Annotated in this window: 52 protein-coding genes (2 of these 52 cut by a window edge); 18 read left to right on the plus strand and 34 right to left on the minus strand. The window is 71.0% G+C overall.

What is annotated here, in order from left to right:
* Together ACFW9O_RS12850 and abc-f are read left to right on the plus strand one after the other, a co-directional pair.
* Positions 1-766: the 3' portion of a PP2C family protein-serine/threonine phosphatase gene (locus ACFW9O_RS12850; protein WP_384608314.1), read on the plus strand. It extends 449 nt beyond the left edge of the window; 766 of the gene's 1215 nt are visible here — the last part of the coding sequence; its start codon lies beyond the left edge, outside the window; its stop codon occupies positions 764-766.
* A gap of 429 nt (positions 767-1195) precedes the next feature.
* On the plus strand, positions 1196-2893 hold the full coding sequence (gene abc-f, locus ACFW9O_RS12855) for a ribosomal protection-like ABC-F family protein (RefSeq protein WP_384608317.1): 1698 nt from the start codon (positions 1196-1198) through the stop codon (positions 2891-2893).
* On the opposite strand, the gene ACFW9O_RS12860 is transcribed toward abc-f, so the two are convergent.
* Positions 2857-3354, minus strand: a complete 498-nt coding sequence (locus ACFW9O_RS12860; protein ID WP_384608319.1) for an NUDIX domain-containing protein — start codon at positions 3352-3354, stop codon at positions 2857-2859. The genes abc-f and ACFW9O_RS12860 overlap by 37 nt on opposite strands.
* A 224-nt stretch (positions 3355-3578) precedes the next feature.
* On the opposite strand from ACFW9O_RS12860, the gene ACFW9O_RS12865 reads away from it, so the two are divergent.
* Positions 3579-7058 (plus strand): phosphodiester glycosidase family protein, encoded by a 3480-nt coding sequence (locus tag ACFW9O_RS12865; RefSeq protein WP_384608906.1) that lies wholly within the window; start codon positions 3579-3581, stop codon positions 7056-7058.
* A gap of 102 nt (positions 7059-7160) precedes the next feature.
* Here the strand turns inward: ACFW9O_RS12865 and ACFW9O_RS12870 are convergent, their stop codons facing one another.
* A complete protein-coding gene (locus tag ACFW9O_RS12870; RefSeq protein ID WP_384608322.1) occupies positions 7161-8573 on the minus strand; it encodes a nucleobase:cation symporter-2 family protein in 1413 nt (470 codons plus the stop codon).
* Between the two features lie 270 nt (positions 8574-8843).
* Between ACFW9O_RS12870 and ACFW9O_RS12875 the strand changes: the two genes are divergently transcribed.
* Positions 8844-9977 (plus strand): cellulose binding domain-containing protein, encoded by a 1134-nt coding sequence (locus tag ACFW9O_RS12875; protein WP_384608325.1) that lies wholly within the window; start codon positions 8844-8846, stop codon positions 9975-9977.
* A gap of 55 nt (positions 9978-10032) precedes the next feature.
* Here the strand turns inward: ACFW9O_RS12875 and ACFW9O_RS12880 are convergent, their stop codons facing one another.
* From ACFW9O_RS12880 to dhaK, 3 genes are read right to left on the minus strand one after another with little or no spacing between them, the layout of a single operon-like run.
* On the minus strand, positions 10033-10443 hold the full coding sequence (locus ACFW9O_RS12880; protein ID WP_351177961.1) for a PTS fructose transporter subunit IIA: 411 nt from the start codon (positions 10441-10443) through the stop codon (positions 10033-10035).
* Positions 10440-11057 carry a dihydroxyacetone kinase subunit DhaL gene (gene dhaL, locus ACFW9O_RS12885; protein ID WP_351177958.1) on the minus strand — a complete coding sequence of 206 codons (618 nt, stop codon included), beginning with the start codon at positions 11055-11057 and terminating at the stop codon, positions 10440-10442. Before dhaL ends, ACFW9O_RS12880 begins: the two co-directional genes overlap by 4 nt.
* 37 nt (positions 11058-11094) lie before the next feature.
* Positions 11095-12081, minus strand: a complete 987-nt coding sequence (dhaK, locus tag ACFW9O_RS12890; RefSeq protein ID WP_351177955.1) for a dihydroxyacetone kinase subunit DhaK — start codon at positions 12079-12081, stop codon at positions 11095-11097.
* A gap of 574 nt (positions 12082-12655) precedes the next feature.
* Here dhaK and ACFW9O_RS12895 point away from each other — a divergent pair.
* The gene (locus ACFW9O_RS12895; protein ID WP_384608329.1) at positions 12656-14098 is read left to right on the plus strand and encodes a S1 family peptidase; all 1443 of its coding nucleotides are present in this window, start codon (positions 12656-12658) and stop codon (positions 14096-14098) included.
* Between the two features lie 198 nt (positions 14099-14296).
* On the opposite strand, the gene ACFW9O_RS12900 is transcribed toward ACFW9O_RS12895, so the two are convergent.
* From ACFW9O_RS12900 to ACFW9O_RS12915, 4 genes are all read right to left on the minus strand, one after another.
* Complete coding sequence (locus ACFW9O_RS12900) at positions 14297-15022, minus strand: GAF and ANTAR domain-containing protein (protein ID WP_384608332.1); 726 nt, start codon at positions 15020-15022, stop codon at positions 14297-14299.
* Positions 15023-15214: 192 nt separating this feature from the next.
* Positions 15215-15982: a GAF and ANTAR domain-containing protein gene (locus ACFW9O_RS12905; RefSeq protein WP_384608334.1), complete on the minus strand. Its 768-nt coding sequence runs from the start codon at positions 15980-15982 to the stop codon at positions 15215-15217.
* Between the two features lie 81 nt (positions 15983-16063).
* A complete protein-coding gene (locus tag ACFW9O_RS12910; protein ID WP_384608337.1) occupies positions 16064-16579 on the minus strand; it encodes a hypothetical protein in 516 nt (171 codons plus the stop codon).
* Positions 16580-16784: 205 nt separating this feature from the next.
* Entirely contained in the window at positions 16785-17207 is a 423-nt protein-coding gene (locus tag ACFW9O_RS12915) for an STAS domain-containing protein (RefSeq protein ID WP_384608341.1), read from the minus strand.
* A 471-nt stretch (positions 17208-17678) separates the two neighbouring features.
* Between ACFW9O_RS12915 and ACFW9O_RS12920 the strand changes: the two genes are divergently transcribed.
* Positions 17679-18026 (plus strand): DUF5133 domain-containing protein, encoded by a 348-nt coding sequence (locus ACFW9O_RS12920; RefSeq protein ID WP_384608343.1) that lies wholly within the window; start codon positions 17679-17681, stop codon positions 18024-18026.
* A 205-nt stretch (positions 18027-18231) separates the two neighbouring features.
* On the opposite strand, the gene ACFW9O_RS12925 is transcribed toward ACFW9O_RS12920, so the two are convergent.
* Positions 18232-19299 carry a glycoside hydrolase family 11 protein gene (locus ACFW9O_RS12925; protein WP_384608346.1) on the minus strand — a complete coding sequence of 356 codons (1068 nt, stop codon included), beginning with the start codon at positions 19297-19299 and terminating at the stop codon, positions 18232-18234.
* 488 nt (positions 19300-19787) lie between these two features.
* On the opposite strand from ACFW9O_RS12925, the gene ACFW9O_RS12930 reads away from it, so the two are divergent.
* Entirely contained in the window at positions 19788-20411 is a 624-nt protein-coding gene (locus tag ACFW9O_RS12930; RefSeq protein ID WP_384608348.1) for a hypothetical protein, read from the plus strand.
* Positions 20412-20471: 60 nt separating this feature from the next.
* On the opposite strand, the gene ACFW9O_RS12935 is transcribed toward ACFW9O_RS12930, so the two are convergent.
* On the minus strand, positions 20472-21143 hold the full coding sequence (locus ACFW9O_RS12935; RefSeq protein ID WP_384608351.1) for a DNA alkylation repair protein: 672 nt from the start codon (positions 21141-21143) through the stop codon (positions 20472-20474).
* A gap of 162 nt (positions 21144-21305) precedes the next feature.
* Here ACFW9O_RS12935 and ACFW9O_RS12940 point away from each other — a divergent pair, with 162 nt between their 5' ends.
* The 4 genes from ACFW9O_RS12940 (at position 21306) to ACFW9O_RS12955 (ending at position 26034) form a co-directional block, all read left to right on the plus strand.
* Positions 21306-24221 carry a CHAT domain-containing protein gene (locus tag ACFW9O_RS12940; protein WP_384608354.1) on the plus strand — a complete coding sequence of 972 codons (2916 nt, stop codon included), beginning with the start codon at positions 21306-21308 and terminating at the stop codon, positions 24219-24221.
* Positions 24222-24234: 13 nt separating this feature from the next.
* Positions 24235-24654 (plus strand): hypothetical protein, encoded by a 420-nt coding sequence (locus ACFW9O_RS12945; RefSeq protein WP_384608356.1) that lies wholly within the window; start codon positions 24235-24237, stop codon positions 24652-24654.
* Positions 24654-25520 carry a hypothetical protein gene (locus ACFW9O_RS12950; RefSeq protein WP_384608359.1) on the plus strand — a complete coding sequence of 289 codons (867 nt, stop codon included), beginning with the start codon at positions 24654-24656 and terminating at the stop codon, positions 25518-25520. The genes ACFW9O_RS12945 and ACFW9O_RS12950 overlap by 1 nt, the downstream gene beginning before the upstream one ends.
* A gap of 154 nt (positions 25521-25674) precedes the next feature.
* A complete protein-coding gene (locus tag ACFW9O_RS12955) occupies positions 25675-26034 on the plus strand; it encodes a VOC family protein (RefSeq protein WP_351178632.1) in 360 nt (119 codons plus the stop codon).
* 45 nt (positions 26035-26079) lie between these two features.
* On the opposite strand, the gene ACFW9O_RS12960 is transcribed toward ACFW9O_RS12955, so the two are convergent.
* The 5 genes from ACFW9O_RS12960 to ACFW9O_RS12980 form a co-directional block, all read right to left on the minus strand.
* On the minus strand, positions 26080-27141 hold the full coding sequence (locus ACFW9O_RS12960) for a phosphotransferase family protein (protein WP_384608363.1): 1062 nt from the start codon (positions 27139-27141) through the stop codon (positions 26080-26082).
* A gap of 86 nt (positions 27142-27227) precedes the next feature.
* Positions 27228-27620 carry a VOC family protein gene (locus ACFW9O_RS12965; RefSeq protein WP_384608366.1) on the minus strand — a complete coding sequence of 131 codons (393 nt, stop codon included), beginning with the start codon at positions 27618-27620 and terminating at the stop codon, positions 27228-27230.
* The gene (locus ACFW9O_RS12970) at positions 27617-27919 is read right to left on the minus strand and encodes a metalloregulator ArsR/SmtB family transcription factor (protein WP_351178641.1); all 303 of its coding nucleotides are present in this window, start codon (positions 27917-27919) and stop codon (positions 27617-27619) included. The genes ACFW9O_RS12965 and ACFW9O_RS12970 overlap by 4 nt, the downstream gene beginning before the upstream one ends.
* Positions 27920-28042: 123 nt before the next feature.
* Entirely contained in the window at positions 28043-28852 is an 810-nt protein-coding gene (locus tag ACFW9O_RS12975; protein WP_384608369.1) for a hypothetical protein, read from the minus strand.
* 133 nt (positions 28853-28985) lie between these two features.
* The gene (locus tag ACFW9O_RS12980; RefSeq protein WP_384608372.1) at positions 28986-29846 is read right to left on the minus strand and encodes a helix-turn-helix transcriptional regulator; all 861 of its coding nucleotides are present in this window, start codon (positions 29844-29846) and stop codon (positions 28986-28988) included.
* Between the two features lie 126 nt (positions 29847-29972).
* On the opposite strand from ACFW9O_RS12980, the gene ACFW9O_RS12985 reads away from it, so the two are divergent.
* Positions 29973-30968 carry an aldo/keto reductase gene (locus tag ACFW9O_RS12985; RefSeq protein ID WP_384608374.1) on the plus strand — a complete coding sequence of 332 codons (996 nt, stop codon included), beginning with the start codon at positions 29973-29975 and terminating at the stop codon, positions 30966-30968.
* A 27-nt stretch (positions 30969-30995) separates the two neighbouring features.
* Here the strand turns inward: ACFW9O_RS12985 and ACFW9O_RS12990 are convergent, their stop codons facing one another.
* Both ACFW9O_RS12990 and ACFW9O_RS12995 read right to left on the minus strand, forming a co-directional pair.
* Complete coding sequence (locus ACFW9O_RS12990) at positions 30996-31463, minus strand: SRPBCC family protein (protein ID WP_384608377.1); 468 nt, start codon at positions 31461-31463, stop codon at positions 30996-30998.
* A gap of 98 nt (positions 31464-31561) precedes the next feature.
* Positions 31562-31921: a hypothetical protein gene (locus ACFW9O_RS12995; protein ID WP_384608379.1), complete on the minus strand. Its 360-nt coding sequence runs from the start codon at positions 31919-31921 to the stop codon at positions 31562-31564.
* A gap of 461 nt (positions 31922-32382) precedes the next feature.
* Between ACFW9O_RS12995 and ACFW9O_RS13000 the strand changes: the two genes are divergently transcribed.
* Together ACFW9O_RS13000 and ACFW9O_RS13005 are read left to right on the plus strand one after the other, a co-directional pair.
* On the plus strand, positions 32383-32865 hold the full coding sequence (locus tag ACFW9O_RS13000) for a DedA family protein (protein WP_384608381.1): 483 nt from the start codon (positions 32383-32385) through the stop codon (positions 32863-32865).
* A gap of 126 nt (positions 32866-32991) precedes the next feature.
* Positions 32992-33633 carry a hypothetical protein gene (locus ACFW9O_RS13005; protein ID WP_384608384.1) on the plus strand — a complete coding sequence of 214 codons (642 nt, stop codon included), beginning with the start codon at positions 32992-32994 and terminating at the stop codon, positions 33631-33633.
* A 116-nt stretch (positions 33634-33749) separates the two neighbouring features.
* Here ACFW9O_RS13005 and ACFW9O_RS13010 read toward each other — a convergent pair whose 3' ends face one another.
* Positions 33750-34694, minus strand: coding sequence for a LysR family transcriptional regulator (locus ACFW9O_RS13010; RefSeq protein ID WP_384608387.1), 945 nt, complete (start codon positions 34692-34694; stop codon positions 33750-33752).
* A 130-nt stretch (positions 34695-34824) separates the two neighbouring features.
* On the opposite strand from ACFW9O_RS13010, the gene ACFW9O_RS13015 reads away from it, so the two are divergent.
* On the plus strand, positions 34825-35724 hold the full coding sequence (locus tag ACFW9O_RS13015; protein WP_384608390.1) for an alpha/beta fold hydrolase: 900 nt from the start codon (positions 34825-34827) through the stop codon (positions 35722-35724).
* Positions 35725-35923: 199 nt separating this feature from the next.
* On the opposite strand, the gene ACFW9O_RS13020 is transcribed toward ACFW9O_RS13015, so the two are convergent.
* Positions 35924-37111, minus strand: a complete 1188-nt coding sequence (locus tag ACFW9O_RS13020) for a glycoside hydrolase family 26 protein (protein WP_384608393.1) — start codon at positions 37109-37111, stop codon at positions 35924-35926.
* 112 nt (positions 37112-37223) lie between these two features.
* Positions 37224-38513 (minus strand): cytochrome P450, encoded by a 1290-nt coding sequence (locus tag ACFW9O_RS13025; RefSeq protein WP_384608396.1) that lies wholly within the window; start codon positions 38511-38513, stop codon positions 37224-37226.
* Positions 38514-38705: 192 nt separating this feature from the next.
* On the opposite strand from ACFW9O_RS13025, the gene ACFW9O_RS13030 reads away from it, so the two are divergent.
* Positions 38706-39218: a tyrosinase family oxidase copper chaperone gene (locus ACFW9O_RS13030; protein ID WP_384608909.1), complete on the plus strand. Its 513-nt coding sequence runs from the start codon at positions 38706-38708 to the stop codon at positions 39216-39218.
* Between the two features lie 20 nt (positions 39219-39238).
* Positions 39239-40099, plus strand: a complete 861-nt coding sequence (locus ACFW9O_RS13035) for a tyrosinase family protein (RefSeq protein ID WP_384608399.1) — start codon at positions 39239-39241, stop codon at positions 40097-40099.
* 87 nt (positions 40100-40186) lie between these two features.
* Here the strand turns inward: ACFW9O_RS13035 and ACFW9O_RS13040 are convergent, their stop codons facing one another.
* The 9 genes from ACFW9O_RS13040 to ACFW9O_RS13080 all read right to left on the minus strand — a co-directional run bounded on the left by ACFW9O_RS13040 (position 40187) and on the right by ACFW9O_RS13080 (position 50045).
* Positions 40187-40480: a chaplin gene (locus ACFW9O_RS13040; protein WP_351175478.1), complete on the minus strand. Its 294-nt coding sequence runs from the start codon at positions 40478-40480 to the stop codon at positions 40187-40189.
* 110 nt (positions 40481-40590) lie between these two features.
* On the minus strand, positions 40591-41757 hold the full coding sequence (locus ACFW9O_RS13045) for a GNAT family N-acetyltransferase (RefSeq protein ID WP_384608403.1): 1167 nt from the start codon (positions 41755-41757) through the stop codon (positions 40591-40593).
* Positions 41754-42431: a YveK family protein gene (locus tag ACFW9O_RS13050; protein ID WP_384608405.1), complete on the minus strand. Its 678-nt coding sequence runs from the start codon at positions 42429-42431 to the stop codon at positions 41754-41756. The genes ACFW9O_RS13045 and ACFW9O_RS13050 overlap by 4 nt, the downstream gene beginning before the upstream one ends.
* The gene (locus ACFW9O_RS13055) at positions 42428-43594 is read right to left on the minus strand and encodes a glycosyltransferase (protein ID WP_384608408.1); all 1167 of its coding nucleotides are present in this window, start codon (positions 43592-43594) and stop codon (positions 42428-42430) included. The genes ACFW9O_RS13050 and ACFW9O_RS13055 overlap by 4 nt, the downstream gene beginning before the upstream one ends.
* A complete protein-coding gene (locus ACFW9O_RS13060) occupies positions 43591-44376 on the minus strand; it encodes a polysaccharide deacetylase family protein (RefSeq protein WP_384608411.1) in 786 nt (261 codons plus the stop codon). Before ACFW9O_RS13060 ends, ACFW9O_RS13055 begins: the two co-directional genes overlap by 4 nt.
* Positions 44366-46009, minus strand: a complete 1644-nt coding sequence (locus ACFW9O_RS13065; protein WP_384608414.1) for a lipid II flippase MurJ — start codon at positions 46007-46009, stop codon at positions 44366-44368. The genes ACFW9O_RS13060 and ACFW9O_RS13065 overlap by 11 nt, the downstream gene beginning before the upstream one ends.
* Positions 46006-47376 carry an O-antigen ligase family protein gene (locus ACFW9O_RS13070; protein WP_384608416.1) on the minus strand — a complete coding sequence of 457 codons (1371 nt, stop codon included), beginning with the start codon at positions 47374-47376 and terminating at the stop codon, positions 46006-46008. The genes ACFW9O_RS13065 and ACFW9O_RS13070 overlap by 4 nt, the downstream gene beginning before the upstream one ends.
* A 3-nt stretch (positions 47377-47379) precedes the next feature.
* Positions 47380-48873 (minus strand): exopolysaccharide biosynthesis polyprenyl glycosylphosphotransferase, encoded by a 1494-nt coding sequence (locus ACFW9O_RS13075; RefSeq protein WP_384608420.1) that lies wholly within the window; start codon positions 48871-48873, stop codon positions 47380-47382.
* Positions 48870-50045 carry a glycosyltransferase family 4 protein gene (locus tag ACFW9O_RS13080; protein ID WP_384608423.1) on the minus strand — a complete coding sequence of 392 codons (1176 nt, stop codon included), beginning with the start codon at positions 50043-50045 and terminating at the stop codon, positions 48870-48872. Before ACFW9O_RS13080 ends, ACFW9O_RS13075 begins: the two co-directional genes overlap by 4 nt.
* Positions 50046-50674: 629 nt before the next feature.
* On the opposite strand from ACFW9O_RS13080, the gene pgm reads away from it, so the two are divergent.
* A complete protein-coding gene (gene pgm, locus ACFW9O_RS13085) occupies positions 50675-52321 on the plus strand; it encodes a phosphoglucomutase (alpha-D-glucose-1,6-bisphosphate-dependent) (protein WP_384608426.1) in 1647 nt (548 codons plus the stop codon).
* A gap of 44 nt (positions 52322-52365) precedes the next feature.
* Here pgm and rho read toward each other — a convergent pair whose 3' ends face one another.
* The 4 genes from rho to scpA form a co-directional block, all read right to left on the minus strand.
* Positions 52366-53505 carry a transcription termination factor Rho gene (gene rho, locus ACFW9O_RS13090; RefSeq protein WP_384608429.1) on the minus strand — a complete coding sequence of 380 codons (1140 nt, stop codon included), beginning with the start codon at positions 53503-53505 and terminating at the stop codon, positions 52366-52368.
* Between the two features lie 255 nt (positions 53506-53760).
* Positions 53761-54636 (minus strand): polysaccharide deacetylase family protein, encoded by an 876-nt coding sequence (locus tag ACFW9O_RS13095; protein WP_384608430.1) that lies wholly within the window; start codon positions 54634-54636, stop codon positions 53761-53763.
* A 25-nt stretch (positions 54637-54661) separates the two neighbouring features.
* Complete coding sequence (gene meaB, locus ACFW9O_RS13100) at positions 54662-55696, minus strand: methylmalonyl Co-A mutase-associated GTPase MeaB (protein ID WP_384608433.1); 1035 nt, start codon at positions 55694-55696, stop codon at positions 54662-54664.
* Between the two features lie 11 nt (positions 55697-55707).
* Positions 55708-56803, minus strand: the 3' portion of a protein-coding gene (scpA, locus tag ACFW9O_RS13105; RefSeq protein ID WP_351175501.1) for a methylmalonyl-CoA mutase. It continues 1145 nt past the right edge of the window; only the last 1096 of its 2241 coding nucleotides appear in the window; its start codon lies off the right edge, out of view; the stop codon is at positions 55708-55710.

Consider the following 56803-nt stretch of genomic DNA (forward strand, 5'->3'; position numbering starts at 1 on the left):
GTTGCCCGTCGTCACCGAGCAGGTCCGGGTGCACGGGATCTACGAGCCGATCGAGGAGGACCGCCTCGTCGGCGGCGACATCTACGAAGTCGTGCAGACGCCGTACGGGACACGGGTCATCATCGGTGACGTCCAGGGCAAGGGGCTGCCCGCGATCGGAGTGGGCTTCGCCGCGCTCGGGGCCTTCCGTGAAGCGGCCATCCGGGAGGCCGAGCTCACCGGGGTGGCCGGCGCCCTGGAAGCCGCGGTGTCCCGGCACAACCAGTTCTCCGCCGACACCGGGGACACCGAGCGCTTCGTCACCGCCCTGTTGCTCGGATTCGACGGCGACGACCGGGCGCTGGCCGTGAACTGCGGACACCTTCCACCGCGCTTGCTGAACGGCGAATCGGTGTCGAAGGTCGCCCTGCACCGGACGTCCGTACCCCTCGGGCTGGCGGAGCTCAGCACGGAGGCGCGCGCCGCCGAGTGGCTCGACTTTCCGCGCGGCGCGGCGCTCCTGGTGTTCACGGACGGGGTGACCGAGGCCCGCGACTCCGGGGGGTCCTTCTATCCGCTGGACGAACGGCTCGCCGAGTGGGCGGGGAGTGACCCCCGCCAGGTGCTGGACGCGCTCCAGGCCGACCTGGAGAAGTTCTCCGGCGGGGTGCGCCGCGACGACGTGGCGGCGCTCGTCCTGAGCAGGCCGCAGGACACGGGCAGGCTGCGCCAGATGCCCGAAGGCGACGACCCCCAGCGCGTCACGGGAGCGTTGAGCGACCACTGACCCTCGCGGGTTGCAGAACCGCCGCCAGGGCGAGCGGCAGAGCGGTGAGAAGGGGTGCCGCGGGGGTGCGCATGGTGTCCGTCCTCGGTTCGCGCTGCCGGTACGCCTGGCCTGACCCGGCCCGGGATGCGAGCCCGACAGCGACCGCAGCCAACCCCTGACGGCCGCCCGGAGCGCACGGCTCAGGGCCGCCCCGGCCGAAAAATCGACGGCGGTCTCCGTCGGAGCCTGGTTAGACTGGCCCGCATGGGTTCGTACTACTTCTTTCTCTGATTCCCGGCCAGGACGCCGCCGCGCGACGCTGAGCGTCGCCGCGTGACCCACCGGGTCGCGCTGTCGTGCCGCCGTCCTTCCCGCCGACCGACACCGCCGCCCCGCAGCCGTTCCGCTGAGCGCTGCCGAGGGCCTGTCACCTCAGGGAAAGCCCCCATGACTCCCCAGCGCCCCCACGCCCAGTTGTCCATGAAAGACGTCTCCAAGGCCTATGGAGACCGATCCGTCCTCGACCAGGTGTCCCTCACCGTCCGTCCCGGCGAGAAGGTCGGCGTCATCGGCGAGAACGGTTCCGGCAAGTCCACCCTGCTCCGTCTGATGGCCGGGGCCGAGGCCCCGGAGAGCGGCGACATCACCGTCACCTTCCCCGGCGGAACCGGCTACCTCGCCCAGACCCTCACGCTCGACCCCGGCAGCACCGTCCAGGACGCGATCGACGCGGCCCTCGCCGAGCTCCGCACCCTCGAGCGCCTGATCGGCGACGCCGAGGCGGCCATGTCCGACGGGAACCCCACCGAGGCGGAGCTCGGCGCGTACGGTGACCTGCTGTCGGCGTACGAGGAACGCGGCGGGTACCAGGCCGACGCCCGGGCCGACGCGGCGCTGCACGGCCTCGGTCTGGGCCACCTCGGCAGGGACCGCCGACTCGGCACCCTGTCCGGCGGGGAGGAGTCCCGACTGGCCCTGGCCTGCGTACTCGCCGCCGCTCCGGAACTCCTCCTCCTCGACGAACCCACCAACCATCTGGACGTCGCCGCCGTCACCTGGCTGGAGGACCATCTCCGCGCCCACCGCGGCACCGTGGTGGCCGTCACCCACGACCGGGCGTTCCTGGAGCGGACCACCACCGTGATCCTTGAGGTCGACCGGGACCTGCGCGGCGTCTCCCGGTACGGGGACGGCTGGGACGGCTACCGCACAGCCAAGGCGGCCGCACGCCGGCGATGGGCGCAGGAGCACCAGGAGTGGCTGGCCGAGCTGGCCCGGACCGAGGAGCTGGTGAGCGCGGCCGGTCAACGCCTGGCGTCGACCGGCAAGGATCCCGGGCAGGGCTTCGGCAAGCACCGCAGATCGCACGAAGCCAAACTGTCAGGGCAGGTCAGGGCGGCTCGGGTCCGCCTGGAGGCGCTGCGCCGCACGCCCGTGCCCGCGCCTCCCCGCCCGCTGGGCTTCACGGCCGAACTCGTGACATCGGCCGGCCCGGAGGCAGGGAGCTCCGAGCCGCTGGCCGAGCTCGATTCCGTCGTCGTAGGCGACCGCCTGGACCTGCCCGCGCTGCGCATCGGCCCGGGGCAGAGACTCCTGATCACCGGACCCAACGGTGCGGGCAAGTCCACCCTGCTGCGTGTTCTGGCCGGGGACCTCGCGCCCGACGCCGGCACGGTCCGGCGCCGGGCACGGATCGGCTACCTCCCGCAGGAACTCCCCGTCAGGCCGACGCGCCGCTCGCTGCTCGCCACGTTCGCCGCGGGCCGGCCGGGGTTCGCCGATGAGTACGCCGAGGACCTGCTGGCGCTCGGCCTCTTCCGTCCCGAGGACCTGACCGTCTCCGTCGCCGCGCTCTCCGTCGGGCAGCAGCGCAGGCTGGCCCTGGCACGACTGGTGACCAGGCCGGCCGATCTGCTGGTTCTGGACGAGCCGACGAACCACATCGCTCTGAGCCTGGTCGAGGAGCTCGAGGCGGCACTCGCCCGGTACCGGGGCGCCGTTGTCGTCGTCTCGCACGACCGCAGCTTCCGCGGCCGCTTCACGGGGGACCGCCTCGAACTGCGGGCCGGCCGCCCGGTGACGGGAGCCGGGAGCCCGGATTTCGGGACCTACGGTTCCGTGGGGGCCTGCCCGTCCCGGACGTAACCGCGCAGCCGGTCGACGAAGACGCGCTGGCCCGCCACCAGTCGTTCCGCGGCCTCGTCCGGTGTGCACCAGGCGAACCGGTCCATCTCCGGGAACTCCCGCTGCACACCGGACCCTCTGGGCCACTCCATGGTGAACGTTCCCGGAACCGCCTTCGCGGGGTCCAGTTCGGCCTCCACGGCCCAGATGGTCACGGTCTTTCCGCTCGACTGACGCGCTTCGCCCAGCGACACCCACGTGCCGTCCGGTACCGGCAGCCCCAGTTCCTCCTCGAACTCACGCCGGGCGGCTGCCGCCGGCTCCTCCCCGGGCTCGTACTCCCCCTTGGGGATCGACCAGGAAGCCGCCTCGCGGCCCGCCCAGAACGGGCCGCCCATGTGCCCGATCAGCACGTCGACGTCCCGCCCGCCCGCGGTGATCCGGTAGAGCAGAACGCCCGCACTGCGCCTTGATGTCGGCATGTCGCCAAGTCTGCCGGGCGGTGCTCCGGAAGGCCACCGACGGCCGCCCGTTCGGCCGAGGACCGAGCCACCGGCCCCGACGGCCATTCCTTCGCCGCCCGCTGTTTCTCCTGATGTCCCCGTTGCCCTCTGGTGCGGCACCGCACGCCCGGCCATGCTGTGCGCCGACAGCGCTTACTTCCGGCGCAACCAGATCTGCACCAGGAGGACTTGTGGGCCCAGGCATGCTCGGCACCGCGGTGCGGCCACTCGTGCTGCTCGCGACGGTGACCGCGATGGCGGTCGGGGCCATAGCGCCCGCAGCCGCCGATTCAGGTCCCGATCCGCGCCCCCGCAACTCCGCCGAGGTCCTCAGACCGGTGGCACCGCCGCCCGCGAGCAGTCCGTCCGGTGGGGCGAGAGCCGTCGTGGACGGCGACGGCATCGAGACCGCCCGGAGCTCCCGGCCGCTCGCCCCCGGCATCCGGCTCAGCTCCTACGACCGCCTCGAATCCGACAAGTGGCTACGGGTCGACACCCTCTCGGTCGACCTGGACGGCGGAGCGCGCGCCGACTACCTCTCGGCCGGCAAGGTCGCGGAACGGCGCACGGTCTCCGAACTGGCCGACGGGCACGACCCTGGTCAGGGCCGGCGCACCGTGGCCGCGATCAACGCGGACTTCTTCGACATCAACCAGACCGGAGCGCCGCAGGGCCCCGGGATAAAGGACGGCAGCCCGGTCCACTCGCCCGCCCCGGGCGTCAACCGCGCTGTGGGCATCGGGCCGGAGAACGCGGGGCGTGTCCTGCAGCTGTACTTCGAGGGAAGCCTGACGCTTCCCTCCGGGCAGCATTCCCTCGCCGCGTACAACGCCGCGAACGTGCCCGCCGGGGGAGTGGGCGCCTACACCTCCGCCTGGGGCAGCGCGGACCGCGCCCTGACCGTCGACGACGCGTCCCCCGTCGCCGAGGCGGCCGTACAGGACGGCAAGGTCGTCTCCGTGTCGGCCACCCCGGGCTCGGGGCCCGTACCCGAAGGCACCACCGTCCTCGTCGGACGCGAGGCCGGAGCGGCGCTGCTGACCGCTCTGAAGCCGGGTGACCCCGTCGCCATGGAGTACCGGGCACGCACCGACAGCGGAGCCGTGCCGCGGACCGCCGTCGGCGGCAGGGAGCTCCTGGTCGTGGACGGTGCCGCCCAGAACCACGACGGCGAGGGCAACAACACGGCCGCGCCCCGCACCGCGGTCGGCTTCTCCAAGGACGGCCGCACCATGCAGGTCGTCACCGTCGACGGCCGCCAGACCGACAGCGGCGGCGTCACGCTCACCGAGCTCGGCCTGATGATGCGTCAGGCGGGCTCGTACAGCGCGCTCAACCTGGACGGCGGCGGCTCGTCGACACTCGTCGCCCGCGAACCCGGAAGCGACACGCTCCAGGTGGAGAACAGTCCGTCCGACGGAAGCGAGCGCACCGTACCCAACGGCCTCGCCCTCACCGCGCCCGACGGCAGCGGCAGCCTCCACGGATTCTGGGTGGAGACCCGCACACCGGCCGGTGCCGCCCCCGGCGCCGACCCCGTCAGGGGCGGCCACCCCGAGCGCGTCTTCCCGGGCCTGACGCGACAGCTCACGGCCGCCGGGTTCGACGAGACGTACGGGCCCGCCCGAGGCACTCCGCGCTGGCGCACCACCGCCCCGGCCATCGGCGGCGTCGACTCCCACGGCACCTTCACCGCCCGCCGCGGCGGCACGACCGACGTGCGGGCGGAACGGGCCGGTGCCCACGGCGCCACCACGCTCACCGTCCTGGACCGGCTGGTCCGGATCCAGCCGACGACGGTCCGGGTCGGCCTCGCCGACACGCAGGCAACCGGCACCTTCGGCATCGTGGGCCTCGACGCCCACGGCAGCAGCGCACCCGTGGAGCCGGACGACGTCACCCTCGACTACGACCGGGCCCTGTTCGACATCGACGACGACGGCCGGGGCTCGTTCACCGTCAGGTCCCGCACGGGCAGCGGCGCGGGACAGATCAAGGCCACCGTCCAGGGCGCCGCCACCACCCTCGCGGTGAGCGTCGGGCTCACCGAGCAGGCCGTGTCGGCCTTCGACGACGCCGGGTCCTGGAAGTTCAGCCAGGCCAGGGCGGCCGGTTCCCTCGCCGCGACACCCGACGGGCACACCGGCACCGGGCTGCGGCTCACCTACGACTTCACCATGTCGACCGCGACGCGCGCCGCCTACGCCGCGCCACCGCAGGCCGTCCCCGTACCCGGCCAGCCCCAGTCGTTCACCCTGTGGATCAAGGGTGACGGCAACGGCGCCTGGCCGACCCTGCACCTCAAGGACGCCGCGGGTTCGGACCAGCTGCTGCGCGGCCCCTACGTCACCTGGACGGGCTGGCGCCAGGTCACGTTCGCCGTACCGCAGGGTGTGGCGATGCCGCTGTCCGTGCACCGCTTCTATCTCGCCGAGACGGTGGCCGCCCGGCAGTACACCGGTGAGATCGTCATCGACGACCTGTCCGCCCAGGTGCCGCCGACCGTCGAGCTGCCCGAACAGACGCTCCCTGCGGACCCGTTGATCGACCCGGCCGCCGTCACCGAACGCAGGGACTGGCAGTTCGCGGTGATGTCCGACGCCCAGTTCGTCGCTCGCGACCCGGACAGCGCGATCGTCCGGCAGGCCCGTCGCACCCTGCAGGAGATCAAGGCCGCACAGCCGGACTTCCTGGTCGTCAACGGAGACCTCGTCGACGAGGGATCACCCGCGGACCTCGCCTTCGCCCGCCGCGTCCTCGAGGAGGAACTCGGCGACACCCTGCCCTGGTACTACGTACCGGGCAACCACGAGGTGATGGGCGGGAAGATCGACAACTTCATCACCGAATTCGGCCCCGCCCAGCGCACGTTCGACCACAAGGGCACCCGTGTCATCACGCTCGACACATCGAGCCTCAGCCTGCGCGGCGGCGGCTTCGCCCAGATCAAGGAACTGCGCGCGCAACTGGACGCGGCGGCGAAGGACTCGTCGGTGGGCTCCGTCATGCTGATCGAGCATGTGCCGCCGCGCGACCCCACCGTCCAGAAGGGAAGCCAGCTCGGAGACAGGAAGGAAGCGGCTCTCGTCGAACAGTGGCTCGCCGGCTTCCGCCGCACGACGGGCAAGGGGGCGGCCCTGATCGGCAGTCATGTGGGCGTCTTCCACGCCTCGCACGTCGACGGCGTCCCGTATCTGATCAACGGGAACTCCGGCAAGGCACCGGCAGGGCCGGCGGACGAGGGAGGCTTCACCGGCTGGAGCCTGATCGGCGCCGACCGCGTGTCGCCCGCGGAGCAGACGACGGCCCGCCACCGCCCGTGGCAGGGCGGACCGGACTGGGTGTCGGCCCAGACGCGTGCCCACGTCGACGCCCTGACGCTCGACGCGCCGTCCGTGATCGGCACGGGAGAGCGTACGAGGGTCGGCGCGAGCGTCACCCAGGGGGCGAGGACCGTGCCGGTCGCCTTCCCGCTCAGTGCCGACTGGACCGGTTCCCCGAATCTCCGCATCGGCGAACCGGGCGACGCCCGCGGGCGCCACGTCGCGGCGCTGGACCCGGTCACCGGCACACTGACCGCACTGCGGCCCGGCACCGTCACGCTCGCGGTGAGTGTGAACGGCACGACCCGGCAGGTGCGGATCGAAGTCGCCGCCGGGGCGGTGCTCGCCCCGGCAGCCTGAGCCACCACCGGTGCGGCACCCTCGAAGGGTGCCGCACCGAAGGGTGCCGCGCCGACCCCTGCAACTGAAGGTGTGGCCGGGGCCGCACCGCGCCCGGACGGTTCAGACGCGCTGATCGCCGGCCTTCCGGACGGATTCCTCGCCCCGGCCGACGGGCACACCGCCGACGGGCACACCGGCCGCTGCAGCGGCGGCCGCCGGCGGTGAACCCGCCTTCGAGGGAAGGTGGTTGAAGAGAATGTTCAGCACGATGGCCGTCAGACAGCCCGCGCTGATCCCGCTGTGCATCACCGTCTGGAACCAGGCCGGGAACTGGTCGTAGAGCGTCGGCACCCCGACCGGCAGCACACCCATCGCCACCGAGACGGCGACGATCGTCAGGTTGTTGTTGTCCTTGAACTCGACCTGGGCGAGGGTCCGCAGGCCGCTCGCCGCGACGGTTCCGAACATCACCAGGCCCGCACCACCCAGCACCGGAGCCGGCACCGCCGCGATCACGGCGCCCAGCTTGGGCAGCAGTCCGAGAAGGACGAGGATCCCGCCCGCCGCGGCGACCACCCAGCGACTGCGGACCTTGGTCATGCCGACCAGGCCCACGTTCTGTGCGAACGCCGTGTAGGGAAAGGTGTTGAACACGCCACCGAGGACCGTGGACAGACCGTCGGCCCGCAGACCGTCTGCCAGGGCGCGCGGCTCGACCCTGCGGTCGGTCATCTCGCCGACGGCGATGAAGTCCCCGGTCGTCTCCGTCATCGTCACCAGGGCCACCACCAGCATCGCGACGACGGCCGAGGCGTGGAACGTCGGAGCGCCGAAGTGGAAGGGCGTGCTGATGCCCATCCAGTGCGCGTCCCCGACCCCGCCGAAGTCCGTGAACCCGAACGGCACCGACACCGCCAGGCCGACCGCGATGCCGATCAGCACGGCGATCCGGCTCAGGAAGGCCGGCGCGAATCCCTGGACAGCCAGGACGACGACCAGGACGAAGCCCGCCAGCGCGAGGTTCTTCGGGGCGCCGAAGTCCGGCGCACCCGCCCCGCCGGCCACCCAGTTGCCGGCCACCGGCAGCAGCGAGACCCCGATGATCAGGATCACCGTGCCCGTCACGAGCGGCGGGAAGAACCTCAGCAGCCGGCCGAAGACAGGGGCCAGGAGGACGATCGCGAGTCCGGCGATGATCACGGACCCGTAGATGGCCGGCAGCCCGCCGCCCTGCGTGCCGATCAGCACCATCGGCGAGACGGCTGCGAACGTACAACCCTGCATGATCGGCAGACGCACGCCGAAGCGCCAGAAACCGACGCACTGGATGAGCGTCGCCACCCCGCAGATCAGCAGGTCCGCGGTGATCAGATAGGCCAGATCGGCGGGCGGCAGCTTCATCGCGCCGCCCACGATCAACGGCACGGCCACCGCGCCGGCGTACATCGCGAGCACATGCTGCAGCCCGAAGGCCGCCAGTTGGCGTATCGGTGGGACCGCGTCGACGGGATGTACGGGTGTTGCGGACACCATGGGGCGCTCCAAGGACGGGCGGAGGGGACGGAGAGGGTCCAACAGCACGAGACCGTAAGGGCCTTGAACAATTTGTTGATTGCGTGCCTGTTGCCGGGATGTGTCGTACCCGCCGGGTCGTGTGCGACCCGCCGGCGCGGCGTCCGGCGTGGGGCGACGCGGGAAGTGTTACGGAGGGACCCTTGTGGAGAGTCCCAACAGCCCCATAGGTTCCACGCCGGAGCAAGAACTGGGAGCGCTCCCATCATCGGGTCCTACCGAAAGGACATCATGAAGAGCCTCATCGTCTCTCTCAGGTCGGCACGGAGCGCCGTGACGGCGTTACTCGTGGCACTGGCCTCGCTCGCGGCGCTCGGCGCGGTCGCGACGCCCGCTCACGCCGACACCCTGATCTGCGACCAGTACGGCACGGCCGTCATCCAGGGGCGGTACGTGGTCCAGAACAACCGCTGGGGCACCGCGGACGAACAGTGCGTCAACGTCACCGCGAACGGCTTCACCATCGAGAGGGCCGGCGGGTCGGTTCCGACGAACGGGGCACCCAAGTCGTACCCGTCCGTCTTCAACGGCTGCCACTACACGAACTGCTCGCCCGGCACCGCGCTTCCGGAGCGGCTGAGCTCGATCAGCAGCGCGCCGAGCAGCATCACGTACGCATTCGTCGACAACGCGGTCTACAACGCGTCCTACGACATCTGGCTCGACCCGCAGCCGAAGACCGACGGAGTCAACCGGACCGAGATCATGATCTGGTTCAACCGGGTGGGTCCCATCCAGCCGATCGGCTCGCAGACGGGCACCGCCTCCGTCGGCGGCCGCACCTGGGAGGTCTGGACCGGGAGCAACGGCGGAAACGACGTGATCTCGTTCGTGGCACCGTCCGCGATCAGCAGCTGGACCTTCGACGTCATGGACTTCGTCGACCAGACCGTCGCCCGGGGCATGGCCCAGCCCTCGTGGTACCTCACCAGCGTCCAGGCAGGGTTCGAGCCCTGGCAGAACGGCGCCGGCCTCGGAGTGACCTCCTTCTCCTCGGCCGTCAACACCGGTGGCGGCACGGAGAACCCGGGTGAGCCGCCCGTACCCGGCACCTGCCGCGTGGCTTACGGAACGAACTCGTGGTCGGGCGGATTCACCGCCGAGGTCGCGGTCACCAACACCGGAACCGCACCGGTCGACGGCTGGAAACTCGGCTTCACCCTGCCGTCGGGACAGAAGGTCACCCAAGCCTGGAACGCGGCCCTCACGCCGTCCTCGGGCGCGGTGACCGCGACCAATGTGGGCTTCAACAGCCGCATCGCCGCAGGCGGCACCCAGTCGTTCGGCTTCCAGGGGACGTACTCGGGTACCTTCACCGAGCCCCAGCAGTTCACGCTCAACGGCACGGTCTGCACCGTGACCTGAACGCGAGGGTGAATCCCGGCAGGCCGCCCCGCCGCGCGGGGCGGCCTGCCTCCGCTCACACCTTGCGGTAGTCGTACGCGTCCACGGCCGCCGCCTCCACCGCGGCCAGATCGCCCCCCGCCGACGCGGTCACCAGGGCGGCGACCGCGCCCTCGACGAACGGCGCGTCCACCAGCCGTGCGCCGTCCGGCAGTGCGCCACCCTCGGACAGCATGGCCTTCACCGTCAGCACCGCACTCCCGAGATCGACGAGCAGCGCGACCCCCGCGCCCCTGTCCACCGACCTCGCGGCCCCGGCGATCAGCTCCGCACTGGTCCCGAGCCCTCCGGCGGAGGTGCCCCCGGCCGCAGCCACGGGGGCGGTCGCCCCACCGGCCGCCAGCTCCTTGGCCAGCTCCACGACGGCTTCGGCCACCGGGCCGCTGTGCGACACCAGGACGATTCCGACCTGCTTCTCCTCGCTCACGCGTCTCCTCCGCCGCTCGTCCCCGCGGCCTCGGCGAGTGCCGCGACCAGGAGCGCCGACGAGGTCGCACCCGGGTCCTGATGTCCGATGCTGCGCTCGCCCAGATAGCTGGCCCTGCCCTTGCGCGCCTGCAACGGCACGGTCGCCAGCGCACCTGCCCGCGCCGCGTCCCGGGCCGCCACGAACGACACCCCCAGCGCGTCGACGGCGGGAAGCAGCGCGTCGAGCATCGTCTTGTCGCCGGCCCGTGCGCCACCCAGCTGAGCCACAGCGGCGACGCCCGCACCGAACGCCTCGGCCAGTTGACCGGGCGTCACCTCGGGTGTGTCGCCCAGCGCCTTTCCGGTACGCCGCAGGAGCGTCCCGTACAGCGGTCCGGACGCCCCCCCCACCGTCGAGATCAACTGCCGCCCCACGAGCGTCAGCACGGCCCCGGGTGTCGCCGGAGGATCCTTCTCCAGTGCAGCGGTCACCGCGGTGAAGCCGCGCTGCATGTTGCTTCCGTGATCGGCGTCCCCGATCGCGGCGTCGAGGTCGGTCAAACGGCTCGCCTCACGCTGGACGGCCGCCGCTGTGGCAGCCATCCAGCGAAGGAAGAAGTCGGTGTCGAGCACAAGATCTCCTGTTCCCTCACGCGTGCCGGACAGCAGTTCACCGGCCCCAGCGGAGCGCAGACGTCTGCACCGGCGCGTCCCAGAGCCGTAGCATCTCCTCGTCCACCTGACAGAGCGTCACCGAGCAGCCCGCCATGTCGAGCGACGTCACGTAGTTCCCCACCAGCGTACGAGCCACGGCCACGCCCCGCTCGGACAGCACCCGGTGTACCTCGGCATTGAACCCGTACAGCTCCAGCAGCGGTGTCGCGCCCATCCCGTTGACGAGGGCCAGCACGGGACCGTTCGGCCGCAGATCCTCCAGCACCGCGTGGACGGCGAAATCGGCGATCTCCCCGGACGTCATCATCGGACGCCGCTCCCGCCCCGGCTCCCCGTGGATCCCGATCCCCAACTCCAGTTCTCCGGGCGGGAGATCGAACGTCGGACTGCCCTTCGCCGGAGTGGTCACCGCGCTGAGCGCCACCCCGAAACTCCGGGAGGACGCGTTCACCTGCCGCGCCACCGCCTCCACCCGTTCCAGCGGTGCACCCTCGTCGGCGAGGGCACCGGCGATCTTCTCGACGAACACCGTCGCGCCCGTGCCGCGGCGGCCCGCCGTGAACGTGCTGTCGGTCACCGCCACGTCGTCATCGACCAGGACCCGGGCGATCCGCATGCCCTCCTCCTCGGCGAGCTCGGCCGCCATGTCGAAGTTCAGCACGTCACCGGTGTAGTTCTTGACGACGAACAGAACCCCCGCGCCACTGTCGACCGCGGCTGCGGCCCGCACCATCTGGTCGGGCACGGGGGAGGTGAACACCTCCCCGGGACACGCTGCGGACAGCATTCCCGGCCCGACGAACCCCGCATGCAGCGGTTCGTGCCCGGACCCGCCGCCGGAGACGATCCCCACCTTCCCGGCCACGGGCGCGTCACGCCGCACGACCAGACGGTTCTCGACGTCCACGGTGAGCTCGGGGTGGGCGGCGGCGATGCCGCGAAGGGCGTCCGAGACGACGGTCTCCGGCACGTTGATGAGCATTCTCAACGGTTCCTCCTGGGTAGGCTGTCAGCTGGGCCCCTGTAGCAGGGAATTCCCTGGTCAGTGGGCTTGTGGCGATGATTGGCGTGTAGCGGTCGACAACTCCCTCAGGCGGTTTCCGGCGGGGCTGATGCTGACTCGATGCCGAGTTTGCTGACCTGCTGTCAGAAAACCCGAGTGTCGCTGACGAGACCAAGGACGTCGTCCAGTATCGAAGAGGCGGGGCCCTGTCCGGAAGCGGCGCGTCGAAGGCCACCCCCACTCCTGGCGCACACATCGGGCTGATCGGCCATGACTCCTCAGGTTGCGACACCCCACGTGGTCCGTGACCGCCCACGTTCTCTTCCGGACCGGTGGCTTCTTGGGGGCCGCGCACGGAAGAGGCGAGATGACCTCGCCGGACTCCACCGGCCGCCACCCGTAACCCCTTTGACGTGCTTTCAGACACGCTGTCAGCAAAAGAATTTCGCACTCGCGATGAGAACAACACGCGCCTCGTGCGTATCCAAGGGCGGACGCGTCCCCGGGTGCAGCACCAGCAACCGGCTCCGTTCCCCCTACAGGAGGCGACGAGTTGAGTCACAGGCGAATAACCAAGCGGAAGGCCGTTCTGGCGGGAGCCGCAGCGGTCGGCGTTGCCGCGGCCGCCATCCTGCTCCCCCAGGCGTACGCCGGGCAGGACGGCGCCCGGTCCGGCGCGACGGCGCCCCGGACCATGAGCGCGGCTTCCGCCTCGGAGCTCCTCCAGCAGCTCGCAAAGCAGCTCGGCGACTCCTACGGCGGCGCGTACTACGACGCCGGCAAGCAGCAGCTCGTCGTGAACGTCGTGGGCGACGACAACGACATCAACGTGCAGGTCAAGAAGGCCGGCGCGGTGCCGAGAAGCGTCCAGAACAGCGCCGTGGAGCTGACCGCGGCCAAGAGCACGCTGTCCCGGAAGGCCACCGTCCCGGGTACCTCCTGGGCAACGGACCCGAGGACCAACCAGGTCATCGTCACGGCCGACCGCACAGTGGCCGGTGAGCGCTGGGACAGGCTCGAATCGGCGGTGGCGGATCTCGGGCCCGACGTGGCCCGGATCAAGAGGTCCGCAGGCGAGTTCAAGACCTTCGCCGAAGGCGGCGACGCCATCTTCGGCGGCGGCGCACGCTGCTCACTCGGCTTCAACGTGACCACCCAGGACGGCAGTCCGGGCTTCCTGACCGCGGGCCACTGCGGCGTCGCGGCCGAGCAGTGGTCGGAGGAGGCCGGCGGCCAGCCGATCGGCACGGTTCAGGAAGCGGTGTTCCCCGGCGAGGGCGACTTCGCACTCGTGACGTACGACGACCCCGCGACCGAAGCCCCGAGCGAGGTGGACACCGGCGACGGACAGACGGTCGCGATCACCCAGGCGGCCGACGCGGCGGTGGGCCAGGACGTCATCCGGATGGGCAGCACGACCGGCCTGAACGACGGCCAGGTCACCGGCCTCGACGCCACGGTGAACTACCCCGAAGGCACGGTGTCCGGTCTGATCCAGACCAACGTGTGTGCCGAACCGGGCGACAGCGGTGGAGCACTCTTCACTGCGGACGGCACTGCGGTCGGCCTCACGTCGGGCGGCAGCGGTGACTGCACTGCGGGCGGCGAGACCTTCTTCCAGCCGGTCACCACCGCTCTCGAAGCCGTCGGTGCCCAGATCGGCGACGGCAACGGTGCCGGTGACGGTGCGGACAACGGCGGCGCCGGTGACGGCAACGGCGCGGGCGGAGCGGAGGACGACGGCGCGGGTGCGAACGGCGGCGCGGACGACAACGGCGGCGGCGACGCCGGTGCTGACGGCGGCGCCGAAGACGGTGGGGACGTGGGCGCGAACGGCGGCGCCGACGGCGGCGTCGAAGACGGTGGGGACGTGGGCGCGAACGGCGGCGCGGACGACAACGGCGGCGACGACGGTGCTGACGGCGGCGATGGGTTCGGCCGCAACGACAGAGGTGGTGACGCGACCGGCGACGGCGACAGCGCCCACGTGAACTGAGGCAGGGCCCCAGCGGGCGAAACGGGCGGTGGACGAGCCCCGAGAAACGGCGGACGCTCGGGGCTCGTCGGTGTCACGGTCACGCGCACAGCCCCACCCCTCGGCCGACGGCGCCAACGCGGCCGGCGCCTGAGGCAGTGGCGTACTCGACGTCGGCCAAGGATGTGCAGGGACCCTGAATTCAGGACGACGGCCCGGTCAGGACGTCTCCGTCAGGACGGACTGCGGTGTCAGTTGCCGTTTGACGAGTCGATCGGCGACAGCGGTCGGACGCTGGTGGGAGCGAGCGGCGTAGGCGCGGAGCCGGCCGGCGGCTTCGCGAGGAGAGATGTCAGCCGTGGCGGCGATCATGCCTGCCGCGGTGTCGAGGAGTGCCTTTGAGGACAGGGCGGCCTGCGTCCGCGTGACGATGTCGTACGGCCGTGGAAGATCACGGTTCCAGGTGACGACGGCCGTGGCCGTCACGTCGGCGAGCGCCTGCAGAACGACGGACTGCGAGGAGTCCGGAATGACCGGGGCGCGGGCCAGGAGGTGCACCGCCCCGACGGTCTGCCCACCCGCACGCAAGGGCAGGGCGTACGCCGCGGAGCAACCGGCTGCCCGCGCAAGGGAGACGAAGCGAGGCCAGTCCGGCTCATGGCCACCGATGTCCACGGTGTGAACGTGTGCCCCCGTCATGAAGGCTTCCGCTCCAGGCCCTTCGGCGGTCTGGAGCGCCGTCTCGAACTCCCTCCGGTCAGCGCTGACCGCCGCGGAGCGCAGACCCCCCCGGGCATTGGCCAGGAGGACGCCCGCCGCGTCCATGCAGGTGAGGCCGCGGCAGTGTTCAGCCAGACGGTGCAGCAGCGTGAGGGGCTCGACATCGCCGGACAGGGTGTCGGTGAGGTCCACGAACGCGTCGGCCAGTTGCTGTTCCCTGTTCATGACGTTCCACCGTTCTCCTGCTGCGGCCCCTGGCGGGGGGCGGCTTCGGGACCTGCCGTTCGCCTCGGAGCGGACGTGGGAGCGATGCCGGCGAACTCCGCCGCGGGCAGGCGGTGCACCGCTCGCGAACACCGTCGTACCTGTCCGACCGCAGCGATTCGGGGGATCGGCGGGCGCCCGCAAGGACCGACCTTAGTCATGAAATCTGATCCTCTGCTCAATGACGTCCCTGGCCGCCTGCGTCACGGTCTCACCTTGAGCGAAGGCGTGAGCCCTCAGACGTGCTAGCGCCTGCTGAGGGCCCACCCCCAAATGCACCATGATCATTCCGGTGGCCACGTGCACGTCCTCGTGATCGGACTCCGCCGCGTCCAGCCATGAGGCCCCGGTACCGGAGGGGTCGTTACCGTCCGAAAGGGCCAGCAGGGCGGCGGCGATGGCCTCGGCGGCGGGAAAGGCGAAGGCCAGATCCTGTGGGGAGAGGGGCCCGGTCGTCTCCCTGTACAGATCGAGAGTGCCGATGGCGATACCGTCCGCCCCGAGGGGGAGCGAGAACACCGCACGTACTCCGAGTTCCACTGCCTGCTGGGCGAAGACGGGCCATCGACGCGCGTCCGGGCCGGATACGAGATCTGCCGCCAGGACCGGTGCGCCCTGTTCCAGAGCGGCCTGGCACGGACCGTCCCCCAGTGAGTACTGCGCTTCGGCCAGCCTCCCCGCGACCGTATCGCTGGACCACCACAGCGCATGTGCGTCCATGCCGCCGTACAGCGAGACCGACGCACCGGTGACGTCCAGCAGGTCGACACATGCCTGGCAGAGGGCTGCGGGAACACCCTCCGGAGGTGCCTGCCCCACTGCGCCGGCGAAAACGCCGGGCAGGGAACCTGCCTGCCCGGGGGAGTGGTCCTTGCGTCGGCTCGAGGACCTGGAGTCGTCCTCCTGAGGCTCGGGCTTCACACCAATTCACCTCCACCCGGCGATGCCACGTTCCATCTTCCCGTACTTCGGTCGCCCGGAGCACCTGGGGAAGGCGGCGTGTCACTCCCATTGTCCGGGACGGATCGCGCCCTGTGGCCGGACGCCCCCGCCGCAGGGATGCCCCTCCCTGCGTGCCTGTCGTATCCCGGCAGCGCGCCGCGCAAGCGTGCGAAGTCTGATGGTGCGGAGCAGGGCCTCCGCGGAGGTGCCCGGCTCGCCCCGTGTTCCGGTCGGCGAGGCGTGCGACGGACCCGCCCCGGGGGAGCCGGCCCCAGGAGGGGCGGGTGCGCCATCGAGGACGACCACGTCGACGGACCGGGCCTCCGCCCAGTCCCGGACGGCGTGCAGGGTGGTGACAGGACAGGGCTCTCTCATCCCGTCGAGGTCCAGCACCAGGCCGCGCACCTGGGGCGGCAGGGCGTCCAGGGCGTGGTCGAGCCGCTGCAGGCATGCGCGAAGGTGGTCTGCTTCCTCGAAAGCGGTGCACTGTGCCGCGAGGATCCTGCGGGCGCACCCGCAGAGGGTGACGACGGCTACAGGACCCAGCAGCTGGGCCTGAACGCTGTAAGGATTCATGGAGGGCTTCCCTGGGGTGGCAGCCCTGGAAACCACGGCACGGGAGCCCTGATCCGGCGCACGGCAGGTGCCGCGCCCAGTCCGGTCTTGATCCACACGCAGACATCGATGACGGTGGTCGAGACCTCAAGCAACGAACCCAGGCTGTTCCATCGCTTCAACCATTGCACACAATGCGCCGGACTGTCGCAGTGCGGACGAAGCGTCAACGGGTAGGAACACCTGACCCCGTGCTGACGTGTGCGGCGGTATCCCTCTGCCTTTCGGCCCTGAGCCGGATCATGCGTCTGAAGCCCAGGAGCGCCGCACCGTTGCCGGCCGGCGCGGACGGCTCCGGCAGGCAGCCGACCTTCTCCATCAGTGACCGAGGCTGGGCCTGCCAGCCGACCACGATCACCTTGAGCCCGCGGAGCTCCGCCCGGTAGTGGAGATCGAGGAAGAGCAGAAGGCCCGTGGAGTCCAAGAACTCGAGGCCGTGCACGTCCAGGAGGACGACGGTCGTCCCCGTCGGCACACAGTCGAGCACATGCTCGAGCGCCGGCCCGGCGGCCGCGTCCAGATCACCGGCGAAGCCGACCAGAAAGGAACTCCCAGATTGTCGAAATGATGTTCCGAGGCTACTAGTCACATTAATTGTCTATTCTTCACTCGCGCCCATAGGCTGTACTCGTACCAATTCAGCCACACATCATGCCCTTTACCGAGTACGTGCGTGGTCGGGCACGCGCAAACTCGGCAACTTCGGGCCGGTGGGAGCGTCGCAGGGTGTGGCGGTGTCACCAGCGGTTCACGTGGGCAATGATTACAGAGGCCGACGGAGAAGAACGCGCCCACGCTCTGTGCCGCGGGCGCGCATGAATACCTCGTACCGGCTCAACGCCAAGCCCGTTCGAAGGGAATAGCCGCCATGACGTCCACGAGCACGGGAGAACGCTCCTCACAGTGCGTTCCTCCTGCATCCTCACCGGTAGGAACGGAAAGCCCGCTGTCCCTGGGGGAGCCGAAACTCTCCTGGGCGGTAGGAATGATCATGGCGGCATCGCCGTGCGCCAAGAGGGACGCCGAACGAATTCTGCAAACGGCGGCAGAAGCCGCCCACTTGACAGCCCTTGGCATGGCGGACGCGATGGTGGCAGGCACACGCGGTGTACCGGTTCCGGTGCACATCGAGCGCGCACTCCGAAGAGCGATGGAACTGGCTCGCAGGCCTCCAGCCTCGCCCAGCACCGGCGTCAACGGCCTGACGCTGCTTCCGAGCCGCTCCCGGACCGGCCTTGCGCTGACCGAGTTCCGCACCTGCCAGGCCCGGCTGGCCGCCAGCCCCTCGGACGCCGATCTCCGGCAGGCGCTGGACGATGCCGCCTACACCCTGTGCGTGCTCATGGGGAGAAGGACGGTTCACGACGCCGTACTCGGCGCGGAACAGCACCTGAATCCCCACGCGTAGCCGGGGCGAGGGCGAGACACCACGGTGCGGACGGTGGGCGTCGAAGTAGAGGCCTTGACGAGACCGTTGGGATCCTCCGCGCTCGGCACCGTGACGCCCGGGACCGGCGTCGGGTCCGAGCGGCTCACCGCGCCCCAGGACAGGCAACGGCGCGGTGCCCGATGGGGCACCGCGCCGGAGCGAGTGAGTACGTGGGATGCCGAGGTCAGCCCACGCTGCAACTGCCGACCGATGGGGACGGGCTGCTGGGTCCGCTGGCGGTGAAGCCGAACGACGTCGACTGCCCCGCGCCCAGGGTGCGGTTGTGACTGACCGGCGTCACGGTCAGAACGTTCCCGCTCCGGCTGGAGGTTCCGTTCCAGAGGGAGGTGACTGTCTGGCCGCTGGCGAGCGTCACCGGCACCTTCCAGTTGGTGACGCCGCTGCTGCCCGCCTTGATGGTCACCTCACCGTTGAAGCCGTTGCTCCACGAGCTGGTGGTGCGGTAGGTGGCGGTGCAGGCGCCTGTCGCCGGAGGAGGAGTGGTTTCCCCGCCCGGAGGCGGAGTGGTGGGAGTGGTCCCGCCGCCGCCCAGGCTGACGCTGGAGCTGCCGGTGCTCTGGTAGCCCTCCGTGGCCATGATCATGTAGTAGTTGAACGACCCCATCGGCATCCCGGCCGCTTGCCAGGCGTCGAAGTGCACACCGGTGTTGATGGTGCCGCTGCTGCGCTTGCTCTGCCGGATGCTCCAGTACTGCTGGAAGGTCTTGGTGCCCTCCACGGAGGGCTGGTTGGTCCGGGTGGACTCGTAGATGTCGTACGTACCGCCGCCGTCGGTGACCGTGCCGCGCTTCGTGCCGCCGGAACCGGGGTTGTACGGGCCGAAGTTCTCCACGATGTAGTACTCGACCAGCGGGTTGGCGGTCCACCCGTACAGCGCGAGGTAGCCGTTGCTGCCCGGGTTGAACGAGCCGGAGTAGGTGACGGCCCGGCGGCTGCCGTTGCTCCAGCCGAGACCGCCGACCCAGTTGTTGGTGCTGCTCCACTGACTGCTGTACGAGCCGGCCGTGTCCGACAGCGTCATGCTGACGGAGCCCGGGTCGTCGGTCCAGAAGGAGTAGTAGTAGCCGTTGTGCGTACCGGTCGCGTTGCTGGTGAGGACCGTTGCGGCGCGCGCCGTGCCGGGCAGCAGCAGCCCTGCTGTCCCGGCCGCCACCAGCGCCCCGGCACCGCCGAAGACGAGTTTCCTGCGGCTCACCTGACGTGGTTCGGAGTTGTGCGGGGTGTCGCTCATGCGTTGATTCCTCCTCGCGAATAGCGCGGTCTGTGACCGAAAGACACGCCGAGCACACGTCGGCGTTCATCGATGAGGTGACACAGCGGTGACACAGCCCGGCCGTGCGCATCCCATGCACGGCCGGGGAGCGTCACAACAGTCGGGCCTGGCAAGGGAGTTGTCAACGGTTTACGTAACCTTTCCGAAACTCACGCGACACCGTGGATCTCTTATGCGCTGGTCAGTGCTGGTGTTGGAGAGAATTCAATTGAGCGATGCTGTGATGTCGCCGATCCGGTGGCGCCGAAAGTTTCGAAGTCTCGAAACTTTCGAACTCCATTTCGGTGATCAATTGGTGGCGGACGGGACGCGGCCCGGGTAGCGATCCGGACCCGGCGGCACGCCCGACGCCCGAGCACCGTCTGCCGGCGGGTGCCGGAGGCCGTGCAGCGCTCCGTGGAGGCAAGGACGGGGCGCGCGGTCACCCGAGGTGGCAGGCTTGCGGGGTGCTGATCAAGGGATACGACTGCGGCCCGCTGGTTGCGGGGGAGTCACTGCTGAATCGCCCGGGTTTCTGGTCGAACTACCTCATGGCGATGTGTGTCGGCGGGACAGGTGCTGAGAGGCCTGTTCCGGAGTGGTTCGGCGACGAGGGTGCCGATGCCGATGCCCTGTCCGAGATCCTCTTCGACCCCGAACGCTGGCCGGTGTTCCGGCTGCCTGCGGCAGACGGTTCCGGGGTCGTGGTGGTCTGCCGCAACATGGTCGGCGACTACGGCATCGACTATCTCCTCACTCACCCGGGGCGGAGCCACGCACAGCAGATCGCCACCTGGGAAGGAGGGTTCTCGGGGGCCGGGATCAACTGGAACCAGCTGGTCCACATCGCTGACAACCCCGCTCCCGCGGCTGAAGGGGTGCAGGATTCCGCCGCCAGACTCCTGCTCGCCCTTCCCCTCCTCAACGACATGCACTGCCCGGAGTCGGCGCAGGAACGGCTCGGTGCCGCCCTGACCGCGGCAGGCGCCCCCCGAGCCGGCGCCCCGGGCACCGCGGGGCTGCTGCTTGCGCACCTGATGGGCAGGGCCCACCACGACCACACATGGGGCTCGCCGCTCAGCGGAACCTGAGGCTGCCCCCGAGTCGCGGCGCGCGCTCAGCCGGACCGCGCCCCGCCGGTGCGAACCTTCCTAACGAGCCTCCTGCCGACGCACCAGCTCGGTGATCCAGACCGGCGCGAACGGAGAGGTGCAGCCCGGGGAAGTCGGGTAGTCCTTGAGTACTTCGAGGCGCTCGCCGATGTCGATCGCACGGGCGCGGTACCCGGCGTGCTCGATCCCGATCTGAGCCAGGCAGTGGTTCATCGCCCACTGAAGGCGGTCCGGGGCGTCCTTCATCTCCGCCTCGATGACGTCGAGCAGTCCTGGGAGGTCGAGGCCCTCGGGCTTCTTCGCCACGCGTTCGGTGGTCAGCGCCCATCCGGCACTCGCGACCACCGGATCCGGATCGGCGAACCAGGCCACGCGCAGCTCTTCGGCATGGGGGTTCTTCTTCACCACGTAGTTCACGAGCCAGTCGTGCACCTTGGGCGTACGCGCTTCGCGCACCATGGCGTCCAAGCCGTCGCGCTCGAACGCCTTCGGGCGGCAGATCAGAATCGCCAGCAGTCGCGCCGCGGTGTCACCCGTCTCCCAGAGCCCGCGCGCGAGATCCTGCTGCGTCTTCAGCCGCTTCGCGAGGGCGCGCAGCTTGCCGAGGTTCACACCGTGGTCGTCACCGTGCTTCTCGTTCACCGCGCGTGCTTTCGGGTCCTCGAGCTCGGCCAGCTCGGCCAGCACCTCGGCCACCGTCGTTCCGGCCACCTGAGCCTCCTGTCCGTCACGTGCGAGGTTTCAGCCTACGACGGACCTCGGCCTCCTTCCGTACGCGCAGGTCCGACGACACCCGAGGCAAACGATCACGTGGAGGCCGCAGGGCGTGAACTTCGGTACGCAGGGTGCGTCACCCGTCGTATCCTCTGTGCGATGGCATGGGGGAAGCGGCGGATCGCCGTGTGGGTTCTGGCGGCGGTCGCCGCCACGGTCGGCGCACGCTGGGGACACCAGGTGGCGCAGCACCGGCTCTTCCGGTTCGGCCCGCACGACCAGCCGGTCTACGACGCCGCACACCACGCCGTCTACGACCCAGGTCTGGCCGCCTGGCGCGATCTCACCACGTACGAGCTGCACCGGTACACGCCCGACTCACCGCTGATGCCTTACGGGCTGCCCCTGTTGGGGGCGGGTTGCTTCGCGTTCTTCGTCTTCGCGGTGAGCTGGACCGTCACGCACCGGCGACTGGTGGGGCACGCCTATCTCGCCTTCGTCCGACAACCGGTGGCGATGCCGCTCAAGTTCCTTGCTGTGCTGGGCATGCTGGTGTTGTCGATCACGGTGCCCTTCCTGCCCGAGGGCGAGGACTTCGAGGACCTCCTGTCGGACCGGACGACCGCGAACTTCCTCGGCGTCACCTTCGGCGGCCAGGTACTGGTCCCGACCGTGCTGGCGTTCGTCCCGTGGTGGGCGGACCGGATGCTCGGGCTGGTGATCATCGCGATCCGCGCCACGGCGGCCCGACCCGACCGCCACGCGGCCGGTCCCGGGAGGCAGGATGCCCTGCGCAGGGTGGTCCAGCACGCCGAACACTTCCAACTGTCCGGCACCCGCGACTTCGCCTCCGTGGCCTGGTTCATGCGGACGGAGGCGCTGATCAACCTCCTGGCGGAGCGGGGGAACGACACAGCGGCCCTGGACGACCTGCTGAGAGACGGCCCCACCGCATTCGGCGCTCCACCACGGCACTTGATCGACCGGCTCATCCTCACACTGGGATGGCCGGCGCTCGAGACGAACGTGGCACGGGCATTCGTCCTCCGCTACGAGTGGACCGGGGCGGTGGTCAACCTGGACCGTGCGATCGCCGTTCTCGACCGCCTCGCCGCGAAGCCCCGCCCCTGGTTCTGGTTCACCTTCGCCCGGTGGTCCTTCGTCTGCCTGAATCTGACGTGGGCGCTCAGGCACCGCTACGAACTACGCGGGGATCCCGCCGACCTGGACCGGGCGCTCGCCCTCGTACGGCGCGTGGGCCGCCGGTACCCGAACCGGGTGCACGGCCACGTCAGCGAGCTGGAGCTGCTCCGCTACCGCGCCACGGCGGACCCGGCAGCGCTGGCCGCCGCCATCCGGGCGGGCCGGCGCGCCGCACCCGACCCCGACACGGTCCGGGCGCTCCTCGAACGCTTCGCCCGCGACGGCGACCGACAGGACCTGGCCGAGGCCCTGGAACTGTCCGCGCGCCTCGTGGACGAGAAGGGCCCCGGACACCCGTGGCATGCCGCGTGCCTGATGGTCCACGCCGGCGCGCTCTCCGCCTCCGGCAGGAGCGACGCAGCCGCGCCCTGCCTGCGAGAGGCGGCCGACAGTGCCTCCTCGCCACTGCAGGCGCGGCTGTCCGCCGCCATGAGCCTCGGCGAGCTCGGCGCAGGAGGCCCCCTGGCCGTCGAGGGCTACGCGGCAGCGGTCGAGCTCCTGCCCCAGCTGGCGTGGATCGGGTTGCGCCGCGATGACCAGCGATGGCTGCTCAGGCGTTGGCAGGGGGTGTCGACGGCCGCCGCCGCAGCCGCGATCGCCGTCGGCCGCGTGGAGTACGCGGTCGAGATCCTGGAACACGGTCGGGCCGTCATGTGGGGCCAACTCGCCCGTCTGCGCGACGGAGTCGAGGCCGTCCGTACCGACGACCCCGCTCTGGCGCGACGCCTCGACGAGATCCGTGCCGAACTCGACGTGCCCGACGAGACCGGCTGGCAGCTGGACGAAGGCGGTGCCGACGTGGAGCGACGCATCCACCTCGGCAGGGAGTGGAACGAACTGTCCGCCCGCCTGGGAGCGGCCGGGCGGCGCGACTACCACGAGCTGTCCGAAGCAGCCGCCGACGGGCCCGTCGTCGTGGTCAACGCGAGCCCGCTGCGATGCGACGCGATAGTCCTGGTCCCGGACGGCGCACCCGTTCTCGTGCCACTCGAAGGACTCGATCACGGCGAACTGGTCGCATGGGCCGAGCAGTCCACCGACCCCGACGGGCGCCACCAGGCGTTACTCAATGTCATCTCCGCACGCCTCTGGAACGACCTGGCGGTTCCCGTGCTACGCGCCGTCACCCCCCACCTGCGGGACGGGCGGCGGATCTGGTGGTGCCCGACCGGACCGCTGGCCGCCCTGCCCCTCCACGCAGCGGGCCACCACACCCGGCCCGGCGGCCCCGCCCTGCTCGACGAGGTCGTCTCCTCCTACACCCCCACGATCAGCGCACTGCTCAGGTCGTCCGAGCGAGTCGTGTCGCCCCGCCGGAGACTCGTCGTCGCCGCGACCCGGACCCCCGACAAGCCCGACCTGCCGGCCGTGGAACAGGAGGCCGAGGAGTTCCTGCAGCGCTTCCCCGACGCGGTGCCGCTCAGCCCCGCACGTGTCGCCGACGTCCTCGCGCAGCTGGGCGGCGCCCACTGGGTGCACTTCGCCTGCCACGCGGACGCCTCCGGGCTGGCCGTGTCCGACGGCGTCGTCTCGCTGGAGGAGCTGGCCGATCTCCGTCTGGACGACGCCGAGTTCTGCTACCTGTCCGCCTGCAGCACCGCCGCCCCGGACCCGCGGGCCTACGACGAGGCCGTCCACCTGGCCGCCCTGCTCCACCTCCAGTCCTTCGTCCACGTCGTGGGCACGCTGTGGGAGGTCGACAGTGACAAGGCCCTCCACGCGGCACGGGAGGTGTACCGGACACTGACCGAGCACGGCGCAGCCGACAGCGCACGTGCCGCCCAGGCCGTCCACAACGCCGCGCAGTCCCTGCGTCGCGCCGCCCCCCGCGACGTCGACGTCTGGTCTTCCCTGCTGCACATCGGACCGTAGAGGAGTGATTCGTATGTCCATCCGCGTGCGCTTGCCCTGGCAGCGGCGCCCCCGTCGGAATGCCCCCGACGCGGAGGCCCGCCGCCCCGCCGCCGTCACCGAGGAACAGACGGCCCTGGGGTGGCTGTGCGCCAACCTTCCCGACCTCAGACAGAAGGCTGACCGGTTCGGATGGCGGACCGACCTCGACAGGGAACTCGCCGAAGTCCGTGCGGGCAAGGCCGCGACCGAGGCACTGAGTGAACTCCGGCTCCGACGCGAGGGATCCCGCGCCTCCGGACTCCCGGCCGGTGAGACCTGGCAGGAGCGGCCCCTCATCGAACAATTCCGGTGCCCGCACGGCCGCTGCCCCGCACGGGGACGCAACGCCGACGCCACCGAACCCCGCTGCCATCTCGACGGGACCCCGATGCTCGCCGAGGACGGTGGCTGATGGACGGTATCCTCTCCGACCTCGGCAAACGCATAGCCGACCGCTGGTTCGCCTTCCTGATCCTGCCCGGCGTGCCCTTCGCGGCGACCGTGGTCGTCGCCTGGGCGATGGCACCTTCCGGAGCCGCCCACGCGCTCGACCTCGACATCCTGGTCCGGCGCCTGGACGCGCTCGTCGGCACGGCCCGGAGTACCAAGGGCGCCGTCGTCGGCTGCCTGCTCGTCGCCGGAGTCGCCGTGACTGCCGTGCTCGTCAGGGAGATGAGCGTGGTCGTGAACCGGCTCTGGACAGGCAGGTCCGCCCTCCTGTGCCGCCTCATGGGCCCCGGCATCCGGCGCCGCCGCCGGCTCGCCCTGGACGCCGCCAGGCGCGGCGGCTACGCCCAGCCGGAACGCTACCTGCCCCACCGCGCCACCTGGATCGGGGACCGCTTCGCCCTCGTGGACGAGCGGGTGGCCGTCCAGTACGGCGTATCCCTCGCCAGGGTGTGGCCCCGGCTCTGGCAACTCCACAGCGACCGAACCCCCAAGGTCGTCTCCGCCGCGTGGGACGACTACGCCGCCGCGACCGTCCGCGTCGCCTGGGCCCTGCCCTACCTGGCCGTGTCCGTCCTCTGGTGGCCGGCTGCCCCTCTCGCCCTCGCCCTGGTGCTCCTCGGCTGGTCCCAGGGGCGCCGCGGCGCCGACGACTTCTGCGTCAGCTGCGAAGCCGCCATCGATGTCCAACTCCGGCGCCTGGCACACATCGTGGGCGTACCGCTGCCCCATCGGCGCGTGACCACCGCCGAAGGCCGGCAGATCGACGGCATCCTCGCCAAGGGTGCCTACCTGCCCCGAACCGAGGCGGGTGCCCCGCCGGCACCCTGACCCTGCCCGGCCCCTCACCCCGCCCGCCCGGCGGGTCGACGGAGGGGCGCTCCCGCGCGTTGCCGGCACGAGGGCCGGGGCGCGGTGGCAGGCTGCAGGGAACGAGCACCTGTTGTGCGCCACGGGACAAGCCTGCCGCTTTCGAGGAGCAATGATGGAAGCCACCCGCATCACAGTGAATCTCCGTGTGCCGGACATCGCGGCCGCCCGTGACTTCTACACCGGCTATCTCGGCCTGAGCGTCGAGGACTTCGATCTGGGCTGGGTCGCCCGCTACCGGTCGCCCCACGGAGGCGCGGAGCTCCAGCTCCTCACCCGCGACGCCACCGCACCCCAGGACCCGGTCGCCTCGGTCAGGGTCGGTGCGGGCGTCGACGACGCGTACGCCGAGGCGCGACGGCGCGGGTACGAGATCGTGCACCCGCTCACCGACGAACCGTGGGGCCTGCGCCGGTTCTTCGTCCGCGCACCGGACGGCAACATCCTGAACATCGCCGGCCACCCGGACGCCTGAACGGTGACGAACCACCCGCGTCGGTGGTGGTCACCGAGGCCGTCATCATCGGGGGCGGGTGTTGTACGCGGGCAGAGGGCGCAGCGTGGACCAGCGTTCCAGCAGGCGCGCGGCCAGTGCCGCGCCGAGGCGGCCGAGTGCGTGCAGACGGTCGTGGTCGCGGGTCATGTCCGCGACCACACCGAGCCGGTGGACGAGGCGCTCCCGGGCGGAGACGTAGCCCCACTCGAAATCCTCCGCCGGTACCCGCGCGAGGTGGTCGACCGACTTGCGGTGGGCGCGTTCGACGAGTGCGTCGCCACGGATCAGCCAGCCGGCGCAGGCGTCCGCGAGGTCGCCGGGGACGTCGGTGCCGGTGAGGCTCCGCCAGGTGGCACGGTAGACGCCCTCGGCTTCCGCGAGCGGCGCACCGGTGACCGACATCGCACACCAGCAGGTCGGGAACCCGATACGGAGGTAGGCGAGTTCGACCAGACCGTTGCCCAGCGACGCGTGCTCGAAGTCGACGAAGCGGACGCCGGTGGCGGTGCGCAGGTCGTTGCCGGGGCAGGGGTCGCCGTGCAGCAGCGCATGGTGGGGTGCGGGCCGGAGCCGGTCGATCAGGCCGGCCAGTTCGTTCGGCACCGCGTGTGGGACGGGGACGTCGAGGGCCTTGGCGAGGGCGAGGAAGGAGTCGGCGTCCGCGGCAGTCGGCCCGGACCACGCGGGGAGCGTGCCCGTATCGGCCGGTCCGGTGAGCGCGTGCAGCCGGGCCAGGGACTCGGCGTAGCCCGGCATCCAGTTGTCGGCCGCGCCGAGGTCGTCCAGGTGTTCCAGAACCATCACACGGGAACCGGGATCCGTTGCGAGCAGTGCGGGCGCGACGCCCGGGCGGGTGGCCCGTGCGGCGAGCCGCAGCGCGGCGACCTCCCGCGCATAACGCGCGTCCCCGTCCGGCACGGTGCCGCCCCCGCCCGCATCGGTGATCTGTTTGACGACCACCCGGCCACCGTCGCGCAGCCCGACCCGCCAGACCCGGGAGCGCGGGCTGCTGTCCAGGAGTACGGCCGTCGTGGGGGAGCCCAACGCGGAGCGCAGTTCGTCGCTGATCGGTACCCGGGTCCGCATGCCGAACAGCGTAAAGCGCTCCGCCGTGCGGTGTACGGACATCCGGTGAGCGCCCCACCGCCTGTCCGGCCCGGCCGATGGACCGTCTACTTCGGCTGCGTCGCGATCTGGATCAGGTTGCCGCAGGTGTCGTCGAAGACGGCGGTGGTGACAGGGCCCATGTTCAGGGGCTCCTGGATGAAGCGGACGCCGAGGCCGCGCAGGCGCTCGTACTCCGCGTCGACGTCGTCGACGGCGAACTGGGCGAGCGGGATACCGTCCTCGACGAGCGCGTCGCGGTAGGTCCTGGCGGCCGGGTGACCGGCGGGCTCCAGGAGGAGTTCGGTACCGCCGGGCTCGTCGGGCGAGACGACGGTCAGCCACCGGTCCTTCTCGCCCAACGGGACGTCGTGCTTCGTCACGAAGCCGAGGATCTCGGTGTAGAAGTGCAGGGCCTTGGCCTGGTCGTCGACGAAGACGCTGGTCAGATGGATCTTCATGGGGTGCTCTTCTCCGGTCCGGATGTGTCGGGCACGAGCCACCGCTCGGCGATCTGCCGCAGAGGGGCTGTGTTCAGGTCGTGGAACTTGTAGCGGCCCTCCCGCCTGGTCTCGACGAGCCCGGCGGCCTCCAGCACGGCGAGGTGCTGGGAGACCCCCTGGCGCGAGATGCCGAGCTGGTGCTTCATGCTCAGCCGCGAGCAGATCTCGAACAGTGTCTGCCCGGACTTCTCGGTGAGCTCGTCGAGGATCGTGCGGCGGGTGGGGTCGGCCAGGGCTTTGAAGACGTCGTCGGCCACGCCTCCAGGATAGGCAACTATTTACTTGCCTATCAAGTCGAGGTTCACCCCGCGTGGCGTTCACGATCCGAGCTCCCGGAGGGCGACACCGCCTCCCGGCGGGCAGGCCCCATTTTCCGCAGGTCAGGCCCCACCCTCGCCGGTGACCGACACAGCGGCCGCATCCAGTCCCGGTGCGGCCCTCCGTGCGAGCTCCAGGGCATCGTCCCGATCCGCCGTGTCCGCCAAGGTGATGCTCACCCGGGAGGTCTGCAGACTCGCGCCGACGACCGGGTGCTCAGCGACCACGGCCTCGTACGCGGCGATCGCCTCCGTCGGGAGGCCCCCGTGGACGTCTGACTGGACGAGGAGGCCGGGCCGTACGTCGCGCCCGGTGCGGACCTCGACCGATGTCACGTCCGACAGCGGTCGGTGCCGGCCGCCGCTGCTGGCCATGTCGTCGAAGACCGCCAGGGCACCGGCGGAGTCGACGACGGTGACCTCGGACAGCCAGCGGTGGCCCTTCTTCGAGGACGAACCACTGATATCGCCGTGCACCACCCGTTCGTCCGCCGCGAGTGACCGCCACAGTGCCACGACCTCGTCGGCACGCCGCTTGTCCGCTTCGACGGTGAAGGTGATGCCGTCCGCAGTGATCCGGCCGGTGATCGAGTCGTTGCGTGCGACGTACTCGCGCAGCTCGTTCGCCCGCTCGGCCACACGGTCGGGCGAGGTGCCGTCCTTGAGGACGAGCTCACCGACCGCCTTTCCCATGAAGGGCAGGGTGTTGTCCCCGAGGGTGCTGACCTTCTCGACGTCCGATGTGCCGACCCAGTCCTCTTCGAAATCGGCAGCGAGCGCCGTTCCCTCGTCGATGGCGCAGCCGGTCAGCAGCGGAAGCGCCAGAACGAACGCGATGATCGGTATCGGCCACCGTGAGGCGTTGCTTCTCACTGCCGTCTCCTTGGATGCGGGTGAGCAGGCCGGAGCGCATCAGGCCCGGGCTCCGCCTGCGGTGGTCAGAACAGCCGTAGCCTACGGCGCTGTTTGCTGACGGAAAGGAGGTTTGCCTTCTCCGGTGGCCGCTTCACTGTTCGGGCGAGTCCGCCGCTCCCACGGGGAACTCCTCGATGCCGAGCACCCGCAGCAGCTCCAGCCGCTCACGGGCCTCGTCGTCCGCCGGGGTGAGCACCAGCAGCTGCTGGCCCTGGTCGGGCGTCACCAGGGTCTCGCAGTCCATCAGCAGACGGCCCACACGCGGATGCAGGACGGTCTTGCGGTCGGCCCGTCGGACAGCCACCTCGTGTTCGGCCCAGAGGCGACGGAAGTCGGCGCTCGCGGCCTGCAACCGCTCGACGAGTCCGGCGACCGTGGGGTCGCCTGCCCGGCGGCCGGCGACCGCGCGCAGGTCGGCCACGACCTGGCGGGAGCGGTACTCATGCTCCTCGGGAGAGTTGACGGCACGGGCAGCGGGATCGGTGAACCAGCGGTACACGAGGTAGCGCCGGTCCCCGGAGAAGCCGCTCTGGTCGCCCGTGAGCAGGATGGCAGCCCGGTTCTGCGCGAGGACCTCACCCAGGTCGGACAGCACCATGGCCGGGGTGTCGCCGAGCAGGTCGAGCATGCGGATCAGCCCGGCTCGGGCGAGGCGGGCCACCCCTTCCGCGGGCAACGGCTGGTGGCCGGCCAGGTGGAACAGATGGTCCCGCTCGTCGTCGGAGAGACGCAGGGCCCGGGCCAGCGAGCCGAGCAGCTGGGTCGAGGGCTGACTGCTGCGGCCCTGCTCGAGGCGTACGACGTAGTCCACCGACATACCGGCGAGCATGGCCACCTCTTCCCGGCGCAGCCCGGCGGTGCGGCGCCGGGGACCGTCGGAGATGCCGACCTCGGCCGGGCGGATCGCCTCGCGTCGGTGGCGCAGGAAGTCGGCGAGCTCGTCGCGTTGCATGAGCTCATCGTCCCTCGTGGTGGCCATTCGATCCAGGGAGCGGCTCTCCCATGATGAACGCTCCGCTCCCGTACGTCGCCGCGCGGCCGCAAGGTGGGAAACAGACCGACGACGAAGGAGAACGCGATGCAGACACGAACCCTGGGCAGTACCGGACCGGCCGTCTCCGCGCTGGGCCTGGGGGCGATGAGCATGTCGGGTGTGTACGGCGCGGCCGACCGGGCGGAGAGCATCGCCACGGTGCACGCCGCGCTGGAGACCGGGGTCACGCTGATCGACACGGGCGACTTCTACGCCATGGGCCACAACGAGATGTTGCTCGCCGAGGCGCTGCGCGGCCGGGCCCGGGACAGCTACCGGCTGAGCGTCAAGTTCGGCATGCTGCGGGGGCCGGGCCCGGAGTTCAACGGCACGGACGGCCGTCCCGAGGCGGTGAAGAACTTCCTGGCCTATTCACTGACCCGGCTGGGCACCGACCACATCGACATCTACCGCCCGGCACGGCTGGACCCGGCCGTACCGATCGAGGAGACGGTGGGCGCGATCAAGGAGATGATCGACGCCGGCTACGTGCGGCACATCGGCCTCTCGGAGGTCGATGCGGCGACCGTCCGCCGGGCGCACGCCGTACACCCGGTCGCCGACCTGCAGATCGAGTACTCGCTGATCTCCCGGGCGGTGGAGGCGGACATTCTCCCCACGCTGCGGGAGCTCGGCATCGGCCTGACGGCGTACGGCGTACTCAGCCGCGGTCTCATCTCCGGGCACTGGTCCGCCGGCCGCACCGCCGGCCCCGGTGACAGCCGCAGCTTCAGCCCGCGGTTCTCGAGCGGGAACGTGGAACACAACCTCGCCCTCGTGGAGGCCCTGCGCCGGGTGGCCGAGGCGAAGGGGTGCACCGTCGCCCAGCTGGCCATCGCCTGGGTGGCCGCACAGGGCGAGGCCATCGTGCCGCTGGTCGGCGCCCGTACCCGCGAGCGACTGGCCGAGGCGCTGCCCGCGATCGATCTGAACCTCACCGAGGACGACCTCGCCGAGATCGAGAAGGCGGTGCCGCCGGGCGCGGCGCGCGGTGACCGGTACCCGTCCGCCTTCATGTCCGGCCTCGGCGTGGGCAACTGAGCGCACTCCCGGCGCGGGCGACGTGAGTCAGCCGGCCGTTTCGACGTACGACGCCAGGTTGGCCAGCGAGGAGGCGATCCCGGCCTCGTGGTCCGTCGGGTCGATGCCGGGCGGTACGTCCGTGGCGGTGACGGTCACCTCGGTCCCGTCACCGGCGGCGGCGAGGTGCCAGGTCATCGTCATGGTGCCCGCGTACGACGGGTCGTCGGCCTCGAACACAGCCCGCGTCACCACACGCTCCGGGGGCACCAGGTCGGCGAACCCGACGTCGACGACATCCGTCGCATCCGAGGTCTTGCCCGGGCTGTCGGTGGCGTCGAGGTAGGTGAGGATCATCCGGAATCCGCCGCCCGGCCGAGGATCCCACCGCTCGACCCGCCCGCGCATGCCGTCCGGCGGCAGCCAGGCCTCGAGCGACTCACGGTCGACGAGGGCGCCGTAGACAGCCGCCGGTGGTGCCGCGATCATCCGGCCGGCGCGGTCGGTCCTGCTCATGGCCCGATCCTAGGACCGGTGGACGGCCGTGCCGCCGAAACCGGCGGGTCGATCGAGAATGGAGCCGGCGTGCCGTGGCGCAGCTCCCCTGAACACCGTCACCAGACGATGACCCCGCCGCCCTCGGCCTTGGCCCGCACCGCGGCGGCAACGATGTTGTCGAACCGTGCGGTGATGTAGTCGGCGTCGTAGCCACTCCGTTCAGCAAGATGATCAACGTGTGCGCGCACCACTTCGCACTCGGCAAGGAAGTCGTCGACCTCCACCGGCTCCACGTAGAGGTCACCTCCGTCCAACCGGGGGAAGAACCGTGCCCCCAGAGCCCGGATCGCCTCGGATCCCCAAAGACGTCCGCGGGTGCTCTCGAATCCGGCCATGGTGTCGGCGTACTCGGGATCTTCCAGGAATTCGCGTGTGCCGTCGGCGTCGTAGACGTAGGTGTGCACCAGGAGAGTCATGCGCCGATTTCGGGAGCGCGGCCTCCCGCAGTCGAACGCATTTACCTCTGCCGAGCTCCGCCGCCCCGGGCGCGTCCACTGATCAAGATCACAGTGGCATCGCACCCCGGCGAAGGGTGGCCGACCAGGGGGCCGGGCAATCCATTTCGATGCAGGACACCCGGTGCCTCCCCAACCGGCCGGCTGTTCTGCCCGACGCCTTTCGGTCGCCGGGCAGCCAGGTGCCCTGTATCCGCCGTATGGGCGTTCGGTTAGGCTGGCCTTGCCTGGTGCGTGGACCTTCGCGGCGGGTTCGGGTTCCGGCGCCGCGGGAGGGACCCCGGAAAGCGGAACGGGTAGAGGCAGGGCGCAGGTGAGAGACGGTGACCGGGCTCGTGCGGGTTGTACTCCCGGTAGGGCGGGAACGTCCGTGCGCGTGACGGGGGACGCGGGATCCTGCCCGGCGTTCCGGACGAGGCGTCGTGGATAAGATCGCGCAGACGGCCGGAGCCCTGTACGTCATCGTCCTGCTCCGCGCCGGAGGGACGTTCGCCGTCGGGTGGCTCGCCGGCGCGGGTGCCAGGCGCAGCAGGTTCGCCGGGCGGATGTCCTCGGCCAGGTTCCGGCGCGCGGAGCGGGCGATCCAGCGGTGGGGCGCGCCGGTGGTGGCCGTCTCCTTCCTGACCGTCGGTTTCCAGACAGCCGCCAACTTCCTGGCGGGCAACATGCGCATGCCGTTGCCGCGCTACCTCCCCGCCCTGTTCGTGGGCGGGGCGGCCTGGGCGCTGATCTACGCGACCGCGGGGCTGGGCGTGCTCGAAGTGCTGGGAAGGCTCTTCGCCGAGCGGACGGTCCTCGGGGTGTCCGGCGTGGCCGTCCTCGCCCTCGCGGTGGGTGGAGTGGTGGCGTACCGCAGCAGGAGGGCGGTCCCGTCCTCCGTCGACACCGTGGCCGACGAATCGTGAACCTGCGGGGCTTCTGAGGTCCGGGAACCGCCACGCTCCTTCCTGGCGTCGTCAGGCGCGCGTCACCATGCGTGTGCCACGCCGAAATGCCTTGCGTGCCACGCCGGATACCCAAGGAGCAGCAGCATGAGCGTTCACGGCAGCACGCGACCCCGGAGCAGCGGACGAAGCAGCACCGGTGCGTCCTCGCGGCGCGGTCCTCGTACGGGCGTCAGGGCGGTCCTGCTCCTTGCGCTCGTCCTGGGGGCCACCACCGCCTGCAGTGAATCCTCCGGCGGCGGCGACCAGAAGGCCCGGGAGTGGAAGGTCGGAGACTGCGCCGGACCTGCCGGCGGCGGGGCGAAGGACAGTTTTCAGAGCCTCGACTGCGACGACCCCAAGGCGACGATCAAGGCCCTTGCCGTCACGGACGGTTCCTTCTTCGCCGGGGCCGTCGAATGCCCGGCCGGCACGGACGAGATCATCTCGGTGAAGGTCGCCATCGGCTCCGGCGACGCCAGCAACGGCCTTCCCAGCAAGACGATCTGCGGACGCAACCTCTCCGGCGACCACCCCGGTGATGCCGGAGCGGGTGGTGGCCAGCTGGTGGTGGGCGACTGCGTGGACGATACGGCCAAGGAAGTGGCCTGCGGTGCCGGGGGAAGCGGCGCGAGCAAGGTGGTGGCCCTGACGAAGACCGCCGAGGAATGCCCTGCGGGAGCCGACCCCATGGACCTGTTCCCGAGCCCGGGCAGGCCGTACGACACGATCTGCACCAGCAAGGCCTGACCTGCTGCGGCAGGCCCGGCCGAAACCCGGTGCGGCGAGGCGGAGTTCCGCTTCGCCGCACCGTGGTGTCGACCCGTCCCCGGGTACGGGGCCCGCCGAACCTGTCCCGCGCCGCCTCAGGGAGCGGCGCCCCGGCCTCCCCCTGCGGGCTCCTGGGGAGGAGCGTCCAGGCAGTTCGCGGCGTCCGAGAGCGCGGTGAGCAAGGCACCCAGTGACGGCGGGACCGTCGTCGTGCCGCGCACGGCGGCGCAGATCTTCCTGACCGGTTCGGGCCCCCGGACCCGCCGCACGACAACGTCCGCATCGGTACCGCGCAACCCCATCCGCGGAATCAGCGCCACGCCGATACCTGCGGCGACGAAGCCCAGGGCCGTCGCGTAGTCCCCGCTCTCCACCGTGAAGCCGGGGCTGAAACCCGCGGCCGCGCATGCGGTGAGCACGATGTCCAGACAGCGGTCGGAGGCCCGTTCGCTCCCCACCCATGCCTCGTCGGCGAGGGCGCCGAGATCGATCACCGGCTGCCCTGCGAGCCGGTGTCCGACCGGCAGGACCACGTGGTACGGGTCGTCGAGAAGAGGTACCAGACGGACCCCACCCGGGACATCGCCCTGTGGCCGGACCACCACCGCCAGATCGGCCGAGCCCTCCTTGACCTCCGGCAAAGGGTCGTGCGGGTCGCTCAGCCTGAGTTCGACCCGGATTCCCGGGTGTCCGTGCCGCATGCGGGCGAGGGCCGGAGCCACCAACGAGGCGCCGGCGGAGCTGAAGTAGCGGACGCTCACATGGCCGGTCCGGCCCTCCCGGAGGTCGGCGAGCGCGGTCTCCGCCTCGGCCACGGTCCTGCTGATGGTGTCCGCGTAACCGGTCAGCAGCCGTCCGGCCTCGGTGGGCCGTACGCCCCGGCCGGCTCTCTCCAGCAGCGGCGTCGCCGCCTCCTTCTCCAGAGCCGAAACCTGCTGGCTGATGGCCGACGGTGTGTAACCGAGGTTCGCGGCCGCGGCGGACACGGATCCGCTGGTGACCACAGCGCGGAGGATCTGTAGACGCCTCATATCCAGCATGCAGGTGAGCTTAACAGTGGCTATAGATCATTTCACTTGTCCTGTTGAGTCGCTGGATGCAGGGTGAGGAGCGGAAAGCGCGGCGGCCGCCGCCGAGACGCCCCGACACGACACGACAGGAGCCTTCACCATGCCCTTCGGCCAGGATCCGCACGACCCGTTCGACATCACGCACGGCATGGCCGATCTGTCCCCGGGCCTCCGGCTGCACTACGTGTCGGCCGGCGAGGGCGCCCGCACGATCGTGCTGATCCACGGTTTTCCGCAGACCTGGTGGGAGTGGCGTCGGGTGATGGGGCCGCTCGTCGCAGCGGGCTACCGCGTGATCGCTCCCGACTACCGGGGAGCCGGGCACTCGTCGCGCCCGGCCTCCGGCTACGACAAGTGGACCGTGGCGCGCGACATCCACCAACTGCTGCACGAGCACCTCGCGATCCACGAGCCCGTCGTACTCGTCGGCCACGACATCGGCCTCATGGTCGCCTACGCGTACGCACAGCAGTTCCGCCACGACGTGTCCCATCTCGTGGCAGTGGACGCACCGCTTCCCGGTACCGACGTGTTCGACCGGCTGCGCAGCGACCCACGGGTGTGGCACTTCGCGTTCCACGGGGCGCGTGACGTCGCGGAGATGCTGGTGGCCGGACGGGAACGGCAGTACCTCCAGGCATTCTTCGCCGTACGCAACTCCGATCCCTCCGCCATCGACGAGGCCGACTTCGACGTCTACGTCTCGGCCTATTCCGCGCCCGGAGCGATGCGTGCGGGATTCGAGCTGTACCGGGCGTTCGACGCGGATGCCGAGGAGAACCGTGCGGCACTCGGGCGCGACGGCAAACTGACGGTCCCGGTGCTGGCGGTCGGTGGGGCGATGAGCACCTCGGGGGCGCTCGTCGAGGAGATGATGCGCGAAGTGGCCCACCGCGTGACGGGCTTCATCGTGCCGGGCACCGCGCACTGGATTCCCGAGGAGAATCCTCAGGAATTCACCACCGCGGTACTGGCGTTCCTGCGCGGACAGGACAGTTGACCGCGAACGGCCCGGCGCCCGGCGGCGTACGTCACCCGCTTCGGACCCGGCCCAGCCACGCGTCCTGTAAGCGGCGACACGGATTCTGGGGCGGGTCATACCCGCAGTCATGCACGGCCCGAGCCGGAACGTGCCCGGCTCGTCCCGGCGGCAACAGACTTGTGACTGCCGGGACGAGCCGCGGACTCCGGGGCGGCACTCAGTCGCTCAGACAGAACTTCCGGTCCGTCACCCACCGGCCGAACCAGTCGCTCAGCGGAATGCTGATGCACCAGTCGGTTCCGTTCGTGTCCGGTGTGGGCACGGTCGGTGCGGGCTTGTGGGGCTTGGGCGTCCCGCTCGGCGTGGGCGCGGGCGAGGTGGGATCGGCGGTCCCCGGCTTCCGGATCAGCATCTCTCGGTACACCCGGGACGACTCGGGGTTCTGGGAGCACTGCCACACGCCGTGCGGGCAGTAGTCCGTGATCGTCTGGTACACCGGCTTGTGCTGCTCGATCCACTTCAGCATGCGGCGCATGTACTCCGGGTTGTCGCCGTTGCGGAACAGCCCCCACTCCGGATAGGAGATGGGCTTGCCGCGCTCCGCCGCGAAGTCGACCTGCTTCTGCAGCCCGTACGGTTCGTCGACCTGCTCGTCGAACGTCCGGGCCGGAGGCTGGTCGTAGGAGTCCATGCCGATGATGTCGACGACGTCGTCGCCGGGATAGCACTCGGTCCAGGGGACGGCGTCGCGCCCACGGCTCGGTGCGAAGTCGAAGCGGAACTTCTGGCCCGGGACCGAACGCATCGTGGTGACGATGCGATTCCAGTACGCCTTCCACGCGACGGGATCCGGACCGCAGCGGTGTGTGTACGTGGTGCCGTTCATCTCCCAGCCGAGGACGATCACCGTGTCCGGGATGCCCAGCAGGACGAGCCGGTCGGCCAGCTTGCGGAAGTGCTCGTCGAACTCTCCCCGGGCACCCGCCCGCAGGAGCCGACGCACCTCGGAGTCCGGGACCTGCGCCTCATTCCGTTCCAGCATCGGTGTGTTGAGGACGAACATCCGGTCCTCGGACGCACGCCGCCAGGCACTCCACGCCGCGAGGAATCCGGGGCGGCCCTCGATGTTCTCCCACAGGTCGCCCGGCAGGTAGCTGTGCCCGACACGCAGCTCGGTCCCGCCGAGCCAGCGCGACAGCTCCGCCATCCGCCGGATGCCGTCCGGTCCGTAGTTCAGGTAGGCGCCGATCGCTGTGGTGTCGGCAGACGCGGAGGGGCCAGGTGAGGAGCCCTTCCCGGCCTCGGAGTCCGAACCGGTCCGCTCCGTGACGACCGCGCCGCCGACGAGGAGGCCGAGCACAGCCGTCCCGATGCAGAAATTGATGAGACGGCGCTGTGCGGGCACGGCTCCTCCTTGGGTTTTCGGCATACCTAAGACGATCTCGACCCTAGGGAGAAACGCCCGACAATGGGCTGTGTGGGCGCTTTTGGGTAGGCCATTCGCGACATCCGGAGAATCAGACCGGACCATTCGGGTGACAGGTGTCGAAGGTGAAGGGAAGCGCCCGGACACGGTTGTCGAAATTCGAATCGACAAGCACCGGTTCGCCCGTCGCCCGCACGTTCCCGAGCCGCGTGAGCATTTCACGGAAGAGCACCTTCATTTCCAGCCGCGCCAGATGTGCTCCCAGACAGTGATGGGGCCCGCCCCCGCCGTAGCCCAGATGTGGATTGGGATTGCGGGTGATGTCGAAGGCGTCGGGGTCGGTGAATACCGAGGCGTCCCGGTTCGCCGAAGCGTAGAGAAGCATGACCTTCTCGCCGGGAAGAAAGGTGCGCCCGCCGAGCGTGGCCTCGGCCGCGACCGTCCGGCGGAACTGGATGATCGGCGTCGAGTGCCGGACGATCTCGTCCACCGCGCCGTCGGCGTACCGGTCGAAGTCGGACTCGAGGAGAGCGCGCTGCTCCGGGTGCGCGGTCAGCAGCAGCAGGCCGTGGGCGATCGCGTTACGTGTGGTCTCCACCCCCGCGACCAGCAAGAGGGAGAAGAAGGCGCCGAGCTGACGCGAGGACAGTGCCTGTCCGTCGACGTCCGCGCGCACCAGAGCCGAGATCATGTCGTCGGCGGGCCGGCGACGGCGTTCGGCCGCGAGTTCGGCCATCACCATCTGCATACGGCCCAGGGACCGCAGACCGCGGCCGGGTACCCGCAGCCGGGCGCGGCCCCGGCGCTTCACGCCCACGTACTCCGACGCCTGATCGATCCGGGCGGCGATCCCGGCGCGGTGGGGGCCCGGGATTCCCATCAGGTCGCAGATGACCTCGAACGGCATACGGGAGGGAGCCGAAGGCATGAAGTCGCCGGGGCCGTCGGCGATCATCTCGTCCACCAGCCGCCGCGCGACGTCGTGGATGTTCTCCTCGGCGGCCGCGAGCAGCCGCGGGGTGAACGCGCGGGAGATGGTCCTGCGCAGACCCGCGTGCTCGGCGCCGTCCATGTTGACCATGGAATTGCCGAACACCGCTTTGGCCCAGCGGGCCGGCTCCGGCGTGGTGACACCGGGCGCGCTCGCGAAGAGGTGCGGCTGCCGGCTCGCCGCCTTCACATCCGCGTGCCTCACCAGTGCGTGGAACGGCGCGTGCGAGCCCGTGCGAGGACTGAACAGGACCGGTGAGTCGAGCTCCCGCAGCAGCGCGAACGCGGACAGCCGCTCGGGCCGGGGCAACCGCCAGAACGACGGGTCGGCCAGATCGACGTCCGCCGTCCTGCGCACGCGGTTCGTGGGTACCTGCGTCGGCGCGTCCATGCAACCTCCGTGAGCTCGAACGGCCATGCTGGCCCGCCGCGCGCTGCCGCCCGGGCGACACGGCCGTACGGACCGGAAAATTCCCACGGTCGCGTGATTCGCGCACGACGAGAACCGTTCACGCGCCGCCTCGTTGTCAACTTCGAGAGAGACGACACCTCGGAAGAGTGGACGAGAGGAAGGGAACAGATGATGAATCCGACCACCGGCACGAGCGGCACGCGGTCAGGCCGGAAGAGCCCGGGCCGCCGCGTCGTGCTGCGCGCCGCCTTCACGGCGAGCGTGGTCGCCGGGACGGGCGGCGCGCTCGCTCCGATTGTCGTGACGGGCCGGGAGAACCGGGCCGGCACCGCGCAGGAACGGACCCTTGCCACGGGGACCGCCACGATCGGGCGAGGGCGCCCTGCCGGGCCCGAGCGGTTCGCCGAGATGTACCGGGGCCGTGACATCCGCGGGACGGCAGCGGTCATGGTGCCCGCCGGCGGTGGAGCGGCCACCGGCCGGGCCGGGGCCCTGTCCGCGATCGCCGACACGCAGGTGAGCATCGACGGCAGAACGCTGCATGTGATGAGGCGCGCCGACGGCAGCTACCTCAGCACGGTCAACCACTACGAGTCGTTCCCGACGCTGCTCGAGACGGCCCGCGCGGCTGTCGACGAGATCGGCACCGCGCAACTGGCCGAGGCCTCCCCGCACACCATCTGAACCACGAAGGACGAGCACGGGTGTACAGCCGCAAGAATCAGCGCAACCTCACACGCACGGAGAAGAAGCGCCTGGTCGGTGCGATCCTGGAGCTCAAGCGCTCGGGACGGTACGACGAGTTCGTCGACCTGCACCGGGAGTTCTACGTCACCGACGCCGAGAGCCGGCCACGGCCCGCTCATATGACCCCGTCCTTCTTCCCGTGGCACCGCAGGTACCTGCTGGAGTTCGAGCAGGCCCTGCAAGCCGTCGACCCGGGGGTATCGATCCCCTACTGGGACTGGACGCGGGACAACACGCCGGCGTCCTCCCTCTGGGCGGAGGACTTCCTCGGCGGCAACGGCAGGTCCGGCGACCGGCAGGTCATGACAGGGCCGTTCGCGTACCGGGAGGGAAACTGGCGCATCAGCGCGGGAGTCACCGACGACCCCTTCCTGCGCCGGAACTTCGGCCGCCCCTCCGCGCCCGTCACCCTGCCCGGCAAGGCCGATGTGGACCGCGCGCTGCGCGACCCGGTCTACGACGCCGCGCCATGGAACAGCGTCAGCACCACCGGCTTCCGGAACAGGATCGAGGGCTGGGGGATCAGAGGCGGACGAGGGGTGGCCAACCACAACCAGGTGCACCGCTGGATCGGCGGCTCCATGGGGGGTGCCGCGTCGCCCGACGACCCGGTCTTCTGGCTGCACCACGCCTATATGGATCTGCTCTGGACACGCTGGCAGAAGGCGCACCCGCGCTCCCGCTACCTGCCGGGCCGCGGACTCCCGGCCGGCGATCCGCAGCACGACCGGGTCTTCGCCCTCGACGAGCCGATGCCCCCCTGGGACGTGGCGCCCGCGAAGCTCCTGGATCACACCCGCCTGTACCGCTACGTCTGAGTGGCGGGATCCCGCCGCCGGCCGCGGAAACGGCCGGGCCGCCCCTCCCGGTGGGGAGGAGCGGCCCGGTGACGTACGGCGTGGGGATCAGTGGCCGTAGCCGTAGTCACCCTTGTCCTCGTGCTTGTCCTCGTGCTTGTCCGACACGTTCGCGCACGTGTTGCCGAAGGCCGGGTTGAGCAGCGCGATGATGTTCACGGTGTTGCCGCAGACGTTGACCGGGATGTGAACGGGCACCTGAATGGCGTTGCCCGAACCGACACCGGGAGAGTGGGCGGCGAGGGCCTCCGCTCCGGCGTCGGCGGTAGCCAGGCCGGCACCGCCGGCGATCAGGGCACCGGTACCAGCCATGACAGCGGCTACCTTCGAGATGCGCGACATCTGTTCTCCTTGAGAGGGTCGAAACCGGCTGCAGAACGTGCGCCGGCATGCCCTGACAACGCGAAAATCGACAGACGGTAACGGATCGGATCAAAAGTCGTAATCCGCGGTTACCTCCGGCCGATGGCGGAGAGGCCTCCGGCAGGCAGCGCGCTCAGCCTGCTGTGCCAGTCACGTGCGGCGGGAAAACGGCTCTTCACCGCTTCCGCGGCCCTGTCCCGCGCCACCACCTGCGACTCGCGCAACCGGAGCAGCGGTTCCAGAGCGGAGCGGGCGAGCAGCAGGCGCTGGTTGACGACCGGAACGGGTTCCCAGCTGTTCTTGTACTGCTCCGAGCCGCGCAGCAGACTCAGCACGCTGCGCCCCGTGTCCGCCGCCTGCTGTGCCGCCTCGCGCAGCAGCATCGTCGACACGTCCACCTTCCTGTCCCGGAGCCCCGGATCGGCTCCGTACAGATAGGCGCCGGCCAGGTGTGCGGACCTGAGCGACAGGTCGGCGGCCACCACCTCCCCGTCGAGCACGAACTCCGTCAGCGACGCGTCGCCGTCGCGGACCATCCGGCGGGTCGCACGCACCAGATGCGCGGAGAAGCGCGGCCGCAGGTGCTCCGGGTTGATCCCCCGGCCGCGCCACTGGCGTTCGTGCAGCCGCACCAGCGTGGCGACCGCGTCCGCCACGCGGTGCTCGGGTGCGGGGCGGCACTCGATCCGCAGAGCGTCCAGCTTGCGCAGCTTGGACCGGGCGCGTTGGGCGCGCGAGCCGGGCATCCGTGAAAGGAGAGCGCCGATGGGCTCGGCGGGGAGTTCCATGCAGGTCGAGTCCGTGAGCCTGCACCTGGCGCCGGACCAGTTCTCGTACAGCAGCTGGGCCGAGGCGTCGGGCCGCACCTCCCGCAGATCGATCACCGTGTGGACGGCGGCCCGTTCGAGCCCGCGCTCCAGGGCCATGACCGCACCCTTCGCCTCCTCGTCGTCCACGAGGATGTCGAAGAAGTCGGAGATCGCGCCGCCCATGGGCACCAGCAGGGGCATCGGGCGGTGTACGAGCATCAGGGGAGCGGCACCGATCAGCCGCCCGTTCCGCCGGGCAAGTACGACGCGGAGCCTGCCCGGTGCTCCGTAGGACAGCCACCACGAGTGCAGCCAGGCATGGCTCTGGAACGGGGTGGCGGTCGAGCAGCGGCGATGCAGGGCGTCCCATTCCCCGGCGAGTCCGGCGAACTCCGCCAGGTCGCGGCAGAGTGTGACGGCGAGGCGCCCGTCGAGGTCAACGGTCATCGCACGAGCTCCCGTTCGTCGGTCGGGAACGGACCGCCCGCCTGGGCGGGAGCCGGCACCTGGGCGGGGACACCCCGGTGTCCCGGGCGGGGCCGTACGAGGAGGACCAGGCCGCCGATCAGCCCGCCCGCACTCGCACCCACAGCCGTGCCGAGGGGCACCGAGGGGGACACCGGTTCCGCCGACGGTACGGCGTGCGAGAACTTGAGGAGTTTCACCCCGGTGTCCTTGGCGACATGACCGCTGCTGACCACCACGGCCTCGGTGACCGCGTTGGCGATGTCAGCGGCCCGTCGCCGGTTCTCGGACGTTCCGGTGATCGCGATCATGGGCGAGTCGGGGGAGGTCTCGGCGCGCACGTGGGTGCGCAGCTCCCGTACCGGCTCGCCCGCGGCGCCGCGTGCGTAGACCAGGGTCGCCTCGCTCGTGGCCAGGCGGCCGTACGACTGGGCGTAGCCGAGCGCTGCCGCCGGATCGATGCCCTTGTCGGCCGCCACCATGGCGTAACTGGTCGACGCGTACTCGGTCGGGGCGAGCAGACCGTAGGAGAGCCCGGCTGCCGTTCCGAGCAGGATGCAGGTGGGCAGGGGCCACCAGTGGGGCGGCGCGGACTTGGGGCGGAGTCCGCGGAACCGTCCGCGGGCGGCCGGCTGCTGCTCGGGCGACTCGGTCATGAGTGTGCTCTCCAGGTCGAAGGGGCGGTGTCGAGGGCGTGTGCGTAGACGTCCATGAGGCGCTCGCTGCTTTGCCTGATGTCGTACTGGTCCACGGCCGGGGGCGGCGGCAGTCTTCGGGCGCAGCTCTCCATCCGGTGGCGCAGGGCGGCCGTCAGCTCGTGCGTGAGATCGGCGGGAGTGGAGTGGGACCCGGCGACGCCGATACGGGTGGCGCCCGGTGCCCGGCCGGCCGGGAGGTCCTCGATGGCGGGACAGGCGCTGTGCACGACGGGAAGCCCGGCGGCCAGTGCCTCGACGGCTGCCAGCCCGAACGTCTCCTCGCGGGACGCCGAGACGAAGGTGTCCATGGCCGAGAGCACGGCGGGGATCCCGGGGCCCGCCGTGCCACCGTCCGTGTCGCACTCGCCGAGGAAGCGGACCCGCCCTGCGATCCGGAGCCGGGTCGCCAGGGCGCGCAGCGAACCGGCTTCGGGGCCGTCCCCGGCCAGTACGAGCCAGGCGTCCGGGAGCGCCGCGACGGCACGGATCAGTACGTCGAAGCGTTTTCCGGGTACGAGTCTGCCGACGCCCCCCACCACGAACGCGTCGTCCGGGATACCGAGCAGCGCCCGGGTCGCCCGGCGCCGGCCGCTGTCGAAGCGGAACCGGGCCGCGTCGATTCCATTGGGCACGGTGTGGATCCTCGCGGCCGGCACACCCCAGTCCAGCAGGCGGCCGGCGATGGTGGGGGAGACGGCGACCGTCGCCGCCCCGAGGCGCTCGGTGCGCAGGTACAGGGCCCGGGTGCCGCGGGTGAGCGGCCGCCCTTCGATTTCCGCATGCCCCAGCGAGTGCTCGGTGGCGATCGTGGCACGCGTGGTCCCGGCGAGCCGGGCCGCGATCCGCCCGTAGACGCAGGCCCGGTACAGATGGGTGTGCACGATGTCGTACGCGCCGCGGCGGATGAGCCGGGCCAGCCTGGGCACAGCGGTGAGGTCGCGGTTGCCGTTCATGCCCAGGTGCCCGACGCGGACGCCGTCGGCGCGCAGTCCTTCGGCGACCGGGCCGGGGTTGGTGAGCGTCACGACGTCGCAGGGCACCGGCAGATGACGGAGCAGCAGACGCAGCTGCTGCTCCGCGCCGCCGACCCCGAGGCCCGTGATGATGTGCAGGGCCTTCATCGGGGCCCTCCGGTGGGGACGGGCGCGGGGGCAGGGGCGGCGCCGGGCCGGTGGCGCAGCCGGTGCCGCAGTTCCTTCGCGCGCAGGCGGGCGCCCCGGTCTGCGTGGCTGATGTGCGTACGGGGCAGGGCCAGCGGTCCGATGAGGGCACCGGGTCCGAGCGCGCAGCCGTAGCCGTACCCCGCGTCCCGGACCGACGCCAGCACCCGCCGGTCGGCCGTGCCGTACGGGTAGCAGAAGCCTGCCGGAGCGGTCCCGGTGATGGTGCGGATCGCCTCCCTGCTGCCGTGCGTCTCCAGGCGCAGTTCCTCGTCGGAGAGGGTCGTCAGATCCAGGTGGCGCATGCCGTGCGAGCCGACTTCCAGCCCCGCGTCCGCGACGGCACGGATGCCGTCCTCGGACAGCAAGGGCTTCCGGGGGCCGAGCGGATCCCACGCGTTGGATCCGCCCGTCCGGCCTGGCAGGACGAACACCGTCGCCGTGAAGCCGTGCCCGAGCAGGACCGGGAGCGCTTCGTCGAGGAAGTCGGCGTACCCGTCGTCGAACGTCAGCCCGACCAGCCCGCGTCGGCCGACGGCGTGTGCGCGCAGCAGCGCCCCGACCCCCACGCCGGTGAGGTGGCGACGGCGCAGCCAGGTCAGCTGCTGGTCCAGGCGGTCGGCGGAGACGGTGATGCCGTACGGATCGTCCGTGGGGTCGCTCACCGAGTGGTAGGTGAGAATCCACGGCTGGGGTCGGAGAACGGACAGGGAGGCGGCGTGTGCCGATGTGTCAGCGGCCATGAAGGAACCTCTGTCGGGTGAGAGCCAGCAGATGAACGACTTCGGGAGCTCTGAGGGCAAGTCCGGTGAGAAGGAAGGCCGCCGGGACGAGGACACAGCCTGCTGCCAGGCTGAGCGCCGGATGGCCGATCGCGGGGGCTGCCGCCCATCCCGCTGCCCCGGCAACCGCTGCCGCGGCCGCAGGCCGGCCGAGGGAGACGACGACGGAACGGACCCGGATGGCGACCGCGCGCGAGCCCAGGCCCAGGAGGAGCAGCAGCGCGGCCGTGCTGATGCCGACGGCGTTCGCCGCCGCGATGCCGTTCACGCCGAACGGGCCGGCCAGGGCCAGACCGGCCCCCGTGGTGACCAGCAGTCCGGCGCCCATGGCGCAGACGGGGTACCAGGTGGGCTTTCCCGCGGAGAAGAACGGCCTGCACAGCGTTCCGACCAGGGTGTGGCCGAGCAGCCCGAGTGCGTAGATCCGCATCACCCCGGCAGTGGCCGCAGTGTCCTGTGCGTCGAAAGCGCCTCGCTGGAAGAGCACTTCGACGATCTGGTGCGCGTAACCGAGCACCATCGACGTGCCCAGCAGGACCACCGTCCCGGCCAGTGCGAGATCACGTTCGACCCGTCGGCGGGCGCCTTCCCGGTCCCCGGCCGCCATCGCCCGGGCGACGACCGGGAAGGTCACCGTGCAGATCATCATGGACAGCACCATCGGGAGCTGCGCGACCTTCTGCGCGTAGTTGAGATGCGAGATGGCCCCGTCGGACAGGGACGAGGCGAGGAACCGCTCGACGAACACCTGCGACTGACGGCCCACCACGAACAGCACGACGGGCGCGAGGACCGTGGCGCCCAGGAGCGGAGAGAGGCCCTCCCGCCCCGGGCGAGGCCCGTCGGCGCGTGGCACCCGCCGCCGCAGCAGCCGTGCGAACGTGGGCAGCTGGGTCAGGATCATCAGCACACTGCCGACGGCCACACCGGCCGCCGCGGCGCGCACGCCCCAGACGGAGTGCAGCGCGAGCGTCATACCGATGATGCCGATGTTGTACGCGATGTAGACCCCGGCCGGGGCCAGGAAGCGCCCGTGCGCCCGCAGGGCCGCGCTGAAGTACCCGGTGACGCCGAAGGTGAGCACCGTGACCGCTGTCAGACGGGTGCATTCCACGGCGAGTCCGGGATCGCTCAGACCGGGCGCCAGAATCTTGACGACCCATGGAGCGCCCAGGACCAGCAGGGCGCCCGTACCGGTCAGCGAGGCGAACAGCCGGGGGAAGGTGTCCGCGACGAGCGCCCGCACGGGATCGTCCACGAGTCCGTCCGCAGCGGATCCGGCGGCGGCGCGCCGGGCCAGCGCATGGCTGAAGGCGGGGACGAGCAGCAGGGCCATCCCGTCCTCGATGAGCAGCGTGGCCGCCATCTCGGGCACGGTCCAGGCGATCAGGAACGCGTCGCTGGCATGGCTCGCGCCGAAGAGCCGGGCGATGGCCTGGTCCCGTACGAGCCCCAGCAGGGAGGCGATCACGGTCAGCCCGGCGGCACCGGCGGCCGCCCGGGCGAGGAACCGTCCCGGCCCCGCCGGAGCTCCGGGCGCGGACGTCCCCGAGTCCTTCGCCTTCTCGGCCGTCGCCGCGGAGACCCGGCTCACGCGACGGTCGCCCTCTCCGGCTCGGCCAGCGCCCACCACGCTGCCAGTCCGAGCACGATTCCCGTGAGGACGGTGGAGGGTCCGCCGATGTCCGCGTACAGGAAGTCGACGGTCTGCCAGGTCATCAGCCCCACCGCCGCGAGACCGCAGTCGACGGCCGCCGCCCCCCGGGCCCGGGCGAGGACCAGTCTGCGCACCCCGCCGGCCAGGATCACGACCCAGGTGCCCGCCAGGGCGGTGAGGCCGATGAGGCCCTGCTCGCTCAGCACGAGCAGATACATGTTGTGGGGGGACAGCAGCGGCTGCTTGCGGAAGTCCTGCCCGGCGCCCGCGGTGTCACTGCCCGACGAGAGGCCGATCGAGGCGTGCCCGTCGCGGTGCGCGGGGAAGCCCTTGAGACCGACGCCGGTCATGGGCTGCTCGCGCCACATGCCAGCGGCGGCCGCCCACATGGTGTACCGGTCGTTGACCGACCGGTCGGGGGCGCGCGTCACCTCGGTGATGCTGGTGAGCCGCTGCGAGATCATCTCGGACCCGACGCCGAAACCGCCGACGAGTACGACTCCGGCCGCGCACACCACGGCCAGCGCGCGCACGGCCTGTCGCAGCCCGGTCAGCGCGATCACGGCCAGGGCACCCGCGACCGTCGCGATCCAGGCCCCCCTGCTGAACGACAGGGTGAGCGGAACGACCAGGAGGGCGGCGGCACAGAAGGCACCGGGGCGCAGCCACCTGGGCCCACCGGCGCGGGTGCCCAGCGCATACGCGACGGCTGCGAGCAGCCCGTAGGCGACCACCGTCGCCATGCCCATCACGTCGCTGGGCCCGAACGTACCGACGGCGCGGATGTCCTCACCCATGTACGAGGCGCCGGACCCGGTGGCGTATTGGTACACCCCGGTCGCGCCCTGGACGAGCGCGAGGAGCCCCAGCGTGCCCGTGATGGTCCGGAAGCCCCTGGCGTCCTGGACCAGGATGAAGACGGCGGCCGGTACGAGCACGAAGATCTGCAGGTACCGGACGAATCCGGGGAGCGCCGCCACCGGGTCCGCCGCGGTGACCGTGGCCACCGCCAGGCCCACGGCCGGGAGGCCCAGGACGACGGCCGCGGCCGGGGTGAGAGGGCGCATCCGCAGGAACAGCAGGCGCCCCAGACAGACGAGCACCGCGACGCCCGAGACGAGGTCGGCCGGCGGAACGCCGTACACGGTCCCGGGCCCCGAGCCGTCGGCCGGTACGGCCAGGAGCAGCACCGTCGCGATCAGGGGCAGCAGCGGCCATGCGGTCGTCCACCGGCGTACGGCCGGGGGCGCCGGGCCGGACCGGACGGCGGGTACCGCCGGCGCGGCGGTCACGGTGAGAGTCACGGTTCAGCTGCCTCCGAGGCGGAAGACCGACCCCGCGGTCCGCGCGAGGACGCACACGTCCTGCCAGAGCGACCAGGTCCCGATGTACCGGTTGTCGAAGCGGACACGGTCCTCGATCGAGGTGTCGCCGCGCAGGCCGTGCACCTGGGCCAGCCCCGTGATGCCGACGGGCATGCGGTGACGCGCCCGGTAGCCGGGGTGGATACGGCTGAAGTGCTCCACGAAGTAGGGGCGTTCGGGGCGGGGCCCGACCAGACTCATGTCGCCGCGCACCACGTTCCACAGCTGCGGCAACTCGTCGAGGGACGTCCGGCGCAGCGTCCTGCCGACGCGGCTCATGCCCTCGTCGCCCGACACGTTCCACCGGGTGGCGGACTCATGGGCGTCGGCCGGGCGCAGGGTGCGGAACTTCAGCAGGACGAACGGCCGTCCGTCCCGTCCGATGCGCTCCTGCCTGAAGACGACTCCGGGGCCGTCACAGACGCGTACGGCCAGTGCGCACGCGGCCAGCAGGGGGGCCGCCGCAGTCAGGGCGACCATGGCCAGGACGGCGTCCATCGCCCGCTTGACCCGGTGGCCGGCCGGCCGGTGCCGGCCGTCGTCCAGCGCGTGGGCCGCGAACCCCCACACATGGTCCGGTCTGGACGCGGTCCGGCAGGGGGCGATCGTCCCCTGCTCGGTGATCAGCCACACCCGGCAGCCCTGCCGGACGAACTGCCCGAACAACGCCGCCCCGCCGGGTGCCGACTCGGGCGGAACCGTGAAGACGGCGTGCCGCACGGAGTTCTGGATGACCGCCCGGCCGACGTCCTGCGCGGTCGTGAGGACGGGGAGCTGAGCTCCGCCGGACGTCGCGCCGGCCCCGAGGACATCGGCCGACGGAACGTCGGACCACACCCGGCCCACGGGCCGCAGCCCGTACTCCGGGTGCTCCTGCAGGACGGCGGTGACCCGGTCGGCGACCCGACCGTCGCCCACGACGAGGGCCGACTGGGGGCTGCGGGCAGCCGACCGCAGCCGGGTGCGGTGGACCGCGGTGCGCGCACCGCAGCTCAGCAGCGTCTGCGCGGCGACCGCGCAGGCCAGCGCGGTCCAGCCGATGTCGTAACGAGGGTTGTACGCGGTCAGTGCCTCGGCCGTCACGTACCACTGGACCAGCGAAAGACCGAGCAGCGCGGGCAGCTCCGTCAGAACGGACGGGGACAGCCCGATCCGGTACAGGCCCCGGTGGGCGTGCAGCAGCACCTGGGCCACGGCCTGGAGGACGAAGACCCCCGGAGGCCACGGCAGGGGGGCAACCAACGCCAGGGCGAGAGCCAGCGCGAGGCCGTCGGCGGCGACGAGCCCCGACGGGGACCCCCACCTCCTGAGGCTCCGGGTGGTCCGCAGGGGCTGCGCGCGCCCGGTACCGTCGCGCGGTGGGCGGACGGTGGAAGCCGTACGACGCACGGCTGTTGCCTGGGCGGCTCGGGGGACAGGTGCACTCTCCGTCGTCATTGCTCGGTGCGCTTCCTCGTCGTGGGGTGGGACAGGCCGACAAGTTCCTGGTAAAGGCTCAGAACCGCCCCGGCGGTCTTCCTCACATCGAAGACCGACCGGGTATGTCTCTGCGCCGTGCTGCCCAGCTCCTTCCGCAGCGGCGGGTCGGTCAGCAGAGCGGTCAGGGCCGTCGCGAGGGCTGCAGGGTCCTCGGGCGGCACAAGACAGTGGGATTCGTGGCCGGGCGGCAGGCTCTCCCGGGCGCCGTTGACATCGGACATCAGGACGGGGGTGCCGCAGGCCATCGCCTCGAGCGGGGCCAGTGCCATCCCTTCCCACCGCGAAGGCAGGACCAGGACGTCCGCCGCGTGGATCCACGGCCGTACGTCCCGGCTCGCTCCCGCGAACAGCACACCCGGAGGTGCGGCGCGCCGCAGTTCGTCACCGCACGGTCCGTCACCGACCAGGACGAGCCGCGCCCCCGGTACCCGCATCCGCCGCCAGGCCCGCAGGAGCACGTCCTGGCCCTTCTGCCGGCTCAGCCGCCCGACGCACACGACCAGGGGAGCACCGGCGGGGACGGTCTCCGGGAGCGGCAGGGCGGCGCGGGCCGCAAGCGCGGCCTCCCGGCCGGCCGGCCGGAAGTGGCCGAGGTCGATGCCGTTGTGGATCACGGACCAGTGGGCGGCGACGCCCGCGCGCTCGCCCGCGCGGCGTTCGGATTCGCTGACGCAGAGGATGCGATCGCTCCACCGTGCCCCGAACCGCTCCCACTTCAGGGCCAGCCGGGCGGTCCGGCCCTCGACGGCATCGAAGGACCAGGCGTGGGGCTGGAACACCGTCGGCACCCTGCCCCGGACGGCCAGCCGGCCCGCGAGACCGGCTTTCGCGCTGTGGGCATGGATCACGTCGGGTGCGTACGCGCTGATCAGACGGCTCGCCGTGAGGACCTCCCGGCCCAGCCCCGGCCCCGGGGCACGCTCGGCCGGCCAGGCACACACCCGGGCCCCCGCCACGGCCGCCCCGGACGCCAGCGAACCGCCCGGCGGGCAGGCCACGACGGGCCGCAGCCCTGCCCGGACCTGCGCGGCGACGAGGTCGGTCACGACCCGTGCGACGCCCCCCTCCACCGGCTGGACCAGATGAAGGACCGTCAGTTGTCTTTCCTCGGTGCAACTTTTCTGCAGCACGCACGGCTCTCTTCTCACATGCCCCCGACAAGCCGGTTCGAGTAGGTACCGGCGGAAAGGAATATGGCGGCAGAGATTAGTGGGTAAAACCGAAATGCACTGTGACAGACAGTCTGTGCGAAAACGCGCATGACTCGCGCACCGGGCGATGCGGATTGGCTCCGGTCAGGGGTGCTGACGCCGGATCACTGAATCCTGCGGCGTGTCAGAGTCCAGCATCTTCTGCTCTTCGGGGCGATGCCCCATGATGTGAATGCCGTGTGTATTCCTCTTGCGTTCGGCCGATCGGGGATGTCGCCGACGCGTCGATGAATTCGGGATACCGGAATCCGCGGGATCCTGGGTGCCGCGACCCGATGCCGAGTTGTGCGAAGCGAATTGCGGCCCTCGGTGCACGCCACTGCGGCGGGCTTCCGGGCCCCTGCCCGTTCCGCCGTGTCCTGCGCGGGAACCGGCCAATCGTCACGAACGACCCCGGGCGGGGACCGTGCTCCGGATCTACTGCTGTCGGGCCGCGGGTACCCGTGCGTGCGGCCGAAGGGGCAGTATCGGGTACAACTCGTGATGATCGTCCGCCCCGTGACGGTGGTCCGGTCCGTGGACGCACCGACGACGACAGAGGAGAACCGATGGCTCACGAACGGGCCGGTCAGCCGGCGCAGCCCGGAGACCTGGTGGACGTGGCGCGTCTGGTGACCGCCTACTACACGGTCCACCCCGACCCGGCCGAACCCGGCCAGCGCGTCGCGTTCGGCACCTCCGGGCACCGGGGATCGGCCCTGGCGGCATCCTTCAACGAGGACCACATCGCCGCCACGACCCAGGCGATCTGCGACTACCGGACCCGGCAGGGCACCGACGGGCCGCTGTTCCTCGGCGCCGACACCCATGCGCTGTCCGAACCGGCGCGGGTGACCGCCCTGGAGGTGCTGGCCGCCAACGGGGCCACCGTACTGATCGACAGCGACGACGGCTACACCCCCACCCCGGCCGTGTCGCACGCCATCCTGACCTACAACCAGGACCGTGGCAGCGGTCTCGCCGACGGCATCGTGGTCACCCCGTCGCACAACCCGCCGGCCGACGGCGGCTACAAGTACAACCCGCCGCACGGCGGGCCGGCCGGCTCGGACGCCACCTCCTGGATCCAGGACCGCGCCAACACCCTGATCGAGGGCGGGCTGAAGGAGGTCCGGCGGATCCCGTACGCCCGGGCGCTCGCCGCAGACACCACGGGGAGGCACGACTTCCTCACCGGGTACGTCGACGACCTCCCGGCCGTCCTGGATCTGGACGCGGTACGCGACGCGGGCATCCGGATCGGTGCCGACCCGCTCGGCGGCGCCTCGGTCGCCTACTGGGGCCGGATCGCCGAACGCCACCGGCTCGATCTCACCGTGGTCAACCCGCTCGCCGACCCCACCTGGCGCTTCATGACGCTGGACTGGGACGGAAAGATCCGGATGGACTGCTCCTCGCCGTACGCCATGGCGTCCCTGATCGAGCGGCGCGACGCGTTCACCGTATCCACCGGAAACGACGCGGACGCCGACCGGCACGGCATCGTCACCCCCGACGGCGGGCTGATGAACCCCAACCACTACCTGGCCGTGGCCATCCGCTACCTCTACTCCCACCGCGACGGCTGGCCCGCCGGCACGGGCATCGGCAAGACCCTCGTCTCCTCCTCCATGATCGACCGGGTGGCGGCGGACCTCGGGCGCCCGTTGGTGGAAGTGCCGGTGGGATTCAAGTGGTTCGTCGACGGACTGTTCGACGGCACCCTGGGTTTCGGGGGCGAGGAGTCCGCCGGTGCGTCCTTCCTGCGCCGCGACGGCCGGGTGTGGACCACCGACAAGGACGGCATCCTGCTCGCCCTGCTGGCTTCGGAGATCACCGCCGTCACGGGTTCCACTCCCTCCCAGCACTACGGCGAGCTCACCGCCCGTTTCGGCGACCCGGCCTACGCCAGGATCGACGCTCCGGCGACGCGTGAGGAGAAGGCGGTACTGGCAGGACTCTCCCCGGACCAGGTCACGGCGGACACCCTGGCGGGTGAGCCCATCACCGCCGTACTCACCGAGGCGCCGGGCAACGGCGCGGCCATCGGCGGCCTGAAGGTCTGCACGGCCAGTGCCTGGTTCGCGGCCCGTCCCTCCGGAACGGAGGACGTGTACAAGGTGTACGCGGAGAGCTTCCAGGGCGCCGGACACCTGGCCAGGGTCCAGGACGAGGCGCGCACCCTGGTCGCCGAGGCGCTGGGCGGCACGGGCTGATCCGGGGCGGGCGCGCCGTGCCCGGACCGTCGTGAGCGGGGCTGCTACACGGTGGGAACGGTGTGCTGGACCTGCCGGAGGAACGTGGCGTTGTCCGGGGTCGTGCGGACCTTCTCCAGCAGGACCTCCAGAGTGGCCTGTCCGTTCCTGGACTGCAGGGCGCGGCGCAGTCCCCGTACGGCGGCCAGTTCCGCGGCGGGCACCAGGAGCTCCTCGCGGCGGGTGCCGGACAGCGTGATGTCGACGGCGGGGAAGACCCGCCTGTCGGCCAGCCGGCGGTCCAGACGCAGTTCCATGTTGCCGGTGCTCTTCAGTTCTTCGAAGAAGTAGTCGTCGGCGCGGGATCCGGTGTCCACCAGTGCGGTCGCCAGGATGGTCAGCGAACCGCCCTCCTCGGCCAGGCGTGCCGCCCCGAACAGCTTCTTCGGGCCGATGAGGGCGGAGGCGTCGACGCCCCCGCTGAGGGTGCGTCCGCCCGCCCCGGCGGCGTTGTTGTGGGCCCGGCACAGCCGGGTCAGGGAGTCGAGGAGGATCACGACGTCCCGGCCCTGCTCGACGAGCCGCTTGGCCCGTTCGACGGCGAGGTCGGCGAGCGCGATGTGCTCCTTCGCGGGCCGGTCGAACGTGGAGGCGTACACCTCGCCGCGTACGGAGCGGCGCATGTCCGTGACCTCCTCGGGGCGTTCGTCCAGGAGGACGACCATCAGATGGCATTCCGGGTGGTTGGTGGCGACGGCTGCGGCGAGCTGCTGCAGGAGAACGGTCTTGCCGGTCCTCGGAGGCGCGACGATGAGGCCGCGCTGTCCCTTGCCGACCGGGGAGACGAGGTCGACGACACGCGTGGCGGGTCCGCCGCGTGGTGTCTCCAGGCGCAGCCGCTCCTGGGGGTGGAGCGGAGTGAGGTCGCGGAAGTGCGGCCGGCCCCGAAGGTCCTGTGCGGCACGGCCGTTGACCGAGTCGATCCGGGACAGGACCCGCGGCCCTTCGCAGGTTCCGGCGACGACGTCGCCCTTGCGCAGCCCGTACTGCCGGATGAGTGTCGGCGACACCCTGATGTCGCCGGGGGAGGGATGGCCGCCGTCGGTGCGCAGTACGCCGTGTCCGTTGTCCGTGGTGTCGAGGACACCTGCGGTGCGGACGGGCTGATTCTGCTGCGTGACGGGGCGTTCGAGTGTGCTGGTCATGGGTGGGTCCTTTCGCGGACAAGGCGAGTGAGAAGTCCGGCGAAGCGGAGGCGGCGGAATCACGCCCCGTGTGACGGGCAGAACAGCCCGGACCGGACAGAAGAAGTGGTGCGGAGAAGCTGGATCGCCGGTCACTGGAGGACGGGCACAACAGCAGAAATGAGAGGAAACAGCACCGGCGCCCGATTTGGGGCGTACACATGTGCTAATCGCACCGTAGCACGCAAGTCGAGGAGAGGGAAGGAGACCTCCCGGCTACCTGACGCCGCCCGAGCCGGACCAGACCCGTTGCACCGCGCGGTAATCGGTCACCACGACGCCCTCCTGCCGAAGGATCTCGCGCGCCTCGGGCGAGGTGAGGAATTCATGGTCCGTGCTGCGCACCCGCCAGCCGCCGTCGATGGCCCGTGACTCCTCGTCGGCCAGCCCGGGATGCACCGCCCACTCGCTCAGCCCGGCCGGCAGGGAGCGCAACAGCTCGGCGAAGCGGTCCGCCTTGCCGTCGAGGTCCAGGGCGAAGCTGTCCAGGAAGTCGTGATCAGTGACCGGCCGGCCCTGCTGCAGCATCTTCTGCCTGGCGGGCTCGAGCCAGATCCGTACGGCCAGACCGTACTCCCCGGCCAGGGCCACGGTCAGATCGAGGATGTCCTCGCGCCCGCCGTCCGCCAGACAGTGCCAGTCGAGATGGGTCGGCTCGAGACCGGCGTCCATGACGGCGTCGATCTGAGCACGGAACTCGCGCTCGACCTCGTCCGGGCGGGCCCGGCCGAGCAGCTCGGGGATGCCCGCCGGCGTGAAGAGCTCGCCCGCGTCGTCCAGCAGCGAGGGGACCCTGTCCTTCGCGCTCAGCGGCCCCCAGCGGTAGTCCGTCGTGTCGCAGACGAGCGTGAGGTGGATACCGAAGGGGATCTCCGGCCGCTCCCGGAGCAGGCGCATGCCGTGCAGCGCCCACGGGCAGGGCACCATGAGACTGCACGAGGCCGCGATGCCGTTCTCGATCGACGCGATCACGGCGGAGTTGACCGCGTGGTACATCCCGAAGTCGTCGCAGTTGACGATGAGTACCCGGGCACCGGGCGCGAATCCCAGCAGCTCACTGGAACGGGTCGTGGATGCGGTGTCGGCGGTCACCGCACCCACTGTGCGCGAACGGGCCTCAGCTGTCTTCCGGTTTCTTTCCGCCGGCCGTGTCCGGCGGCGTCACCGCGTCACCGCGGAACGCTCCGAGGATCTGCTCGGCGGCCAGGGTGGCCGTCAACTCGCCCCCGCGTACGCGCTGTTCGAGCTCAGGGGTGAGCGCACGCACGGCCGCATGACTACGCAGGCTGTCCAGCAGCTCGTCGCGGACCATCGTCCACGTCCAGTCCACCTGCTGCTCGCGGCGCTTGGCGGTGAGCCGACCCGTGCTGTCCAGGAGCGTACGGTGCTGCTCCAGCCGCTCCCACAGTTCGTCCAGACCCGTCGACTCCCGGGCGCTGCAGGTCATCACCGGAGGAGTCCACGCCGCGTCCACGGGGTGCATCAGCCGCAGGGCGCCCGCCAGTTCACGTGCCGCCGAGCGGGCGTCGCGCTCGTGCGGGCCGTCGGCCTTGTTGACCGCGATGGCGTCGGCCAGTTCCAGGACGCCCTTCTTGATGCCCTGCAGCTGGTCGCCGGTACGGGCCAGGGTGAGCAGCAGGAACGTGTCGACCATGTTGGCGACCGCGGTCTCCGACTGCCCGACCCCGACCGTCTCCACCAGGACCACGTCGTAGCCCGCCGCCTCCATCACCACGATGGACTCACGGGTCGCCTTGGCCACCCCGCCGAGCGTCCCCGCGGTGGGGGACGGGCGCACGAACGCCCGGGCGTCCACCGCCAGCCGTTCCATCCGGGTCTTGTCACCCAGGATGGAACCGCCCGTACGACTGGACGAGGGGTCGACGGCCAGTACGGCGACCCGGTGCCCGAGCCCCGTCAGCAGCGTGCCGAGCGCATCGATGAACGTGGACTTCCCCACGCCGGGAACCCCGCTGATCCCGATGCGCCTGGCCCGCCCCGAACGGGGCAGCAGCTCGCTCAGCAAGCGCTGCGCCAGTACCCGGTGATCGGGGCGGGTCGACTCGACGAGAGTGATCGCGCGCGCCACGAACGCACGCTTCCCGTCGAGCACGCCCTTGACGTATGCGTCGACGTCGATGTTCGGAGCCATCCGTCAGCGGCTCACAGCTCGTGGCCGAGCGCGGCACCGAGCCGCGTGACCAGGTCGTGGGCCGCGTCCGGGATCACGGTGCCGGGCGGGAACACCGCGGCGGCGCCCGCCTCGTGCAGCGTCTCGATGTCCTGCGGCGGAATCACCCCACCCACCACGATCATGATGTCCTCCCGGCCCTCGGCCGCCAGTTCCGCGCGAAGCGCGGGTACGAGCGTGAGGTGCCCGGCGGCCAGCGACGAGACGCCCACGATGTGCACGTCCGCCTCGACCGCCTGCCGGGCGACCTCGCCCGGCGTCTGGAACAGCGGGCCGACGTCGACGTCGAAGCCCAGGTCGGCGAAGGCGGTGGCGATCACCTTCTGGCCGCGGTCGTGGCCGTCCTGGCCCATCTTCGCGACCAGGATGCGCGGACGTCGTCCCTCGGCCTCCTCGAAATCGTCGACCAGGGTGCGGGTACGGTCCACGGACGGGGACTCTCCTGCCTCTTTGCGGTACACGCCGGAGATCGTACGGATCTGGCCCGCGTGCCTCCCGTACACCTTCTCCAGAGCGTCCGAGATCTCGCCGACCGTGGCCATCGCACGGGCCGCGTCGACCGCGAGCGCCAGCAGATTGCCCTCCAGGCCGGGTCCCGGGTCCCGCTCGGCCGCCGCCGTCAGCGCCCGCAGGGCGTCCTGGCAGGCCACCTCGTCCCGCTCCTCGCGCAGCCGCCGGAGCTTCTCGATCTGCTGCGTGCGCACCGAGGAGTTGTCGACCTTGAGCACGTCGATCTTCTCGTCGGTCTCCACCCGGTACTTGTTGACGCCGATGACCGGCTGGCGCCCGGCGTCGATCCGCGCCTGGGTACGGGCCGCGGCCTCCTCGATCCGGAGCTTAGGGATGCCCGCGTCGATGGCCTTCGCCATGCCGCCGGCCGCCTCGACTTCCTCGATGTGCTGCCAGGCCCGCCGCGCCAGGTCGTACGTCAGCTTCTCCACGTACGCGCTGCCGCCCCACGGGTCGATGACCCGCCCGGTGCCGGACTCCTGCTGGAGCAGCAGCTGGGTGTTGCGCGCGATCCGGGCCGAGAAGTCCGTCGGCAGGGCGAGCGCCTCGTCCAGGGCG

Source organism: Streptomyces sp. NPDC059499, from assembly GCF_042749285.1.
Lineage (GTDB): Bacteria > Actinomycetota > Actinomycetes > Streptomycetales > Streptomycetaceae > Streptomyces.

Excerpts from the sequence above, each read along its gene's own strand:
- ACFW9O_RS12960 (WP_384608363.1), bottom strand. The coding sequence starts at position 27,141 with ATGCGGACCCGGGTACCGATCAGCGACGAACTGCGCTCCGCGTTGGGC.
- ACFW9O_RS12900 (WP_384608332.1), bottom strand. The coding sequence starts at position 15,022 with ATGAACAGGGAACAGCAACTGGCCGACGCGTTCGTGGACCTCACCGAC.
- ACFW9O_RS12945 (WP_384608356.1), top strand. The coding sequence starts at position 24,235 with ATGTCCATCCGCGTGCGCTTGCCCTGGCAGCGGCGCCCCCGTCGGAAT.
- ACFW9O_RS12965 (WP_384608366.1), bottom strand. The coding sequence starts at position 27,620 with ATGAAGATCCATCTGACCAGCGTCTTCGTCGACGACCAGGCCAAGGCC.
- ACFW9O_RS13015 (WP_384608390.1), top strand. The coding sequence starts at position 34,825 with ATGCCCTTCGGCCAGGATCCGCACGACCCGTTCGACATCACGCACGGC.
- ACFW9O_RS13060 (WP_384608411.1), bottom strand. The coding sequence starts at position 44,376 with ATGGCCGCTGACACATCGGCACACGCCGCCTCCCTGTCCGTTCTCCGA.
- ACFW9O_RS12875 (WP_384608325.1), top strand. The coding sequence starts at position 8,844 with ATGAAGAGCCTCATCGTCTCTCTCAGGTCGGCACGGAGCGCCGTGACG.
- ACFW9O_RS12865 (WP_384608906.1), top strand. The coding sequence starts at position 3,579 with ATGCTCGGCACCGCGGTGCGGCCACTCGTGCTGCTCGCGACGGTGACC.
- ACFW9O_RS12955 (WP_351178632.1), top strand. The coding sequence starts at position 25,675 with ATGGAAGCCACCCGCATCACAGTGAATCTCCGTGTGCCGGACATCGCG.
- ACFW9O_RS13050 (WP_384608405.1), bottom strand. The coding sequence starts at position 42,431 with ATGACCGAGTCGCCCGAGCAGCAGCCGGCCGCCCGCGGACGGTTCCGC.
- ACFW9O_RS13045 (WP_384608403.1), bottom strand. The coding sequence starts at position 41,757 with ATGACCGTTGACCTCGACGGGCGCCTCGCCGTCACACTCTGCCGCGAC.
- ACFW9O_RS12870 (WP_384608322.1), bottom strand. The coding sequence starts at position 8,573 with ATGGTGTCCGCAACACCCGTACATCCCGTCGACGCGGTCCCACCGATA.
- ACFW9O_RS13010 (WP_384608387.1), bottom strand. The coding sequence starts at position 34,694 with ATGCTGGATATGAGGCGTCTACAGATCCTCCGCGCTGTGGTCACCAGC.
- ACFW9O_RS13025 (WP_384608396.1), bottom strand. The coding sequence starts at position 38,513 with ATGGACGCGCCGACGCAGGTACCCACGAACCGCGTGCGCAGGACGGCG.
- pgm (WP_384608426.1), top strand. The coding sequence starts at position 50,675 with ATGGCTCACGAACGGGCCGGTCAGCCGGCGCAGCCCGGAGACCTGGTG.
- ACFW9O_RS12980 (WP_384608372.1), bottom strand. The coding sequence starts at position 29,846 with ATGCAACGCGACGAGCTCGCCGACTTCCTGCGCCACCGACGCGAGGCG.
- ACFW9O_RS12925 (WP_384608346.1), bottom strand. The coding sequence starts at position 19,299 with ATGAGCGACACCCCGCACAACTCCGAACCACGTCAGGTGAGCCGCAGG.
- ACFW9O_RS13030 (WP_384608909.1), top strand. The coding sequence starts at position 38,706 with ATGAATCCGACCACCGGCACGAGCGGCACGCGGTCAGGCCGGAAGAGC.
- ACFW9O_RS13005 (WP_384608384.1), top strand. The coding sequence starts at position 32,992 with ATGAGCGTTCACGGCAGCACGCGACCCCGGAGCAGCGGACGAAGCAGC.
- ACFW9O_RS12940 (WP_384608354.1), top strand. The coding sequence starts at position 21,306 with ATGGCATGGGGGAAGCGGCGGATCGCCGTGTGGGTTCTGGCGGCGGTC.
- ACFW9O_RS12995 (WP_384608379.1), bottom strand. The coding sequence starts at position 31,921 with ATGACTCTCCTGGTGCACACCTACGTCTACGACGCCGACGGCACACGC.
- abc-f (WP_384608317.1), top strand. The coding sequence starts at position 1,196 with ATGACTCCCCAGCGCCCCCACGCCCAGTTGTCCATGAAAGACGTCTCC.
- rho (WP_384608429.1), bottom strand. The coding sequence starts at position 53,505 with ATGACCAGCACACTCGAACGCCCCGTCACGCAGCAGAATCAGCCCGTC.
- ACFW9O_RS13040 (WP_351175478.1), bottom strand. The coding sequence starts at position 40,480 with ATGTCGCGCATCTCGAAGGTAGCCGCTGTCATGGCTGGTACCGGTGCC.
- meaB (WP_384608433.1), bottom strand. The coding sequence starts at position 55,696 with ATGGCTCCGAACATCGACGTCGACGCATACGTCAAGGGCGTGCTCGAC.
- ACFW9O_RS13075 (WP_384608420.1), bottom strand. The coding sequence starts at position 48,873 with ATGACGACGGAGAGTGCACCTGTCCCCCGAGCCGCCCAGGCAACAGCC.
- dhaK (WP_351177955.1), bottom strand. The coding sequence starts at position 12,081 with ATGCTCATCAACGTGCCGGAGACCGTCGTCTCGGACGCCCTTCGCGGC.
- ACFW9O_RS12985 (WP_384608374.1), top strand. The coding sequence starts at position 29,973 with ATGCAGACACGAACCCTGGGCAGTACCGGACCGGCCGTCTCCGCGCTG.
- ACFW9O_RS13055 (WP_384608408.1), bottom strand. The coding sequence starts at position 43,594 with ATGAAGGCCCTGCACATCATCACGGGCCTCGGGGTCGGCGGCGCGGAG.
- ACFW9O_RS12860 (WP_384608319.1), bottom strand. The coding sequence starts at position 3,354 with ATGCCGACATCAAGGCGCAGTGCGGGCGTTCTGCTCTACCGGATCACC.
- ACFW9O_RS12990 (WP_384608377.1), bottom strand. The coding sequence starts at position 31,463 with ATGAGCAGGACCGACCGCGCCGGCCGGATGATCGCGGCACCACCGGCG.
- ACFW9O_RS12950 (WP_384608359.1), top strand. The coding sequence starts at position 24,654 with ATGGACGGTATCCTCTCCGACCTCGGCAAACGCATAGCCGACCGCTGG.
- ACFW9O_RS12910 (WP_384608337.1), bottom strand. The coding sequence starts at position 16,579 with ATGAATCCTTACAGCGTTCAGGCCCAGCTGCTGGGTCCTGTAGCCGTC.